49 protein-coding genes (1 of these 49 running past the window's edge) are annotated in these 57,281 nt (G+C 73.6%); 23 read left to right on the top strand and 26 right to left on the bottom strand.

The genetic code is table 11. The features are described from left to right. A protein-coding gene (locus ACEQ2X_RS03350) for a sensor histidine kinase (protein WP_370324355.1) crosses the window boundary here: on the bottom strand, window positions 1-499 show its 5' portion. Its footprint begins 851 nt before the window's first position; only the first 499 of its 1,350 coding nucleotides appear in the window; its start codon is at window positions 497-499; the stop codon falls past the left edge of the window. Beyond that, window positions 496-1,209 carry a response regulator gene (locus ACEQ2X_RS03345; RefSeq protein WP_370324354.1) on the bottom strand — a complete coding sequence of 238 codons (714 nt, stop codon included), beginning with the start codon at window positions 1,207-1,209 and terminating at the stop codon, window positions 496-498. The genes ACEQ2X_RS03350 and ACEQ2X_RS03345 overlap by 4 nt, the downstream gene beginning before the upstream one ends. A 964-nt stretch (window positions 1,210-2,173) precedes the next feature. Between ACEQ2X_RS03345 and ACEQ2X_RS03340 the strand changes: the two genes are divergently transcribed. After that, window positions 2,174-3,841 (top strand): fibronectin type III domain-containing protein, encoded by a 1,668-nt coding sequence (locus ACEQ2X_RS03340; RefSeq protein WP_370324353.1) that lies wholly within the window; start codon window positions 2,174-2,176, stop codon window positions 3,839-3,841. Window positions 3,842-4,061: 220 nt separating this feature from the next. Further along, the gene (locus ACEQ2X_RS03335) at window positions 4,062-4,532 is read left to right on the top strand and encodes a hypothetical protein (RefSeq protein WP_370324352.1); all 471 of its coding nucleotides are present in this window, start codon (window positions 4,062-4,064) and stop codon (window positions 4,530-4,532) included. A 224-nt stretch (window positions 4,533-4,756) separates the two neighbouring features. Here ACEQ2X_RS03335 and ACEQ2X_RS03330 read toward each other — a convergent pair whose 3' ends face one another. The 3 genes from ACEQ2X_RS03330 to ACEQ2X_RS03320 all read right to left on the bottom strand — a co-directional run bounded on the left by ACEQ2X_RS03330 (window position 4,757) and on the right by ACEQ2X_RS03320 (window position 7,175). After that, on the bottom strand, window positions 4,757-6,070 hold the full coding sequence (locus ACEQ2X_RS03330; RefSeq protein WP_370324351.1) for a hypothetical protein: 1,314 nt from the start codon (window positions 6,068-6,070) through the stop codon (window positions 4,757-4,759). Between the two features lie 111 nt (window positions 6,071-6,181). Beyond that, window positions 6,182-7,021, bottom strand: coding sequence for an alpha/beta fold hydrolase (locus ACEQ2X_RS03325; protein ID WP_370324350.1), 840 nt, complete (start codon window positions 7,019-7,021; stop codon window positions 6,182-6,184). A gap of 28 nt (window positions 7,022-7,049) precedes the next feature. After that, the gene (locus tag ACEQ2X_RS03320; RefSeq protein WP_370324349.1) at window positions 7,050-7,175 is read right to left on the bottom strand and encodes a hypothetical protein; all 126 of its coding nucleotides are present in this window, start codon (window positions 7,173-7,175) and stop codon (window positions 7,050-7,052) included. 126 nt (window positions 7,176-7,301) lie between these two features. On the opposite strand from ACEQ2X_RS03320, the gene ACEQ2X_RS03315 reads away from it, so the two are divergent. The 9 genes from ACEQ2X_RS03315 (at window position 7,302) to ACEQ2X_RS03275 (ending at window position 18,915) form a co-directional block, all read left to right on the top strand. Beyond that, entirely contained in the window at window positions 7,302-8,591 is a 1,290-nt protein-coding gene (locus ACEQ2X_RS03315; protein WP_370324348.1) for an aminotransferase class I/II-fold pyridoxal phosphate-dependent enzyme, read from the top strand. A 9-nt stretch (window positions 8,592-8,600) separates the two neighbouring features. Then, on the top strand, window positions 8,601-9,461 hold the full coding sequence (locus tag ACEQ2X_RS03310) for a sulfotransferase domain-containing protein (RefSeq protein WP_370324347.1): 861 nt from the start codon (window positions 8,601-8,603) through the stop codon (window positions 9,459-9,461). Between the two features lie 114 nt (window positions 9,462-9,575). Then, window positions 9,576-11,702, top strand: coding sequence for a methylmalonyl-CoA mutase (scpA, locus tag ACEQ2X_RS03305; RefSeq protein ID WP_370324346.1), 2,127 nt, complete (start codon window positions 9,576-9,578; stop codon window positions 11,700-11,702). Continuing rightward, complete coding sequence (meaB, locus tag ACEQ2X_RS03300) at window positions 11,692-12,681, top strand: methylmalonyl Co-A mutase-associated GTPase MeaB (RefSeq protein ID WP_370324345.1); 990 nt, start codon at window positions 11,692-11,694, stop codon at window positions 12,679-12,681. Before scpA ends, meaB begins: the two co-directional genes overlap by 11 nt. 109 nt (window positions 12,682-12,790) lie before the next feature. Further along, complete coding sequence (locus ACEQ2X_RS03295) at window positions 12,791-14,983, top strand: diguanylate cyclase domain-containing protein (protein WP_370324344.1); 2,193 nt, start codon at window positions 12,791-12,793, stop codon at window positions 14,981-14,983. Between the two features lie 66 nt (window positions 14,984-15,049). Beyond that, window positions 15,050-17,524: an ATP-binding protein gene (locus ACEQ2X_RS03290; RefSeq protein WP_370324343.1), complete on the top strand. Its 2,475-nt coding sequence runs from the start codon at window positions 15,050-15,052 to the stop codon at window positions 17,522-17,524. Then, window positions 17,525-17,938, top strand: a complete 414-nt coding sequence (locus tag ACEQ2X_RS03285; RefSeq protein ID WP_370324342.1) for a roadblock/LC7 domain-containing protein — start codon at window positions 17,525-17,527, stop codon at window positions 17,936-17,938. A 13-nt stretch (window positions 17,939-17,951) separates the two neighbouring features. Further along, on the top strand, window positions 17,952-18,299 hold the full coding sequence (locus tag ACEQ2X_RS03280) for a DUF742 domain-containing protein (RefSeq protein ID WP_370324341.1): 348 nt from the start codon (window positions 17,952-17,954) through the stop codon (window positions 18,297-18,299). Beyond that, complete coding sequence (locus ACEQ2X_RS03275; RefSeq protein WP_370324340.1) at window positions 18,280-18,915, top strand: ATP/GTP-binding protein; 636 nt, start codon at window positions 18,280-18,282, stop codon at window positions 18,913-18,915. The genes ACEQ2X_RS03280 and ACEQ2X_RS03275 overlap by 20 nt, the downstream gene beginning before the upstream one ends. Here the strand turns inward: ACEQ2X_RS03275 and ACEQ2X_RS03270 are convergent. From ACEQ2X_RS03270 to ACEQ2X_RS03260, 3 genes are read right to left on the bottom strand one after another with little or no spacing between them, the layout of a single operon-like run. After that, complete coding sequence (locus ACEQ2X_RS03270) at window positions 18,905-19,645, bottom strand: succinate dehydrogenase/fumarate reductase iron-sulfur subunit (protein ID WP_370324339.1); 741 nt, start codon at window positions 19,643-19,645, stop codon at window positions 18,905-18,907. The two genes, ACEQ2X_RS03275 and ACEQ2X_RS03270, sit on opposite strands and share 11 nt — an antisense overlap. Window positions 19,646-19,653: 8 nt before the next feature. Beyond that, the gene (locus tag ACEQ2X_RS03265) at window positions 19,654-21,576 is read right to left on the bottom strand and encodes a fumarate reductase/succinate dehydrogenase flavoprotein subunit (protein ID WP_370324338.1); all 1,923 of its coding nucleotides are present in this window, start codon (window positions 21,574-21,576) and stop codon (window positions 19,654-19,656) included. A gap of 23 nt (window positions 21,577-21,599) precedes the next feature. Next, window positions 21,600-22,478: a succinate dehydrogenase cytochrome b subunit gene (locus ACEQ2X_RS03260; RefSeq protein ID WP_370324337.1), complete on the bottom strand. Its 879-nt coding sequence runs from the start codon at window positions 22,476-22,478 to the stop codon at window positions 21,600-21,602. Between the two features lie 209 nt (window positions 22,479-22,687). Here ACEQ2X_RS03260 and ACEQ2X_RS03255 point away from each other — a divergent pair, with 209 nt between their 5' ends. Next, window positions 22,688-23,266 (top strand): YceI family protein, encoded by a 579-nt coding sequence (locus tag ACEQ2X_RS03255; protein ID WP_370324336.1) that lies wholly within the window; start codon window positions 22,688-22,690, stop codon window positions 23,264-23,266. Between the two features lie 268 nt (window positions 23,267-23,534). On the opposite strand, the gene orn is transcribed toward ACEQ2X_RS03255, so the two are convergent. From orn to trpS, 4 genes are read right to left on the bottom strand one after another with little or no spacing between them, the layout of a single operon-like run. Continuing rightward, the gene (orn, locus tag ACEQ2X_RS03250) at window positions 23,535-24,092 is read right to left on the bottom strand and encodes an oligoribonuclease (protein WP_370324335.1); all 558 of its coding nucleotides are present in this window, start codon (window positions 24,090-24,092) and stop codon (window positions 23,535-23,537) included. Beyond that, entirely contained in the window at window positions 24,089-25,867 is a 1,779-nt protein-coding gene (locus ACEQ2X_RS03245; RefSeq protein WP_370324334.1) for an ABC-F family ATP-binding cassette domain-containing protein, read from the bottom strand. The genes orn and ACEQ2X_RS03245 overlap by 4 nt, the downstream gene beginning before the upstream one ends. Next, entirely contained in the window at window positions 25,864-27,765 is a 1,902-nt protein-coding gene (locus ACEQ2X_RS03240; protein ID WP_370324333.1) for a diguanylate cyclase domain-containing protein, read from the bottom strand. Before ACEQ2X_RS03240 ends, ACEQ2X_RS03245 begins: the two co-directional genes overlap by 4 nt. Further along, complete coding sequence (trpS, locus tag ACEQ2X_RS03235; RefSeq protein ID WP_370324332.1) at window positions 27,762-28,745, bottom strand: tryptophan--tRNA ligase; 984 nt, start codon at window positions 28,743-28,745, stop codon at window positions 27,762-27,764. Before trpS ends, ACEQ2X_RS03240 begins: the two co-directional genes overlap by 4 nt. Window positions 28,746-28,830: 85 nt before the next feature. Between trpS and ACEQ2X_RS03230 the strand changes: the two genes are divergently transcribed. After that, window positions 28,831-29,463 (top strand): ABC transporter permease, encoded by a 633-nt coding sequence (locus ACEQ2X_RS03230; protein ID WP_370324331.1) that lies wholly within the window; start codon window positions 28,831-28,833, stop codon window positions 29,461-29,463. Window positions 29,464-29,550: 87 nt separating this feature from the next. After that, the gene (locus ACEQ2X_RS03225; protein WP_370324330.1) at window positions 29,551-31,152 is read left to right on the top strand and encodes a S8 family serine peptidase; all 1,602 of its coding nucleotides are present in this window, start codon (window positions 29,551-29,553) and stop codon (window positions 31,150-31,152) included. Window positions 31,153-31,237: 85 nt separating this feature from the next. Here ACEQ2X_RS03225 and acs read toward each other — a convergent pair whose 3' ends face one another. The 3 genes from acs to ACEQ2X_RS03210 all read right to left on the bottom strand — a co-directional run bounded on the left by acs (window position 31,238) and on the right by ACEQ2X_RS03210 (window position 35,262). Continuing rightward, on the bottom strand, window positions 31,238-33,202 hold the full coding sequence (acs, locus tag ACEQ2X_RS03220) for an acetate--CoA ligase (RefSeq protein ID WP_370324329.1): 1,965 nt from the start codon (window positions 33,200-33,202) through the stop codon (window positions 31,238-31,240). Between the two features lie 105 nt (window positions 33,203-33,307). After that, a complete protein-coding gene (locus ACEQ2X_RS03215; RefSeq protein ID WP_370324328.1) occupies window positions 33,308-34,987 on the bottom strand; it encodes a sodium:solute symporter family protein in 1,680 nt (559 codons plus the stop codon). Continuing rightward, window positions 34,984-35,262: a DUF4212 domain-containing protein gene (locus ACEQ2X_RS03210; protein ID WP_370324327.1), complete on the bottom strand. Its 279-nt coding sequence runs from the start codon at window positions 35,260-35,262 to the stop codon at window positions 34,984-34,986. The genes ACEQ2X_RS03215 and ACEQ2X_RS03210 overlap by 4 nt, the downstream gene beginning before the upstream one ends. Window positions 35,263-35,538: 276 nt before the next feature. Between ACEQ2X_RS03210 and ACEQ2X_RS03205 the strand changes: the two genes are divergently transcribed. From ACEQ2X_RS03205 to ACEQ2X_RS03185, 5 genes are all read left to right on the top strand, one after another. Then, complete coding sequence (locus tag ACEQ2X_RS03205) at window positions 35,539-35,943, top strand: hypothetical protein (protein ID WP_370324326.1); 405 nt, start codon at window positions 35,539-35,541, stop codon at window positions 35,941-35,943. 82 nt (window positions 35,944-36,025) lie between these two features. Next, the gene (locus ACEQ2X_RS03200) at window positions 36,026-36,388 is read left to right on the top strand and encodes a hypothetical protein (RefSeq protein ID WP_370324325.1); all 363 of its coding nucleotides are present in this window, start codon (window positions 36,026-36,028) and stop codon (window positions 36,386-36,388) included. Continuing rightward, window positions 36,385-38,058: a cation acetate symporter gene (locus ACEQ2X_RS03195; RefSeq protein WP_370324324.1), complete on the top strand. Its 1,674-nt coding sequence runs from the start codon at window positions 36,385-36,387 to the stop codon at window positions 38,056-38,058. The genes ACEQ2X_RS03200 and ACEQ2X_RS03195 overlap by 4 nt, the downstream gene beginning before the upstream one ends. A gap of 2 nt (window positions 38,059-38,060) precedes the next feature. Continuing rightward, window positions 38,061-39,362, top strand: coding sequence for a histidine kinase (locus ACEQ2X_RS03190; protein WP_370324323.1), 1,302 nt, complete (start codon window positions 38,061-38,063; stop codon window positions 39,360-39,362). Between the two features lie 60 nt (window positions 39,363-39,422). Beyond that, window positions 39,423-40,232 carry a LytR/AlgR family response regulator transcription factor gene (locus ACEQ2X_RS03185; RefSeq protein WP_370324322.1) on the top strand — a complete coding sequence of 270 codons (810 nt, stop codon included), beginning with the start codon at window positions 39,423-39,425 and terminating at the stop codon, window positions 40,230-40,232. Between the two features lie 12 nt (window positions 40,233-40,244). On the opposite strand, the gene ACEQ2X_RS03180 is transcribed toward ACEQ2X_RS03185, so the two are convergent. Then, on the bottom strand, window positions 40,245-40,538 hold the full coding sequence (locus ACEQ2X_RS03180; protein ID WP_370324321.1) for a hypothetical protein: 294 nt from the start codon (window positions 40,536-40,538) through the stop codon (window positions 40,245-40,247). 76 nt (window positions 40,539-40,614) lie between these two features. Here ACEQ2X_RS03180 and ACEQ2X_RS03175 point away from each other — a divergent pair, with 76 nt between their 5' ends. Further along, on the top strand, window positions 40,615-41,700 hold the full coding sequence (locus ACEQ2X_RS03175) for an adenylate/guanylate cyclase domain-containing protein (protein WP_370324320.1): 1,086 nt from the start codon (window positions 40,615-40,617) through the stop codon (window positions 41,698-41,700). 24 nt (window positions 41,701-41,724) lie between these two features. Here ACEQ2X_RS03175 and ACEQ2X_RS03170 read toward each other — a convergent pair whose 3' ends face one another. Both ACEQ2X_RS03170 and ACEQ2X_RS03165 read right to left on the bottom strand, forming a co-directional pair. Continuing rightward, window positions 41,725-42,600: a trans-aconitate 2-methyltransferase gene (locus ACEQ2X_RS03170; protein ID WP_370324319.1), complete on the bottom strand. Its 876-nt coding sequence runs from the start codon at window positions 42,598-42,600 to the stop codon at window positions 41,725-41,727. Between the two features lie 3 nt (window positions 42,601-42,603). Beyond that, a complete protein-coding gene (locus ACEQ2X_RS03165) occupies window positions 42,604-43,464 on the bottom strand; it encodes a bifunctional 5,10-methylenetetrahydrofolate dehydrogenase/5,10-methenyltetrahydrofolate cyclohydrolase (RefSeq protein WP_370324318.1) in 861 nt (286 codons plus the stop codon). 113 nt (window positions 43,465-43,577) lie between these two features. Here ACEQ2X_RS03165 and ACEQ2X_RS03160 point away from each other — a divergent pair, with 113 nt between their 5' ends. Beyond that, window positions 43,578-44,870 carry a multidrug effflux MFS transporter gene (locus ACEQ2X_RS03160; RefSeq protein ID WP_370324317.1) on the top strand — a complete coding sequence of 431 codons (1,293 nt, stop codon included), beginning with the start codon at window positions 43,578-43,580 and terminating at the stop codon, window positions 44,868-44,870. Window positions 44,871-44,889: 19 nt separating this feature from the next. On the opposite strand, the gene ACEQ2X_RS03155 is transcribed toward ACEQ2X_RS03160, so the two are convergent. The 8 genes from ACEQ2X_RS03155 to purN form a co-directional block, all read right to left on the bottom strand. Then, window positions 44,890-45,366: a DUF4126 family protein gene (locus ACEQ2X_RS03155; RefSeq protein WP_370324316.1), complete on the bottom strand. Its 477-nt coding sequence runs from the start codon at window positions 45,364-45,366 to the stop codon at window positions 44,890-44,892. Between the two features lie 79 nt (window positions 45,367-45,445). After that, on the bottom strand, window positions 45,446-47,233 hold the full coding sequence (locus ACEQ2X_RS03150) for an ABC transporter ATP-binding protein (protein WP_370324315.1): 1,788 nt from the start codon (window positions 47,231-47,233) through the stop codon (window positions 45,446-45,448). Next, window positions 47,230-49,092: an ABC transporter ATP-binding protein gene (locus ACEQ2X_RS03145; protein WP_370324314.1), complete on the bottom strand. Its 1,863-nt coding sequence runs from the start codon at window positions 49,090-49,092 to the stop codon at window positions 47,230-47,232. The genes ACEQ2X_RS03150 and ACEQ2X_RS03145 overlap by 4 nt, the downstream gene beginning before the upstream one ends. 117 nt (window positions 49,093-49,209) lie before the next feature. Then, entirely contained in the window at window positions 49,210-50,553 is a 1,344-nt protein-coding gene (locus ACEQ2X_RS03140; RefSeq protein ID WP_370324313.1) for a hypothetical protein, read from the bottom strand. Between the two features lie 310 nt (window positions 50,554-50,863). After that, window positions 50,864-52,081, bottom strand: coding sequence for a phosphoglycerate mutase (locus tag ACEQ2X_RS03135; protein WP_370324312.1), 1,218 nt, complete (start codon window positions 52,079-52,081; stop codon window positions 50,864-50,866). 20 nt (window positions 52,082-52,101) lie between these two features. Further along, the gene (locus ACEQ2X_RS03130; protein WP_370324310.1) at window positions 52,102-52,554 is read right to left on the bottom strand and encodes a hypothetical protein; all 453 of its coding nucleotides are present in this window, start codon (window positions 52,552-52,554) and stop codon (window positions 52,102-52,104) included. Further along, window positions 52,554-54,092, bottom strand: coding sequence for a bifunctional phosphoribosylaminoimidazolecarboxamide formyltransferase/IMP cyclohydrolase (gene purH, locus ACEQ2X_RS03125; protein WP_370324309.1), 1,539 nt, complete (start codon window positions 54,090-54,092; stop codon window positions 52,554-52,556). Before purH ends, ACEQ2X_RS03130 begins: the two co-directional genes overlap by 1 nt. After that, entirely contained in the window at window positions 54,089-54,706 is a 618-nt protein-coding gene (purN, locus tag ACEQ2X_RS03120) for a phosphoribosylglycinamide formyltransferase (RefSeq protein ID WP_370324308.1), read from the bottom strand. The genes purH and purN overlap by 4 nt, the downstream gene beginning before the upstream one ends. Window positions 54,707-54,884: 178 nt before the next feature. Between purN and ACEQ2X_RS03115 the strand changes: the two genes are divergently transcribed. Beyond that, the gene (locus ACEQ2X_RS03115; protein ID WP_370324307.1) at window positions 54,885-55,559 is read left to right on the top strand and encodes a hemolysin III family protein; all 675 of its coding nucleotides are present in this window, start codon (window positions 54,885-54,887) and stop codon (window positions 55,557-55,559) included. Between the two features lie 217 nt (window positions 55,560-55,776). Continuing rightward, window positions 55,777-57,225 (top strand): adenosylhomocysteinase, encoded by a 1,449-nt coding sequence (gene ahcY, locus ACEQ2X_RS03110; RefSeq protein ID WP_370324306.1) that lies wholly within the window; start codon window positions 55,777-55,779, stop codon window positions 57,223-57,225. The last annotated feature ends 56 nt before the right edge of the window (window positions 57,226-57,281 follow it).

Genomic DNA, 57,281 nt, shown 5'->3' with positions numbered 1-57,281 from the left:
GGGTGCGGGACAGCTGGTCGGCGATGCGGCTGAACTCGGCGATCAGCTGCTCGGGCATGTCGGAGTCGCTCACGTCCGGCATGTGGTCGAGGTCGCCGAGCTGCCGCGCGACCTCGCCCAAGGAGCGGCTGGCCGCGCCGACCCGCTCGCCGAGCAGCAGGGCGGTGACGACGCTGACGACCGCGCCGACCGAGACCACGATCGCGAGCACCTGCAGGTCGTGGGCGTCGAAGAACATCGCGTTGCCGCCCGCCAGCGCCCCGGCGGTGACCGCCGACGTCGAGGTGAGGGCCACGACGACCACCTGGGCGGTGAAGGACCGGCCGCGCAGCACCCGCAGGGCGCCCGCGCCGAGCAGGCCGGTGGCGAGGGCCGCCCCGCCCGCGATCAGGACGACGGAGAGCACGTCGTCGCCGGGCAGGCCCAGCAGCGACGCGATCACCACGACCACCGCCAGGCCGACCAGGCCGGCGACGGCGGCGCGCCGGATCGTCGTCACACGCCGAACTTGTAGCCGACGCCCCAGACGGTCTGCACGAACGTCGGGTTGGAGGGGTCCGGTTCGATCTTCTCGCGGAGGCGCCGGACGTGGACGGTCACCGTGGACGTGTCCCCGAAGGTGTAGCCCCACACGTGCTCGAGGAGGACCTCGCGGCGGAACACCTCCTTCGGGTGCTCCATGAGGAAGGCCAGCAGGTCGAACTCCCGCTGGGTGAGGTCGACGGACCGGCCGTCCACGACGACCTCCCGGGACTTGCGGTTGAGCGAGATCCCGCCGACCTCGAGCGCCTCGGGTGCGGCGGGACCCGCATCGGACCCCCGGGACCGCTTGAGGACGTTCTTCACCCGGGCGACCAGCTCGCGGGGGCTGAACGGCTTCGCCAGGTAGTCGTCGGCGCCGATCTCGAGCCCGGCGATGCGGTCCGCGGTCTCGCCGAGCGCGGTGAGCATGATGATCGGGACGTCGCTGACCGCCCGCACCCGCCGGCAGACCTCCCGGCCGTCGATGCCGGGCAGCATCAGGTCGAGGACGATCAGGTCCGGGGTGGCCTGCTGCACCCTGGCGAGCGCGACCGCGCCGTCGCCGACGTGGTCGACGTCGTAGCCCTCGCGGGTCAGGTAGCGGGAGACGACCTCGGCCACCGTCTTGTCGTCCTCGACGACGAGGATGCGGGCGGAGGGGGCGGCGTCGGCGGGGGTGGTGCTCATGGGGATCGCGTCCATCCTTCCACCTCGTGCGAGGGCCGGCGAGGGCCCCTCCGGCCGGGGTCAGGGCGGGGGTGGCCGCGTCAGCCCGCGACGTCGCCCTCGGACGCGGCGCGCTCCTGCCGGGACTCCACGAAGAACGCCCCCAGGGTCGCGGCCAGGGAGCGAAGACCACGACGGCGTACGCGGACAGCACGAGGGCGAGGAGGCGGCCGGCCAGGGACACGGGGTCGAAGACCAGCGTCGAGGTGACGGCGGCGTTGGCGGCGAACCACAGCGCGTCGCCGAGCGATGACACCCCGTCGGCCCGCCCGCGCTCGAGGACGTAGATGAGCTGCCCGCCGCCGAACACGACGACGGCCGTGAGCGCGACGAGGAACTGCAGCCGACCCCGCAGCAGCCCGCGCGCGGTGCCGACCGCCCGGTAGGACGAGCCGATCACCCGCGCGGCCGGGAGCAGGCGGACGACGCGGAGCGCCTGGAAGGCCCGGACCACCCGCAGTGCCGGGAGGACCAGGAACAGCACCGCCGGCCAGTTGCGGCGGAGGAACCGCGCCGCGCTGCTGGCGACCGCCAGCTTCACGACGAGCTCGACCGCGAAGATCCCCCAGATCACGTTGCTGGCGGTGCGGATCCAGCTGAGGTCGTCGAGGGGGGCCACCAGCTCGTAGGCCACGATCAGCGCCCACACCCCGGCGAGCACGGCCATCGGGATGTCGAGGAGGCGCTCGAGGCGCGCGGCCCGCCGGTCCCCCGCGGGGCCCACCCCCTCGACCTCCGCGAGGCTGCCGCTCCCGAGCTCGCCGTCGTCGACGGGTCCGTGCGCGGGTGGGTCCGGGACTGGGCGGGGGTCATCTGGGCGGGGGTCGTCGTCGTGGTCTGCCACCCATCCGAGCGTAGGGGGTACCGGCGGTCCACCAGCCGCCGGTAGCGTGCGGACGTCGCAGTCACGACCAGGAGCAGACCCGTGGGCGTCCCCCTCACCCGCCGCCAGGCCCTCGCCTACGCCGGCCTGGTCGGCGCGACGGTCGCCGCCCCCACGGCCGGGTGGGGGCGGGCACCAGCCCGCGCCGCCGTGCGGTCCGGTCCCGGCCTCGCCGGCTTCAGCCAGGCGGGGACGGCCGTGCCGATGCACCTCGAGCTGGTCACCGTGACCGACACCACCGCGACGCTCACGTGGTACACGGGCGACCCGACGGACCTGGACCCCTACGGCCGGCCAGCCCCGGTGGCCGCGCCGGGACGGGTGCTGCTGGGCACGTCGCCGGCGCCGTCGTCCTGGGAGGAGGTCGCCGCCCACGACCCGACGCCGTACCACCACGTCGAGCTCACGGGTCTGACCCCGGGGACCCGCTACTGGTTCCGCGCGGAGTCCGCCGGCGTGCCCGCCCTGGCGACGACGTTCGACCCGGCCGACCTGCACCCCCTCCGCCTGCTGGTGACGGGTGAGGACCTGAGCGGCCTCGACCTCTCGAACCTGGGGACGTTCACGACGCTCGTCCCCCCGCCGGGCGCGGAGGTCCTGCGCGTCGCGTGGTTCAACGACATGCACTTCGGCGAGCTGATCAGCGGCATCGTCACCGGCGACCTGCCCGACCCCGTCTTCCCCGACGGCTTCCCCGCGGGCCTGCGCGTGGACCCCGACAACCCGTACTGGCGGATCACCGGCAACGCCGCGATCGCCGAGGCCATCGGGCGGGGGGCCGGGTTCCTGATGGTCAACGGGGACCTGACGAACGAGGCGGAGCCGGCCGCGCTCGAGGAGGTCCGCGCCTCCCTCGACGCGTTCGGGACGCTCGGCAGCTGCCGGCGGACCGCCGCGGGCGACTTCCTCGTGTCGGCCGGCGACCCGCCGGCGTACTGGGTGACGCGCGGGAACCACGACCGGGCCCACCAGGGGGAGGGGTACGGGTCGGGCACCCCGGTCGAGGGGTTCGAGGGCTTCCGCGACACCTTCCACGCCACGTTCGCCGACTCCTGGGCGCCCGGATCGGCCACGTCGCGGTTCACGGTGGTGGCGGACAGCCCGACGACCAGGTGGCGCTTCGTCGGGCTGGACTCCTCGACCGATCCCACGAACACCGGGACCCTGCCGACCGAGCAGCTCGAGTTCCTGGAGGCGTCCCTGGTCGCCGCGGACGAGCCGGCGTTCGTCCTGGTCCACCACCCGGCCGGGGAGGAGAACCAGCTCGTCGGGCTGCCGCCGGCGATCGCGGGGGTGAGCGACGTGGAGGGATCGGCGGCGTTCCGCGAGATCCTCGCCGGGGCGGGCGAGTCCGTCGTCGGCGTGTACCAGGGCCACACGCACCGCACCAACGCCACGCGGTCGCCGCTCTCGACCGGGCCGTTGCCGTTCTACGAGGGCGCGTCGACGAAGGAGTACCCGGCCGGCTACTCGATGCTCCGGTTGTTCGAGGGCGGGTACATGGTCAACTTCCACACGTGCGCGGACCCCGAGGCCCGGGCGTGGGCCGAGCAGTCGAGAGCCGAGTACTACGGCGGCTACCCCTACTACACGCTCGGGTCGCTGCAGGACCGCAACTGGACCTACGAGGTCGACGCCCGCCGGACGACCACCGCCGGTGGAGGGGCCTGCCCCGCCGACGTCGGGCACTACGTGCGGCCGCGTGGCTGAGGGGTGGCCGGGATGGGTCTGAGGCCCGTGTCGGACGGGTCGGTCGCCGACTGGTGGCTGTCGGCGCTGACACCGTGGGCCTGGCCGAAGCTGGTCGGCGAGTTCGTCCCGTCGACGTTCGAGGCCGTGTGCCGGGTGCTGCACCCCTGGCATCGCGCCGGCGGTGGCTCCGAGGCGGTCCCCTGGACGGAGTCGGTCGAACGCGCAGGGGGCGGCGGCGGTGGCCGGGGTCGTCCACCGCGACGACCTCCACGACCGCGGAGTCCCCATCGCGGTGCCGGGGCTCCTCGAGCCATCGGTCGGGATGGTGGACCCTGACGTCCTCGACGCGCTGCTCGGCGTGCTCGGCTCGGCCACGGGGTCCCCTGATCAGGTGTACGTCGCGATCTGGGACGGGTTCGGCCACGGGGAGGTCGCGCCGTTCCGCGGGGCCGCCCGCCTCCCGACCGCGAAGCGGGGTCACCTGCTCGCGGAGGGGTCGCTGGACGACCTCCGATCGATCGAGGACGGTGCGCTGCCCGCGGCGATCTGGTGGCCGGCGGACCGGGCCTGGCTGGTGCACACCGAAGTCGACTACCACTGGACCTTCGTCGCCGGCGCGACCCCGCTCGTCGCCGCGCTGCTCGCCTCGCCGGTCCTCGGGGTCGTGGCGGACCGGTTCGACGGGGTGGCGACCCGCGTCCCCGAGTAGGGGTTCCGGCACCGCCGACCACCTGTGGTGGTCAGGTGTCCGTCCAGGACCGGCAGGTGGTGGGCGGCCAGCACCGCGGCCCGGTGTGCGTGCACGCCGACGCACCCGCTCGAGCGGGCTAGCGGTCGGTCTCACGGTCTGATGATCCCGTCGGGGCGGCGCCTCGGCAGATCACCGGCTGGCGCGGGCAGGTCTGTGCCCACGTCCCGGGTCCCGGGGGTGTGCTACTCGTCGTGCTCCGGTCGTGGCCGGAGCCGGGTGTGGTGGGGGACGGTGCGGATCGTGCGGCCGCGTCTGGTCCAGGCCACACCGCCGCCGGTGGGATCGAGGTGGCCGTGCCAGCCGTGGCGGTGCACGACCCGCAGGTGCCAGCGGCTGCTGATCGTGACCAGGTTGTCCGGGTCGTGCCCGCGCTCGACGTCGAGGTGGTGCACATGGCCCAAGCCGGCCGGGGTGCGGCGGCCCGGTTCCCGCGACCCCAGGTCACGCGCGGCGACAGCGGTCCGCGTGTCCGTGGGGATGTCGTCCGCCCGCACCCTGGCCGTGACCGCCAGCGGCCGTGCCCCGTCGAAGACGACCGCCTGGACGTCGGCGTCAGCTGCCAGCGCCTCGACCGTGCGCGCCGACACGGTCGGCAGCGGTCCGGCGACCGCGAGGTCGAGCAGCCCCGTCGCGGTCTGCTCGATCCGGTCCAGGGGGACGTGGACGATGAGCAGCGGCTTGGCGGGGACCCGCCGCCCGGTCGTCGTCCGGCCGTCCAGGGCACCCGCGCACAGGTCGACGAGCGCACGGCCACGACGGGTGGCGCGGGACCGACGACAGCGCCTGGCTCCGCCGTGCCCCTCACCCCCGGCGTCGTGGCCGTCGTCGCCGGCGTCACGGTCGCCGTCGGCATCGGCCCGGCTCGCGGTGCGGTCCAGCCCGCCGACGACGGTGGCGGTGTCGGCGGCCGACAGCTCGCCGTACAGGCGACCCCGACCGTCGAGGCCGAGCTGGATGGCGAGGAAGGTGTCGCGGTCGGCGGCATCCTCCGCTGACTCCTTCACCCGAGCGGCCAGCACGTCGTCGACCGCGTCCTGGACCGCCCAGCCGACCTGGTCGGGGTCCATCCGGTCGACGAGGTCGATGCTGACGGCCAGGCGTTCGTCGACCACCTCCCGGCCCTCGCGGCCCAGCCGGCGGACCCGCCCGACCACGTCGCGGACCTGGGACCAGGACAGCCGCCCCGCGGCGAACAGCGCGCGCGTCGCCGGCATCGCCGCGAGCACCTCGCCGGCATCGAGCAGCATCCGCCGCTCCGCCGCGGTCCAGCCGTACTCCACGGCCAGGAGGAGGTCCATCGGCAACCCCTCCAGCGGCTCCGCCACCCCGGCACGGTCCGCGGCCGCGACCGCGTCCACCAGCGCGACCTCCGCCGCGTGGCGGGCCTCGGCCGCCGCGGCGAGAGCGGCCAACATGTCCACCCCGGTGGTCAGCGACGGCGGGGCCCCGCCGTCACCACCCTGGGGCGGCGGTTCCCGCCCCTCGATCTGTGTCACATCGATCACCTCGTTCAAGTCGAACACCTGTACGACCACATCGAACCACGAGGGTGTGACAGTCCCGGTCCCGGAACCCGGGTGATCCACAGGGCCGCGACGCCCGACCGATCAACCTCCGACGAACGCCACGACCGCCGCCGCGAGGTCGGCCTCGGCGACCCCGTGCCACCCGCCGGAGAGGCTGCGGTGCACCGCGTCCGGCAGCGCGGCGGCGACCGACGCGGCCCACCCGGTCAGGTCCTCCGAGCTCCCCTCGGAGTCGAGCACGAGCGTCGGCACCCGGACGTCCGCGAACAGCGGCGAACGCGTGGCGTCTGAGATCACGCAGTCGTGCACGAGCGTGTCCGCCACCGCGTCGAGCTGCGCCTTCGCCGGTCCCATCCCCTCCACCAGCTCCTCGGGCACCCCGACGCCGGCGAGGAACGCATCCGCCGCGGCGCTCCGCCGCCCCTCGGCCACCAGACGGCGGATCTCCGCGGTGAAGGGCGTCTCCGCCGGTCGGTCGTCATCGGGGTCGAGCGGGGGCTCGAACAGCACCAGGCGGTCGATCGCCACGCCCGCGGCCACGGCGTGCATCGCGAGCAGAGCGCCGGAGGAGGTGCCGTACACCACCGGCACGGCGCCCCCCGCCGCGGTCCTGGCCGCATCGGCGACGGCGGCGAGGTCCTCGATCTCGCGCTCGACCGCGTAGGGCGGCGTGTTCCCGCTCAGGCCGCGGCCACGCCGGTCGTAGCGGTACGCGGTGCGGTCGCCGGCCAGCGCCCTCGCGAGCGGCAGCAGCGATCCGAAGTCCCGGTACCCGCCGGCGGGCTCCACCAGGACCAGCGGCCGTCCCGATCCGATCCGCTGCCACGCGATCGCGGTCCCGTCCGCGGACGTGACCACCCCCTCCACCGGTTCGGTGCCCCGACCCGCCACCGCTGCCTCCTCGCCATCGACGTCTCCCACCGGTCCCGACGGACCGGGCCGCCGGAGATCATCGACCCTCGAGCAGCTCCTTCTCCACCACCTCGTAGGTGTAGGAGAGCCGCCGGCCGAGGAACGCGGCGGTGGGGTCCATCTCGCTGCCGACGCGGACCGGTGGGTCGGTCCGCCACGCCACCTGGGACCGCCTCCGATGTGGGGAGGGACCGGTGTGGCACGCTCCGAACCCCCACGACGACGCAGGGTGTCCCTGGCGTCACGCCGACGCACCACGGCCCGACCCCCGCCGCAGGAGTGATCTGCCATGCCCCCCACCGGACCCGGCACCCGTGACACCGTCGCCGCGCAGCTGCAGCGCGACGCCATGGCCGCCACCCGCGACGGGTTGCTGTCCCAGACCGTGGAGGCCGTGGGCGACGACGGGACGATCACCATCCGGGGTCGGCGGCTCGCGAACTTCGGGTCGTGCTCCTACCTGGGCCTGTGGGGTCGGGAGGAGCTGAAGCGGGCGGCGATCGAGGGGATCGAGGAGTTCGGCGTCCACTTCTCCTCCTCCCGGCTGTACGCCTCCCTCCCCTACTACCCGCAGCTCGAGGACCGGCTGGGGCGGATCTTCGACGGCGCCCACGGGATCGCGACCGGCACGACGACCCTCGGGCACCTCTCCGCCCTGCCGTCGATCATCGCCGACGAGGACGCGATCCTGATCGACCGGCAGGCCCACTCCTCCCTCCGCCTCGCGGCATCGGTCCTCGCCGCCCGCCGCGTGCCGATCCGCACCGTCGAGCACGCCGACCTCGCCGACCTGGAGGAGGCGGTGGCCGATCTCTCCCCCTCCCACCAGAAGATCTGGTACGTCGCCGACGGGGTCTACTCGATGTTCGGCGACCGTGGACCGAACGCGGAGGTCATCGACCTGCTCGACGACCACCCCCAGCTCCACGCCTACATCGACGATGCGCACGGCTTCGCCTGGGCGGGCCGGCACGGGCGCGGGGTCGCGGTCGAGGACCGGGCGCTGCACCCCCGGCTGGTCCTGGCCCTGTCGTTCGCGAAGGCCTTCGGGGCCACGGGCGGCGCGATCGTGGCCGCCGACCCGGTGATCGCCCAGCAGGTCGCGTTCCGCGGCGGGCCGCTGATGTTCGGCGGACCGATCCAGACGGCCGACCTCGCCGCCGCGGTGGCCGCCGCCGACCTGCTGCTGAGCGACGCGCACGAGGAGCTCCGCGCCCGCATCGAGGCCCAGATCGACCTGGTCATCGACCGCGCACGAGCCCACGGGCTGGTCCTGACGTCCACCGACCGCACCCCGATCTGGTTCGTCGAGACCGGCTCGTTCGACCGCGGGCGAGAGGTCGGCCGGCGCATGGTGGAGGCCGGGTTCTGGGTCAACCTGTCGTCGTTCCCCGTCGTGCCGATGGGTCGCGCGGGCATCCGCTTCACCAACACCTTGGCGCAGTCCGACGACCAGATCGACCGCCTGCTCGAGACCCTCGCGGCCGCCGTCGCCGACGTCGGGGGCGGTCGGGTCATCGACCTGACCGACGCGGAGGCCGGGGTCGATGGGGGCGCCGAGGCCGCGCGCCGGTCCTAGCCGCCTCCGGTGCGCCGGTACCGGTCCGCCGACGAGGACAGCGCCCGCTGGGCGTCGGTCCCCCTCCGCCCCGGCGACGTCATCGTCTCCTCCCGGTCCAAGCACGGCACGACCTGGGTCCAGGCCGTCCTCCTGACGATGGTCCACGGGCCGGCGCTGCCCGACCGCCTGGACGCGCTCAGCCCCTGGGTGGACCACCTGGTCGAGCCGATCGACTCCGTCGCCGACCGCCTGGCCGCCCAACCGCACCGTCGGGTGGTGAAGTCCCACACACCGCTGGACGGCTTGCCGGACGACCCGCGGATCCACCGGGTGGTCGTCGCGCGCCACCCCCTCGACGCGGCGGTGTCGCTGTACCACCAGCGCCGCAACATCGACCGGGTCCGGCTGGCCGAGCTGACCGGCGCCGCACCCCGCGCGGCGAGCGACGAACCCCTCGCCACCTGGCTGTCCAGATGGGTGCACGCCGATCCGGACCCGGTCGAGGCGCTCGACAGCCTGCCCGGCGTCCTCCACCACCTCGCCGACGCCTGGCGCCGGCGTGACGACCCGGGGGTGGTGCTGGTGCACTACGCCGACCTCGCCGCGGACCCTGCTGCCGAGGTGCGTCGGCTGGCAGCCGCCCTCGACCTGGCGCCGGCCGCCGACATCGACGCGGTCGTCCGCGCCACGTCGTTCGCCGCGATGCGGTCCCGCGCCGAGGACCTCGCGCCCGACTCGCTCGGCGTCCTAGCGGATCGCGGCGCGTTCTTCCGCGCCGGCCGGTCGGGCGAGGGCGCCGCGGCGCTGGCCCCGTCGGACCTGGCGGCCTACGAGGCGCGGGTCGCCCAGGCCCTCGACCCGACGCTGCGCCGCTGGCTGCACCGCTGAGGCGCACCTCCCGCCAGGATCGCGCCGAACGTCGCCGTCAGGCGACGTAGGCCCCGATCGCGCCGAACATCGCCGATTCCCCCACGCGACCCGCCCTCCCCTAGCCTGAGCGGCATGGATGACCTGTCTGCCTGGGAGTCGAGGGCGACGAAGGAGTTCGGGGGCACGCCGCCGGGCGAGAAGCGCTGGCGGACGCCCGAGGGCATCGACGTGAAGCCGCTGTACACCGCGGCCGACGTCGCCGACCTGCCCGACACCGGCCTGCCCGGGTTCGCGCCGTTCACCCGCGGCCCGTACGCGACGATGTACGCGAACCGGCCGTGGACCATCCGGCAGTACGCCGGCTTCTCCACCGCCGAGGAGTCCAACGCCTTCTACCGGCGGGCGCTCGCGGCCGGGCAGCGGGGCCTCAGCGTCGCCTTCGACCTCGCGACGCACCGTGGGTACGACTCCGACCACCCGCGGGTGGAGGGGGACGTCGGCAAGGCCGGGGTGGCGATCGACTCCGTCGAGGACATGCGGATCCTCTTCGACCAGATCCCCCTCGACACGATGAGCGTGTCGATGACGATGAACGGCGCGGTGCTGCCGATCCTGGCCTGCTACATCGTCGCCGGTGAGGAGCAGGGGGTCGAGCACGCCAAGCTCAGCGGGACCATCCAGAACGACATCCTCAAGGAGTTCATGGTCCGCAACACCTACATCTACCCGCCGGGCCCGTCCATGCGGATCGTCAGCGACATCATCGGCTACGCCAGCCGCGAGATGCCGCGGTTCAACACGATCTCGATCTCCGGCTACCACATGCAGGAGGCGGGGGCGACGGCGGACCTCGAGCTCGCGTTCACGCTCGCCGACGGCGTGGAGTACGTCCGCGCCGCGATCGCCGCGGGCCTCGACGTCGACGCGTTCGCCCCGCGCCTCTCCTTCTTCTTCGCGATCGGCATGAACGTCTTCATGGAGGTCGCGAAGCTGCGGGCCGCCCGGCTGCTGTGGGCCGAGCTGATGGCGCAGTTCGACCCCCAGGACCCCAAGTCGTCGATGCTGCGGACGCACTGCCAGACCTCGGGGGTGTCCCTCACCGAGCAGGACCCCTACAACAACGTCGTGCGCACGACCGTCGAGGCGATGGCGGCGGTCCTCGGCGGCACCCAGTCCCTCCACACGAACGCCTTCGACGAGGCGCTCGGCCTGCCGACGGACTTCAGCGCCCGCATCGCACGCAACACCCAGCTCATCCTGGCGGAGGAGACGGGGATCCCGAACGTGATCGACCCGCTCGGCGGCAGCTGGTACGTCGAGTCGCTCACCGCCGCGCTGGCCGACCGGGCGCGAGAGCTGATCGCCGAGGTGGAGGAGCTCGGCGGCATGACGAAGGCCGTCGAGTCCGGGATGCCGAAGCTGCGGATCGAGGAGGCCGCCGCCCGCCGGCAGGCCCGGGTGGACCGCGGCGAGGACGTCGTCGTCGGCGTCAACCGCTACGTCCCCGAGGACGTCGACCACGTCGACGTGCTGGACATCGACAACACCAAGGTCCGCGAGTCCCAGGTCGCCCGCCTGGAGCGGGTCCGCGCCGAGCGCGACGACGACGCCTGCCGTGCGGCGCTCACGGCGCTGGAGGAGGGGGCGAGGGGTGACGCGAACCTCCTCGAGCTGTGCGTCGCCGCCGCCCGGGCACGCGCCACCGTCGGGGAGATGAGCGACGCGATGGAGGCCGCGTTCGGCCGCCACCAGGCCACGATCCGGTCGATCAGCGGGGTCTACGGCGCCGCCTACGAGGGGGACGAGGGGTACGCCGCGGTCGTCGCGGAGGTGGAGGCCTTCGCCGAGGAGGAGGGACGCCGCCCGCGGATGCTGGTGGTCAAGATGGGCCAGGACGGCCACGACCGCGGCGCGAAGGTGATCGCGACGGCGTTCGCGGACCTGGGCTTCGACGTCGACGTCGGCCCGCTGTTCCAGACCCCCGCCGAGGCGGCGCGCGACGCGGTCGACAACGACGTGCACGTCGTCGGCGTCTCCTCCCAGGCCGCGGGGCACAAGACGCTGGTGCCCCAGCTGCTCGCCCAGCTCGCCGAGCAGGGGGCGGACGACATCGAGGTCGTCTGCGGCGGCGTGATCCCGCCGGGTGACCACCAGGCGCTCCGCGACGCGGGCGTGGCGGCGATCTTCGGTCCCGGGACGAACATCACCACCGCGGCCCGCGACGTGCTGGCCATCCTGCGGCGCAGGCGTGCCGGCTGACGACCTCGCCGCCGGGATCGTCGCCGGCGACCGCCGGGCCCTGTCGCGGGCGATCACGCTGGTCGAGTCGACCCGCGACGACCACCGGGAGGAGGCGGCGGCGCTGCTCGACGCGCTGCTCGACCACACGGGCACCGCGGTCCGGCTCGGCGTCAGCGGCCCGCCGGGCGCGGGCAAGTCGACGTTCGTCCAGGCCTACGGGCTCCACCTCGTCGACGACCTCGACCAGCGCGTCGCGGTCCTCGCCGTCGACCCGTCGTCCACGCAGTCCGGCGGGTCGATCCTCGGGGACAAGACCCGGATGCCGGAGCTGGCCGCCCGGCCCGGGGCGTTCATCCGCCCCTCCCCCTCCTCGGTCGGGTTGGACGGGCGGGCCCTCGGCGGCGTGGCGCGGCGCACCCGGGAGGTGCTGCTCCTGTGCGAGGCCGCCGGGTTCGACCACGTGCTGGTGGAGACCGTGGGCGTCGGGCAGTCCGAGACGGCCGTGGCGGGGATCGTCGACACGATGGCGCTGCTGCTGCCCCCCGCCGCCGGGGACGACCTGCAGGGCATCAAGCGGGGGGTCATGGAGCTCGCCGACCTCATCGTCGTGACCAAGGGGGACGGGGACCTGCTGCCGGCCGCGCGAGCGGCGGCAGCGGACGCGCGGCAGGGGCTGGCGCTGCTCCGCCGCCGCCACCGCGGCTGGGAGCCCCGGGTCCTGCTGACCTCTGCGCTCCGCGCCGAGGGCATCGGCGACGTGGCCGCGGCCGTCCGCGCCCACGCCGACCACCTGCGCGACACCGGCCAGCTGGAGCCGCTCCGCGCCCAGCAGGACGTCGGGTGGCTGCAGGACGAGGTCACCGACGGGTTGCTCCGCGCCTTCCGGTCCGACCCGCGGGCCGCCGCGGCGATGGACGACGCGTTGGGGGAGGTGCGCGCCCGGACGACCACGCCGACCGCGGCGGCGCGCCGCCTGCTGGACGGCTACCTGACCTGAGCCGCCCTGACCTGAGCCCGCTGGCCTGAACCGCGGCGACTCCGGGTAGGGTCCGCACGATTCGATGACCGGCTCACCTGGCGGGGCCGCAGGCCGATCGGAGAGGCGGATGGAGACGCTGTCGCGTCGCGCGACCTCCCCCACGGTGTCGGTGGGGGTCCTGATCGTGCTCGCGGTCGTCGTCGGGCGGCTCGTGTCGGCGCTCGTGACCGTCGACGGGATGCCGCTGTGGTCGGTCGGCCCGGCGGTGGCCAGCGCGGCCGTGATCATCTGCGGTTGGTGGTCGCTGCCGCTGGTGGCGGCGACCGGCGGCGTCGTCGAGCTCCTCGTCGCGGGCGCCGCTCCCTCGCCGGCGAGGGCCCTCGGCGTCGCGGTGGCGCTGGCGGTCTACGGCCTGGCCGCCCTCCCGGCGCACCGCCGGGTCACGACCCCGCCGGAGGACCCCCGCCTGCTGATCGTCCCCGGTCTGTCCATGCTCGTCGTCCCGCTGGCAGCCGAGGGGCTCGGGAGCGCCGTCGCCGGGACGACGACCGGTGTGGCCGGCCAGTTCGTCGCCGCGATCGTCGGCCTGACCACCGTCCTGCCGCTCGCCATCGGCCTCGCGTTCGGCGACGTCGGCGGCGACCGCAGCGGCCGCAGCCGTCTGGCGGTGGCTGCGGCGGTCGCGGGCGGGACCATCGGGCTCCTGGCCGTCGACGCCGAGGTGCCGAGCACCTTCCTCGTGTGCCTGGCGATCCCCCCGATCGCGGCCATGCAGACCACGCTGGTGCAGTCAGCAGCCATCCCGGCGTTCGTCGGGCTCACCGCCGGGGTCGGGTTGCGCATCGCGGACGCCGACCTCGGCCAGCTGCGGTCGGCCCAGGCCCTGCTGGTGATGATCGGGCTGGTGGTCGCCGCCGCGTACCTGAAGGCCGAGCAGGCGCGGCGGGGCCACCGCGTCGCCCTGGCCCGCCAGCAGCAGGCGGCGTCGATCCTCGACGCGCTGGCCGAGGGGGTCATGCTGGTCGACGCCGACCTGCGGACGATCAGCATCAACCCGGCGGGTCGGGCGCTGCTCGGGTGGACCGGCGAGCCGGGCGTGGGTCGGACGGCCGAGGAGATGGACGCCCAGATCCTGTCCCGCGACGGTCGCCTGCTGGATCCCGAGGAGATGCCGCTGGTGCGCGCCCAGCGGGGGGAGGCGATCGAGGACGAGGTGTACGGCCTGATCCGCGCCGATGGCAGCCGGCACTGGCACGCGCTCACCATCAGGACCCTGCCGCAGCTCGACGCGACCGACGACGCCCACATGGTCGTGACCACCCGGGACGTGACCGACGAGGTGGAGGCCGACCACGCCGCAGCCGCCGAGGCGACCCAGCTCCGCCACCGCGCGCTCTACGACAGCCTGACCGGGCTCGCGAACCGGACCCTGCTGATCGACCGGATGGGTCGGGCGCGCCGCACCGCGGAGCGCCACCGGAGCGCCACCGGGCTGCTGATGGTCGACCTCGACGGGTTCAAGGCCGTGAACGACGACCTGGGGCACGCCGCCGGCGACGAGGTGCTGGTCCAGGTCGCCCTGCGCCTCCGGACGGTGCTGCGGGCCGCCGACACCGCGGCGCGGGTGGGCGGCGACGAGTTCGTGGTGCTGTGCGAGGATCTCGACCCCGGCGCGGCGGAGTCCGAGCTCGCCGGCATCGGCGACCGGATCCAGGACCTCTTGGGGGAGCCCTACACGACGGCGGTGGGTCGCGTCGGGCTGGGTGCGAGCGTGGGGTGGGCGGTCGCCGGACCCGACGAGGGCGTCGACCTCGAGCTGCTGGCGCGCGCCGACCAGACGATGCTGGCCGACAAGCGGCACCGCAAGCGTCGCGAGCTGCCGCTGGCAGCGGCCCCCCCTCCGGTCACGGTGGCGCGCGACGGGGACGTGCGGACGGTCTTCATCGTCGACGACGATCCGGCGATGGTGCTGCTGGCCGAGCGCATCATCGAGGCGAGCGGCGGACCGCTGCGCGTGATCGGGACGGCCCACGACGGGGCGACGGCCATCGACCGGATCCTCCGGGACGAACCCGACCTGGTGCTCTGCGACGTGATGATGCCGGCGGTGTCCGGCCCGCAGGTCGTCGAGCAGGTCCGGCGGCACCGGCCCTTCCAGGCGTTCGTCTTCTGGTCGGTGATGGCGCCGCCCGAGCTCGAGCGGCACCGCCGCGACCTCGGCGTGCCGTTCGTGCCGAAGGACCGCATCGAGGAGCTGCCCCGCGCGCTCGAGGAGATGTCCGTCGGATCGGCGGGGACCGATCCTCAAGGTGGGGGCTGAGCGAGCCGATCAGGTCCCCGAGCGCCTCCGGGCGCCCGTCACGCGACCCCCGATCGGACCAGGTGAATGCTCGCACGTACCAGCATCCGCACGCGCTTGGTGGCGCTCCTCGCCGTGCCCGCCGCGATCCTCGTCGTGGTGGCGGGCCTGCGGCTGGTCGACGCGCTGGGCGTGGTGAGCCGGACCGCTGACATCGAGGCCCTGACCCGCGCGTCCCAGGCCGAGCGCGACCTGCTCCACAGCCTCCAGCTGGAGCGGACCCGCAGCTTCGAGACCGTCGCCGGCTGGGCCGCCGGCGAGCGGGTCGGCGTCGAGACCGAGGCGCTCATCGCCGCCCGCGAGCGCGTGGACGGCTCGCAGGCGAACGTCGACGCGACGATCGGTGCCCTGGACCTGGCCACGACCGCACCGCAGGTGCTGGCCGCCCACGCAGAGGCGCAGGACAGCCTGGCGGCGCTGGGTCCCCTCCGCTTCAACATGTCCGGTGGCCGGGCGGACGCCCGGTCGATCATCGGCTCGTTCGAGGGTCCCGTGGAGGCGCTGCTCGCCGTCGACGTCGCGGTGACCGAGGCGATCGACGAGCCGGCGGTCACCGACCGCCTCCGCGCGTCGAGTGCGATCAGCCACCTGAAGGACGCCGCGTTCCGGGCCGGTGACGTGGCCGTCCTGACGACGGCCGACGCGATCGACGACGACGTCGCCGCCGAGCTGCTGACCGTCGCGGTGACCGAGCAGCGCAGCTGGGCCCGGGTGGCCGCCGGGCTGCTCGACACGGCGGAGCAGGCCGAGCTCGCCGCGATCGTCGACCAGATCCCCTCCGCGGAGGACCTCGTCGAGGGCACCGGGGACGGGCGGTCCGCGGCCGACGTGACCGCGGCGAACGCCGAGGCGCTGCGCAACCTCGAGCTCCGCTGGTCTGCCAGCGCGGTCGACGAGGCCGCGGCCGTGCGGACCGGCGCGGTCGCCGACGCCGCGTCCCTCGGCAGCCTGGCGCTGGTGGTGCTGGCGCTGGTCGGGTTGGTCCTGCTGGTGCTGCAGCGCAAGGTCCTCCTCCCCCTGCGGCAGCTGACCACCGTCGCCGACACCGTCCGCACGACCCTGCCCGAGTCCGTGGAGGTGATCGCGCACGGCCGGCAGCCGGAGGTCGTCGCCTTCTCCGACGAGGCCTCGGTCGAGCTGGTGGGCCGCACCGACGAGCTGGGTGACCTGGCCCGTGCGATCCAGGCCTCGACGGAGGAGGCGACGCGGGTCGCCGCCGACCAGGCGGCCACGCGCGCTGGCGTCACCCGGACCATCGAGGACGTCGCGCGGCGCGAGCAGGCGCTCGTCGAGCGACAGCTCGCCCTGCTCGACCACCTCGAGGACCGTGAGGAGGACCCCGACCAACTGGCCCAGCTGTTCCGCCTGGACCACCTCGCGACCCGCATGCGCCGCAACGCGGAGAACCTGCTCCTCCTCAGCTCCGGTCGCCTCCCCGGGGGCCAGGAGACCACGCCGGTGCCGCTGGTCGACGTCGTCCGGACCGCCGCCGCGGAGATCGAGCAGTACGCCCGGGTGGACGTCCGCGTGAGCCTCTACGACGAGGTCGTCGGGTACGCCGCCACGCCGCTCAGCCACCTGCTCGCCGAGCTGATCGAGAACGCCACGCAGTTCTCCCCGCCCACCACGAGGGTCACCGTGACCGCCCACGCCGTGGACGACGGCGTCCTCGTCCGCGTGGCCGACCGGGGACTCGGCATGGCCGAGGCGGACATGGCCGACGCCCGCCGGCGGCTCGCCGAACCGCCGCTGCTCGAGGCCGCCGAGTCCCGTCGGCTCGGCCTGTACGTCGTCGGCCTCCTCGCGACCCGCCTCGGCATCGCCGTGGACGTGGACCGCGGGGACGACGGCGAGGGCCTGGTCGTGGAGGTGCTCGTCCCGCGCGCGCTGTTCGAGGGGCAGGCCGCGTCCGCCGCCGCGGCACCGGCGGTCGTCACCGAGGACGAGGTGCCGGGCATCCCAAGCCTCCCCGCGAGGGAGGTGGCGCCTGCGCGCGAGGTGCGCGACCGGGCCCTGCCGTCCCCCACGCGCTCGCCGGCGCTCGAGTCCTCCGGCGACGCCCTGTCGGCCCTCGGCCAGCTGCTCGACGCGGACATCGCGACCCCGCCCGACCTGCCCGACGACGTCGAGCCCGCGCCCGTCGCGGACCTGCCGCACCGCGCCGGCCTCCCCCGCCGGGAGGCGCAGGAGGCAACGCCGTCCTGCAGCTTCTCCGCGGCGTCCGGCGGGCGCACCGTGGACCTCGACCCCCTCGCCATCAGCGCCCTGATGGCCGGGCTCTCCGGTGACGAGCCCGACACCCCGGTCGCCGGCGCGCCGGCCGCTCCGCAGGCGCCCACCGCGCCGGCACCCGCCTCGTCGGCGGCCCGACCGGCGGTCCCGGAACCCGCCCCCGCCCCGCCGGTGGCCGAGCAGCCCCGGCCGACGCCGCCGCGGAGCGGTCCGACGCGGCCGGGCGCCGGTTCGGGCTGGTCCACCCCCTTCCCCACACGAGAGAGCTGAATGATGCACACCGGGACCGACGTCAACTGGCTCCTGACCTCGTTCACCGACCGGACGCCGGGGGTGATCGAATCAATCGTGGTGAGCGTGGACGGGCTGCTCATCGCCGCGTCCGAGGGGCTGGACCGCGCCACGGCGGACCGCGTCGCAGCCGTCGCGTCGTCGCTCGCGTCGATCACCCGCGGCGCGTCCCGGGTGTTCGACGGCGGTGCCCTCCGGCAGGTCATGGTGGCCTACGAGAACGGCTACATCGTCCTGACGTCGCTGCGCGAGGGCGCGGTGCTGGCGGTGCTGACCGCCGCCGGCAGCGACATCGGGCTGATCGGCCACGAGATGGCGACGCTGGGCCAGCAGGTCGGCGGCGCGCTCAGCCCCCAGCTGATCGAGAGCATGCGCGCGCAGCTGCCGCGCTGAGGGGTCCTCGCCCATGTCACGACCACCACGACGGCTGCGGGCCTACGCCCTGGTGCAGGGCCGGACGCGTGCGGACGCCGACCTGTCGCTCGATGCGATGGTGTCCGGCGTCGCCGCCGGCGCCCCGCCGGGCCTGTCCCCGGAGCAGGCCAGGATCATCGAGCGCTGCGCCGCCGCGCCGCAGTCGCTGGTCGACCTGAGCGCGGCGCTCGACCTGCCGATCGGCGTCATCCGCGTGCTGCTGGCCGACCTGCTCGCCGACGGGACCCTGCAGGTGCACGGCAGCGACCGGCGGACCGTCGACGTCCGCCACGACCTGGCTCTCCTCGAGGAAGTGCTTGATGGAATCGAATCGCTCTGACGCCCCCGGGGCCGCGACGCGCCCCGGGCCGACGGCGCGACGTGGTCCCACGTCCGTCAAGATCGTCATCGCCGGCGGGTTCGGCGTCGGCAAGACGACGCTGGTCACCTCCGTCACCGAGATCACGCCGTTCACGACCGAGGTGCCGATGACCGAGGCGAGCATCGGCGTGGACGACACGTCGCTGCTCGGCGACGCGAAGACCACGACGACCGTCGCGATGGACTTCGGCCGCATCTCGCTCGGGAACGACCTGTACCTCTACCTCTTCGGCACGCCGGGCCAGGAGCGGTTCAGCTTCATGTGGGACGACCTGACGGTCGGGGCGGTCGGCGCGGTGGTGCTGGTCGACACACGCCGCCTGGCCGACTGCTTCGGCGCGGTCAGCTACTTCGAGGAGCGCGACCTGCCCTTCGTCGTCGCCATCAACTGCTTCGACGGCCAGGTCCTGCACACCCCCGAGGCCGTGCGGGCCGCCCTCCAGGTCGCCGACGACACCCCCGTGCTGCTGACCGACGCCCGGGACCGCGCCCAGGTCAAGGTCGCCCTCGCCTCGGTCGTCCGCCACGCGATGGCGAGGGCCCGCCGGATCCCGAGCGCCGCCACTACCCCCTGAACTTGGCCTTGAGGTAGTCGCGGTTCATGGCCGCGATGTGGTCGAGGGAGATGTCCTTCGGGCAGGCGACCGAGCACTCCCCGATGTTGGTGCAGGAGCCGAAGTAGGCCTCCATCGTGTCCACCATGTCGCGCGTGCGGGTGTGCCGCTCGGCCTGGCCCTGCGGGAGCATGTTCAGCTGGTGGATCTTCGAGGACGTGAACAGCTGGGCGGCGCCGTTCGGGCAGGCGGCCACGCAGGCCCCGCAGCCGATGCACGCCGCGGCGTCGAAGGCCTCGTCGGCGACGTCCTTCTCCACCGGGATGAGGTTGGCGTCCTGCGCCGAGCCGGTCGGGATGGAGATGTAGCCGCCGGCCTCGATGATCCGGTCGAACGCCGAGCGGTTGACGACCAGGTCCTTGATGACGGGGAAGCCCTGGGCGCGCCACGGCTCGATCGTGATCGTGTCGCCGTCGGCGTAGTGGCGCATGTGCAGCTGGCAGGTCGCCGTCGACCGCTGGGGGCCGTGGGCCTGGCCGTCGATCATCAGCCCGCACGAGCCGCAGATGCCCTCGCGGCAGTCGTGGTCGAAGTGGACCGGCTCCTCGCCGCGCTCGATGAGCTGCTGGTTGAGGACGTCGAGCATCTCGAGGAACGACATGTCCTCGCTGACGTCGGCCAGCTGGTAGGTCTCGAAGCGGCCGGCCGCGTCGGGGGACTCCTGGCGCCAGACGTTCAGGGTGAGCTTCATGGCTCCTCTTACTTGTAGCTACGGGTGGTCAGCTTGACGTTCTCGAAGACGAGGTCCTCCTCGTGGAGGGTCGCCGCCCCGCTGTCGCCGGTGTACTCCCAGGCCCCGACGAAGGCGAAGTCCTCGTCGTTCCGCAGCGCCTCGCCGTCCTCGGTCTGGTGCTCGACGCGGAAGTGGCCGCCGCAGGACTCCTCGCGCATCAGCGCGTCGGCGCACATCAGCTCGCCGAGCTCGAAGAAGTCGGCGACCCGGCCGACCTTCTCGATCGACTGGTTCATCGTCTCGGCCGAGCCGAGCACGCGGACGTCGGTCTCGAACTCCTCGCGGAGGGCCGGGATCTCGCTGAGGGCCTTCTCGAGCCCCGCCCGGCTGCGCTCCATCCCGCAGTGGTCCCACAGGATCTTGCCGAGCTCGCGGTGGAACCAGTCGACGGTGCGGGTGCCCTTGACGTCGAGGTAGTGGCGGATCTGGTCGCGGACGCCCTGCTCGGCCTCGACGAACACCGGGTCGTCGACGGGGACGACGGACTCCCCCAGCTTGGGGGCCAGGTAGTTGCCGATGGTGTAGGGGATCACGAAGTAGCCGTCGGACAGGCCCTGCATCAGCGCCGAGGCGCCGAGCCGGTTGGCGCCGTGATCGCTGAAGTTGGCCTCGCCGAGGGCGAACAGGCCGGGGACCGTGGTCTGGAGCTCGTAGTCGACCCACAGCCCACCCATCGTGTAGTGGGGGGCGGGGAAGATCCGCATCGGCTGGCGGTAGGGGTTCTCGCCGGTGATGCGCTCGTACATGTCGAACAGGTTCCCGTAGCGCTCGGCGATCTTGTCCTCGCCGAGCCGCCCGATGGCGTCGGAGAAGTCCAGGTACACGCCGTTCTTGAGCGGGCCGATGCCGCGCTCGGAGTCGACCACGGTCTTCGCGTTCCGGCTGGCCACGTCGCGGGGCACGAGGTTCCCGAAGGAGGGGTACTTGCGCTCGAGGTAGTAGTCGCGATCGGACTCCGGGATGTCCCCCGCCGGCTTGGAGGTGTCGTCGGGGTCCTTCGGCACCCAGATGCGGCCGTCGTTGCGGAGCGACTCGCTCATCAGCGTGAGCTTGGACTGGAACTCGTCGCTCGACGGGATGCAGGTCGGGTGGATCTGGGTGTAGCAGGGGTTGGCGAAGAACGCGCCCTTCTTGTGCGCTCGCCAGGCGGCGGTGACGTTGGACGCCATCGCGTTGGTGGACAGGTAGAAGGCGTTCGAGTACCCGCCGGTCGCCAGCACGACCGCGTGGGCGGAGTGGCTGCGGACCTCGCCGGTCAGCAGGTCGCGGGTGACGATGCCCACGGCCTGGCCGTCCTTGATCACGACGTCGAGCATCTCGGTGCGGATGTGCATCTCGACGGTGCCGGCGTGGATCTGGCGGGCGAGGGCCTGGTAGGCGCCGAGGAGCAGCTGCTGGCCGGTCTGGCCCCGCGCGTAGAAGGTCCGCGAGACCTGCGCGCCGCCGAAGGACCGGTTGTCGAGCAGCCCCCCGTACTCGCGGGCGAACGGGACGCCCTGGGCGACGGCCTGGTCGATGATGTTGTTGCTCAGCTCGGCGAGCCGGTAGGTGTTGGCCTCACGGCCCCGGTAGTCCCCGCCCTTGATCGTGTCGTAGAACAGCCGGTAGACGCTGTCGCCGTCGCCGTGGTAGTTCTTCGCGGCGTTGATGCCGCCCTGCGCGGCGATCGAGTGGGCGCGCCGGGGCGAGTCGTGGAACGTGAACGCCTTGACGTTGTAGCCGAGCTCGCCGAACGTCGCGGCGGCCGACGCGCCCGCCAGGCCCGTCCCGACGACGATGATCTGGTACTTCCGCTTGTTCGCGGGGTTGACCAGCTTCATGGAGAACTTGTGGTTCTCCCACTTGTCGGCCAGCGGGCCGTCGGGGACCTTCGCGTCGAGGATGGACATCAGGGGTTCCTCTCGTGTTCCGGCTACTCGGCGGATTCGGCGGTGGCGCCCGCAGCGGCTGCGCCCTCGGCGGCACCCTCGGCCTCGAGCGCCTCCAGGCCCTCCCCGGACTCGAAGGCCTCGGTGACGTCCTCGCACTGCTCGTCGCAGTCGATGACCCCGAACAGCGTGCCGAGCGGGAAGGTCAGGTTGATCCCGACGACCAGGACGGTCAGGCCGACGGCCAGGTGGCGGCGCCACGCGTTGAAGCGCTTGTTGTTCAACCCGAGGCTCTGGAACAGGCTCCACGTGCCGTGGTAGATGTGCAGGCCCAGGGCGAGCATCGACACGATGTAGAAGATCGAGGTCCACCAGCGGGACAGGCTGCCCACCAGGTTGTTCGTGACCGCGCCGCGGACGAACTCGGGGTTCGCGAAGCCCCAGGTCAGGTCGGCGAGGTGGAACAGGATGAAGGCCAGCAGGAGGGTCCCGGTCCAGATCATCGTCCGCGAGGCGTAGTCCGCGGCGATGTAGTGGCGGGCGGAGCCGTACTTGACCGGCCGCATCCGCCGGTTGCGCCAGGTCAGCACGTACGCGGCGTGGACGTGCAGGACCAGCGCGGCGATCAGCCCGATGCGCCCGACCCACAGCAGCACGGTGCGCGGGACCAGCGACCCGCCGATGGCGCGGAGCGCCTCCCCGTACTCGCTGAGCTCGAGCGCACCCTCGTAGACGTGGAGGTTCCCGACCGCGTGGATGACGATGAAGATCAGCCCGGCGATGCCGGTGAGGGCCATCACGTACTTCTTGCCGACCGCCGAGCGGTACAGCTCCGCGATCCACAGGCGGGACCGGCGGATCTCGGGCTCGGGGGCCTTGTCCAGCGGGTCGATGCCGCTGCGTGACGGTGTCGCCGTGCTCATGGACTCTCGCTCCTCGTCGTGCTCCGAGCCGCGCTGGACACCCGCGCGGGGGGTCCGGCCGGACAGTGGCGGATGCTATCAGCGCACTGTTCCCACTCCCCATTCACGGCATCATGGGTAGGAAGTTTGAATCCTAACTGTTAGAGTTCAGACCACAGCAGTTCCCACCCCCGACAGCGCACCACGACGGTGCAGGAGGACGACCACCCATGAGCGACACCACGACCACCGCCCTCGACCGCCAGGTCGGCGGCAACCCGTTCCCCGCGGCCGGCACCTACGTGATCGACCAGTCCCACTCGACGGTCCAGGCCGTCGCCCGCCACCTGATGGTCTCGAAGGTCCGCGGCGGCTTCAACAGCTTCTCCGGCACCATCGTCGTGGCAGAGGAGCCGGCGGCGTCGTCGGTCGAGGTGTCGATCGACGCGGCCTCCATCGACACGCGGGACGAGCAGCGCGACGGCCACCTGCGCAGCCCCGACTTCCTCGACGTCGAGACCCACCCGCAGCTGACGTTCACCTCCACCCAGGTCGACCCCTCCGGCCGCGTCACCGGCGACCTCACCATCCGCGGGATCACCCGACCGGTCACCCTCGACGTGGAGTACCTGGGCACCTTCAAGAACCCGTTCGGCCAGACCGTCGCCGCGTTCACCGGCACGACGAAGATCGACCGCACCGAGTGGGAGATGACCTGGAACGCACCGCTCGAGGCCGGCGGCGTCCTGGTCGGCAAGGAGCTCACCATCGAGCTCGAGGTCCAGGCCGCCCTGCAGGAGACCGAGTAGCCGCACGCACCCACCGCGAGCTCCCGTCCCGGCCCCTCTCACCGACTGGGTAGCCCCGCCGCCTCCAGGAGCGGCCGACGCACCCACGGCGAGCTCCCGCCACCCGGCTGGGTAGCCCCGCCGCCCCCACGAGCGGCCGGCGCACCCACGGCGAGCTCCCGCCACCCGGCTGGGTAGCCCCGCCGCCTCCACGAGCGGCTGGCGCACCCACCGCAACGACGCTGACGCCCCGGCCCCCTGCGGCCGGGGCGTCGCCGCGTCCGCCCCGCTAGCCCCTGAACACGGTGCTGCGGTAGTAGCGCAGCTCGTCGATGGACCCGCGGATGTCGGCGAGGGCGCGGTGGCCACCGTCCTTCGCCGGCGCGGCCTCGAGCACGTCGGGGTACCAGCGGCGGGCGAGCTCCTTGATGGTCGACACGTCGACGTTGCGGTAGTGGACGTGCGCCTCGAGGTCGGGCATGTACCGCTTGAGGAACGCCCGGTCGGCGTGGACGGAGTTGCCGGCCAGCGGCGCGGTGCGGGCGAGCGGGACGTGGGCGGTGACGAACTCGAGGACCTGCGCCTCGGCCTCGGCGACGGTCAGCTCGCTGGCCCGGATCTCCGGCATCAACCCCGACCGGCGGTGCATCTCCTTCACCCGGGGGCGCATCCGGCCGAGCACGTCCTCGTCGGCGCCGATGACCAGGTCCGGACCCTCGATGACCGTCTCGAGCGCCCCGTCGGTGACGATGGCGGCGATCTCGACGATCACCTCGGCGTCCGGGTCGAGCCCGGTCATCTCGAGGTCGACCCAGACGAGGGGTTGGGACAGCTCGGACGTGGTCATGTGTCTCCCTCAGCGATCTCGGCAAGCTCCAGCCAGCGCGTCTCCGCATCCTCGAGCTCGGCCATGACCGCGTCGAGGTCGCCAGCCAGCGCCTGGGCGGCGGCGTAGTCGTCGGCGACCTCGACCAGGCGGGCCTGCAGGTCGTCGCGGGCGGACTCGAGCTCGGGGATCCGCGCCTCCAGGCGCTCGTACTCCCGCTGGTCGTTGTAGGTCAGCTTGGCCGGTCGGCGCGCGCGGCCGTCGTCGGCGGGACGGTCCGCCCGGGTCGCCTCGCGGGCTGCCCGCTCCGCCCGCGCTGCCTCGCGCTGGGACTCCCGGTACGCCGTCCACCCGCCGGGCTGGTGGCGCAGGGTGCCGTCGGGCAGGATCGCGTACAGGTCGTCGCACACCCGGTCGAGGAAGTGCCGGTCGGGGCTCGCCACGACGAGGGCGCCCGGCCAGGCGTCCAGGTAGGACTCGAGCACGGTCAGCGTGTCGAGGTCGAGGTCGTTCGTCGGCTCGTCGAGGAACAGCAGGTTCGGGGCGTCGGCGAGGACGCGCAGCAGCTCGAGCCGTCGGCGCTCGCCGCCGCTCAGCTCCTCGACGTAGGCCCGCTGGGCGGGCTTGGTGAAGAGGAACCGCTCGAGCAGGTCCGCGGCGCTGACGGTCAGGCCGTCGATCGTGGAGGCCTGCTCGGCGACCTCCTTGACCGCGTCGATCACCCGCGTCCGCGGCGCCAGCCTGGTCGGGTCCTGGCCGTACCAGCCGACGTGGACGGTCTCCCCGATCCGCACCGACCCGCTGTCGGGGTCTATCCGCCCCGCCAGCAGGCCGAGGAGGGTCGACTTGCCCGATCCGTTCGGTCCGACGATCCCCCACCGCGCCCCCGGGGCGACCTTCAGGTCGACGCCACGGAGGACCCACCGGTCGCCGTAGCGCTTGCCGGCGTTCGTCGCGTTGGCGATCGTCGACCCGAGCCGGCGCGACGGGAAGTCGATCGACAGCTCGCGCTCGTCGACCCGCACCGACGCCGCGGCCACGAGCTCGGTGGCGCTGTCCACCCGGTGCTTCGCCTTGGACGTCCGGGCCTTCGGGCCGCGCCGCAGCCACTCGAGCTCGATCCGCGCCAGGTTCGCGCGCTTGCGGGCCTCGGCCTGCGCCTGCTCGACCCGCGTGGCCCGCGCCTCCAGGTAGTCGTCGTAGGAGCCGTGGTGGGTGAAGGTCTGCCCGTCGGCGACCTCGATGATCCGGGTGGCGATCCGACCGAGCAGGTACCTGTCGTGGGTGACGAACAGCAGCGTGCCGCTGCGGGTGAGCAGCAGGCCCTCGAGCCACTCGATCACGTCCGGGTCGAGGTGGTTGGTCGGCTCGTCGAGGACCAGCAGGTCGGGGTCGTCGGCCAGGACCTCGGCGAGGGCGACCCGGCGGCGCTGGCCACCGCTCAGCGTCCCCAGCGGCTGGTCGACCCCGCCGAGCCCGAGCTTGTCGAGGTAGGCCTCGGCCTCCCGGGAGCCCCCGGCCGCCTCGAGCGGGGTCACGTCGGGTGGCAGCACCGGGTCCTGGTGGAGGTAGCGCATCCGCAGGCCGCCGCGGTGGACCACCCGGCCGGCGTCGGGCTCCTCCACCCGGGCGATGATCTTGAGGAGGGTCGACTTGCCGCTCCCGTTGATGCCGATCACGCCGGCGCGGTCGCCGTCGTCGAGCCCCAGGCTCACCCCGTCGAGCGGCACCTTCTCGGCGTACTGCTTGCGGACGGCCTCGAGGCTGACGATGTTGCGGGCGGGCGCGGCGCTCATCGCGCGCCCCGCTGCGACCCGGCGAGGGCGGTGCAGCCGCGGCCGGCCGCCTTCGCGGCGTACAGCGCCTGGTCGGCGATGTCGACGAGCGACTCGACGTCCTCGAGCTCGCCCGTGGCCACGGCGATCCCGACCGACACGGTCACCACGCCGCCGGTGCCCCGGTGGGGCCGGGCCAGCTCGGCCATCCGCTGGTGGACCCGCTCGGCGACCTGCTCGCAGCCCTCGCGCCCGGTCTCGGGCAGCAGCAGCGCGAACTCCTCACCGCCGTACCGCGAGGCGACGTCGCGCGGCCGGGTCGCGCACTCCGCCAGCGCGCCGCCGATGGCGCGCAGGCACTCGTCGCCCTCGAGGTGGCCGTGGACGTCGTTGAAGGACTTGAAGTGGTCCACGTCGACCATCAGCAGGCCCAGCGGGTCGCGGGTGTCGAGGTGGTGACGCCACTCCCGCTCGCACGCCGCGTCGAAGCCCGACCGGTTGGTCAACCCCGTGAGCCCGTCCACGAGCAGCAGCCGCTGCAGCTCGGCGTTGACCTCCTCGAGCTCCCGGGTGCGCTGGGCGACCAGGTCGCGGAGCTCCTGCTCGCGCTGCCGCGTCAGGCGGTGGCGGATGATCGCCGAGATGCTCGCGGAGATGTCGTTGCGGAGGACCTCGCCCGTGATCCGCTGGCCGTTGACCTGCTCGTAGAGCAGGTGGCCGTAGGCCACGCGGCCGAGGCTCAGGCCCTGGAGCGTCAGGGTGCCGCGCTCCAGCTCACCGGCGAGCTCCGGCGGCAGCAGGTCCTCCCCCGAGAACGGCGACAGCGCCTGCGGGCCGATGGGGGCGCCGTCGACGTAGGCCAGGACCAGGCGCAGGTGGCCCGACGGGTCCGCGACGAGCTCGTCGGGGAGGGCGAGGAAGCACCGGCGGACGCCGAGGCGGGGCAGGTGGTCGACCAGGGCCGCGGCCAGCTCGTCCAGATCGGCGCAGGCGGCGAAGACCCGGTTCATCGTCACGATGTGCTGCAGCTCGGCCTCCGCGGCCGCGCGCTGGCGAGGTGCGGCCTCGACGTCGCTCACGTGGCCGGTGCTCTCCCGCCACACGAGGTCGGCCTCGAGGACCTCCTCCGGCGCCGCGTCGCCGGCCCGCCCCTCGACGGCGGCGACGATCCACTCCGCCGCCCAGCGACCCTGCGCCGGGATGCGCTGGCTGACCGTGGTCAGGGGCGGCACCGCGGTCCGCGCCGCCGGCTGGTCGTCGACGCCGGCGACCCTGACCTGGTCGGGGACGGCGCGGCCGGCGTCGACCAGGGCGTCCATCGCGCCGAGCGCCATGGCGTCGTTCGCCGCCACGACGAGGTCGACCATCGGCCGGTTGGCGAGCACCTCGCGGACGGCCAGGTACGCGTCCTCGCGCTCGTAGGAGCCGGTGGCGACGGTCCATGCGATCGCCGGGTGGGCGGCCACGACCTCCGCGGCGGCGGCCTCGCGCGCGTCGGACTCCTCGTTGCCCTCGAGTCCGCGGAGGAAGAGGACGTTCTGGGGACGCCGCTCCTCGATGAGGCGCCTGACGAGCACCCCGACCGCGCGGGCGCTGTCGCCGCGCACCCACGGCACGCCCGGCGACGTCCAGCCGACGGTGATGAGCGGGATCCCCACCTCGGCGATGGTCGTCAGCAGCTCCTGGACGACACCGCCGACGGCCAGCGTCGTCAGGATCACGCCGTCGAAGCGGCCTGCCGCGATCTGGCGTCGCGTCAGCCCGGCGCGGGCGTCGTCCCGGCGGTGGACCACGCAGACCATCAGCCCCACGCCGGCCTCGTCGAGCGCCGCGCGCGCACCCGCGATCAGCTCGAGTTGGTAGTCGGTGATGCAGTCGACGACCAGCGCGACGGTCCGGCGGCCCCCCTCGGCGTTCATGCGCTCGGCAGGAAGCCGACCCTCTCGCGGACGGCGGCCATCGTCGTCGCCGCGACCTCGCGGGCGCGGTCCGCGCCGATGGCGAGCAGCCGCTGGACCTCGCCCGGGTCGGCCGACAGCTCGGCGTAGCGGTCCCGGGCGGGTTGCAGGTAGTCGTTGACGGCCTCGGCGACCGCCTTCTTGAAGTCGCCGTACATGCGGCCCGCGAACTCCTCCTCGAGCGCGGGGACCTCGCGGCCGGTGACCGCGCTGAGCAGGTCGAGGAGGTTGGTGACCCCGGGCTTGTCGGGTCCCGCGACGACCTCGGAGCCGGAGTCGGTGATCGCGCGCATGATCTTCTTCGCCGTCCGGGCCGGCGTCTCGGCGAGCAGGATGACGCCGGCGTCGGTCTCGGCGGACTTCGACATCTTGGCGTCGGGGACCTGGAGGTCCATGATGCGCGCGCCGGCGGTCGGGATCGTCGCCTTCGGGAGGGTGAACGTCTCGCCGAAGCGGGTGTTGAACCGGTGGGCGATGTCGCGGGTCAGCTCGATGTGCTGGACCTGGTCCTCGCCGACGGGCACCTCGTCGGCCTGGTAGGCGAGGATGTCGGCGGCCTGCAGGACCGGGTAGGTGTACAGGCCGACGCTGACCGACTCCCGGCCGGCGGACTTCTGCTTGAACTGGGTCATCCGGTTCAGCTCGCCCATCTGGGCGCTGCACGAGAGGATCCAGGTCAGCTCGGTGTGCTCGCGCACGTGGGACTGCACGAACAGCGTCGAGACCTCGGGGTCGATGCCGGCCGCCAGCAGCCAGGCGGCCAGGTCGAGGGTCTTCGCGCGCAGCTCCGCCGGGTCCTTCGGGATCGTGATCGCGTGGAGGTCGACGATGCAGAAGACGTGCCCGGGCTCCTGGGCAGCGGCCCAGCGCGAGATCGCCCCGATCCAGTTGCCCAGGTGCGGGTCACCGGTCGGCTGGATTCCACTGAAGACGCGGGGCACGGTCGAGGCTCCTGGTCGCGGACGGGCAGGGCGGGTGAATGGTACCGGTGCCCCCACGCCCGGCCCGGCGGCTAGCGTGACCCGCGTGGAGCAGGGCGACGTCGGACCGCTGGGCGTCGCCGCGTCGTTGGTGTGGAGCTGGCTGTGGATCGCCGGGATGACGGCGTACGCGGCGTGGACGGTGCGGCGGCGGTTCCCCGACGCCCCGTCGATCCTGCTCGCCGCCGCCGCCGGGTTCGCCGCGACGGCGGGGCTCTCCCTGGCGGTGCTGTTCGGCCTCGGCGTCTTCCCCGTCGAGGGGCGCACGCTCGTGCCCCTCGCGGGCATGGCCGTCGGCAACTCGATGACCGCGTCCGTCGTCGCCGCACGGGCCCTGACCGACCGGTTCGCCGAGCAGCGCGGCCAGGTCGAGGCCGCGCTCGCCCTCGGCCTGCCCCCGCGCCAGGCGGTCGAGCCCCTGGTCCGGGTCGTCCTGCGCGACGCGCTGACCCCCCAGGTGGAGAAGACCCGCACGGTCGGGCTGGTCTTCCTCCCCGGCGCGATGGTCGGTCTCATCCTGGCCGGGGTGGACCCCCTCGACGCCGTCCTGGTCCAGGTCGTGGTCATGTACCTCGTCCTGGGTGCCGTGGCGACGTCGGCCAGCGTGATCGCGGTGGTCCTCAGCCGGCGCCTCTTCACCGCCGATTGGCGCACCCTCGACCTGACCCCCACGGACTAGGCCGACCCGCTAGTCACTCCGAGTGGTTTCTGCTGAACGGCTTGTCTCGATGGTGACGCAGCGCTCGGCATGCGTCACCTTGTGGCCATGCGAACCTCACGAGCCGTCGTCGTCACCGCCCTGTCGGTGGCGCTGGCCCTGCCCACATCCGCGCTCGCCCAGCCGGCGAGCGCCCCCCCGGTCCCGGCTGACGCCCTGCCCGCCCCCACCGGCGTGCCCGCCGTCGCCCTGGACGAGGAGGTCGTCGAGGCGATCGAGTCCGTCGAGGCCGAGGCCGAGGAGGAGGCGTGGATCGCCCAGGAGTCCACGACCGCCACGACCGCTGACATCGCGAAGGCCATCCGCTCCCACCAGGTCCGCAACCAGCTGACCGGCGAGGGCGTCGGCGTGGCCCTCATCGACACCGGCGTGGCGCCGGTGGACGGGTTGACCGACGTGGTCCACGGCCCGGACGTCTCGCTCGACGCCCCCTTCGACGAGGTCCGCTCGATCGACGCCTACGGCCACGGCACCCACCTCGCCGGGCTGATCACCTCCGACCGCCCCGACGCCCGCGGCATAGCGCCCGACGCGACCCTCGTCTCGGTCAAGGCCGGCGCGTCGAACGGCGCCGTCGACGTGTCCCAGGTCATCGCGGCCATCGACTGGGTGGTCCTGCACCGCGAGGAGCTCGACATCCGGGTGCTCGTCCTGGCCTACGGGACCGACGGGGTCCAGGACCCGGCGGTCGACCCGCTGGCGCACGCCGTCGAGACCGCGTGGCGCAACGGCATCGTCGTGGTCGCCTCGGCCGGCAACGACGGCGAGGCGGTCCCCGACCTCGCCAACCCGGCGCGGGACCCCTGGGTCATCGCGGTCGGGGCAGCCGACACCCGCGGCACCCACGGCGTCGGCGACGACGTCCTGGCGGACTTCTCCGCCCCCGGTGATGCCGGTCGCCACCCCGACGTGGTCGCCCCCGGCATCGGCATCGTGTCCGCCGAGGTGCCCGGCTCGTACCTGGCCGAGACCTACCCGGCGGCGTCCCGCCCGGGCGGGCTGTTCCGCGGGCACGGCACGTCCCAGGCCGCGGCCATCGCCGGCGGCGCCGCGGCCCTGCTCATCGAGGCGAACCCGTCGCTGACCCCGGACCAGGTCAAGGCGATCCTGACCGGTACCGCGCGACCTCTCGGCGGCGCCGCCGACCCCGGCGCGGGCGCCGGGATGCTGACCGTCGACGCGGCGGTCCGCGCCGCGAGGGGCAGCGTGCCCGCCCACGTCCAGGGCCTGCCCGCGAGCACCGGCACCGGGACGCTCGAGGGCTCCCGCGGCACCCACCACCTCGTGGACCCGGACGGCGAGCAGATGCTCGTCGGCGAGTTCGACATCCACGGCCAGCCCTTCGACGCCGCCGCCTGGGCGGCCGCCGCGACGGCGGGCACGTCATGGCAGGACGGCATGTGGAACGGCACCGCGTGGACCGGGACCGGCTGGACGCCGAACGCCTGGGGCGGTCGGAGCTGGGTGGGTCGCAGCTGGGTCGGCGACAGCTGGGACGGGCGGTCCTGGGTCGGCCGCAGCTGGGTCGGTCGCAGCTGGGTCGGCCGCAGCTGGGTCGGCCGCTCCTGGGTGTCGGTCAGCTGGGACGGCCGCTCCTGGGTCGGTCGCAGCTGGGTCGGCAACAGCTGGGACGGGCGGTCCTGGGACTGACAGCCCGCCCGCGTCCGGCGACGACGCGTCCCCCCGGTCCGTGCGGGCCGGGGGGACGTGTGTCGAGCGGGGCCGTGTCCTCCGCTCAGCCGCGCGACGAGGCGGCGTCCTGGAGGGCCCGGACGATGTCGGGGTTCGCCAGGGTGGTGGCGTCCCCGAGCTCGGTGCCCTCGGCGATCTGCTTCAGCAGCCGGCGCATGATCTTCCCCGAGCGGGTCTTCGGCAGGTCCGGGGTGAAGTACACCTCCGCCGGGCGGGCGATCTTGCCGATCTGGTTGGCGACGTGCTCCCGCAGCTCGGCCTCGAGGTCCGCTGATCCCTCGCGGTCGCCGCGTAACGTCACGAACGCGGTCGGCTGCTGGCCGGTGTCCTCGTCGGCGCGGCCGACCACCGCCGCCTCGGCGACGTACTCGTGGGACACGAGCGCCGACTCGATCTCCGTCGTCGACAGGCGGTGGCCGCTGACGTTCATGACGTCGTCCACGCGGCCGAGCAGCCAGATCGCCCCGTCGTCGTCGAGCTTCGCGCCGTCCCCGGCGAAGTAGACGTCGGTCCCGAAGCGCGACCAGTAGGTGTCCTGGTAGCGCTGGTCGTCGCCCCAGATGGTCCGGAGCATCGACGGCCACGGGTGCTGGATGGTCAGGTAGCCGCCCTCCCCCGGCTGCACCGGCTGCCCGGTGTCGTCGACGACGACGGCCTTGATGCCGGGGAACGCCCGCATCGCCGAGCCGGGCTTGGTGGCGGTGATGCCCGGCAGCGGCGTGATCATGTGCCCGCCGGTCTCGGTCTGCCACCAGGTGTCCACGATCGGCGCGGACTCGCTGCCGATGTGGCGGTGGTACCACATCCACGCCTCGGGGTTGATCGGCTCGCCCACCGTGCCGAGGACCCGCAGGCTCGACAGGTCGTGGCGCTCGGGGTACTCCGTCCCCCACTTCATGAACGCGCGGATCGCCGTCGGCGCGGTGTAGAGGATCGTCACGCCGTACTTGGCGATGATCGCCCAGAACCGGTCCTTGTCCGGGAAGTCGGGGGTGCCCTCGTACATCACCGACGTGCAGCCGTTGGCGAGGGGTGCGTAGACGATGTAGCTGTGCCCGGTGACCCAGCCGATGTCGGCCGCGCACCAGTAGACGTCGGTGTCCGGCTTCAGGTCGAAGGTGAGGCGGTGGGTGGCGGTCGTCTGGGTCAGGTAGCCGCCGGTGGTGTGGACGATCCCCTTCGGCTTCCCGGTCGTGCCGGAGGTGTAGAGGATGTAGAGGACGTCCTCGGCGTCCATCTCCTCGGCCGGGCAGTCGGTGGACTGCCCGTCGATCTCGTCGTGGTACCAGACGTCCCGGCCCTCGACCATCTCGACGTCCACGCCGGTGCGGCGCACGACGAGGACCGTCTCGACCGCGTCGGCGGTGGCGGCCTTGGCGAGGGCGTCGTCCACCGCCTCCTTGAGGGGGATCTGGTTGCCGCGCCGGTTGGCGCCGTCGGCGGTGATCACCATCGTCGCGTCGGCGTCGTCGATGCGGTCGGCGAGGGACTGGCTGCTGAACCCGGCGAACACCACGGAGTGGATCGCGCCGATGCGGGCGCAGGCCAGCATCACGACCGGCAGCTCGGGGATCATCGGCAGGTAGATGGCGACGCGGTCGCCCTTGCCGATCCCCCGCGCCTTCAGGGCGTTGGCGACGCGGCAGACCTCGTCCTTCAGCTCGGCGTAGGTGATGTCGCGCGACTCACCGACCGGCTCGCCCTCCCAGTGGTACGCGATCTTGTCGCCGGCGCCGGCCTCGACGTGGCGGTCGAGGCAGTTGTCGGCGACGTTCAGGGTCCCGCCGGCGAACCACTTCGCGTGGGGCGGGTCCCACTCGAGGACGGTGTCCCAGCGCGACGTCCAGCGCAGCTGCTCGGCGTGGCCGGCCCACCACCCCTCCACGTCGGCGTCGGCCTCGTCGTAGATCGACCCGTCCGACGCGTTCGCCTGGGCGGCGAAGTCCTCGGGCGGTGGGAACGTCCTCGTCTCGGACGACAGGTTCTCGAGTGCGGGGTTCTGGCTCATCTGATGGCTGCCCTCCCAGGCATCGCGGCGTCTGTGCTGGTCTAGCGCTCGGGCGCTCGACTGTCGAGCGCCCGAGCCTGGCCGGTCGGTGACCGGCGGATGACGTCAGTGGGCGGGGGCGATGTCCCCCTCGATCTCGGCGCGGGACTTGCCGGGGAGGCGGACCTCCTCGATCAGCTCCTGCATCGACTCCGGCGGCGGCGCCGTCATCAGGGAGACCACGATGGTCACCGCGAAGTTCACGATCATGCCGACGGTGCCGATCGCCTGCGGGCTGATGCCGGCGATGAACTCCTGACCGCCGTAGATCGGGATCGTGTAGAGCATGTAGCCGGCGGTGAGGATCAGGCCGCTGAGCATGCCGGCGACCGCACCCTTCGCGTTGGTGCGCTTCCAGAAGATCCCGAGCGTGATCGCCGGGAAGAACGACGCCGCGGCGAGCCCGAAGGCGAACGCGACGACCTCGGCGACGAAGCCGGGCGGGTTGACGCCGAAGTAGCCGGCCACGATGACGGCGGCCGCCATCGTCCAGCGACCCACGGCGAGCCGACGTGACTCCGACGCCTGCGGGTTGATCCGCTTGTAGTAGACGTCGTGGGCCACCGACGAGGAGATCACCAGCAACAGCCCCGACGCCGTGGACAGGGCGGCGGCCAGGCCACCTGCGGCGACCAGCCCGACGACCGGCGCGGGCAGGCCCGCGATCTCGGGGTTCGCCAGGACCATGATGTCGCGGTCGATGACGATCTCGTTGGTGTCGGCGTCCGGCGTGTACTGGACCACGCCGTCGCCGTTCAGGTCGTCGACGGTGATCAGCTCGGCCTGCTGCCAGTTGTTGACCCAGGCGGGCAGGTCGTCGACGGCGACGTTCGACACCGACTCGACGGCGTTCAGCTTCGCGAAGGCCGCGATCGCCGGGGCGGTCGTGTACCGGATCGCGAGGAAGAGGAGCGCCCAGAAGGCGCTGAACCGGGCGGCTCGCACCGACTTGGTCGTGTAGAAGCGCACGATCACGTGCGGCAGGCCCGCCGTCCCGCACATCAGCGCGGCGGTGAAGAACAGCATGTTCAGCATCGAGCCGCCGACGAAGGTCGAGGAGTACTCGGCGAAGCCGAGCTCGGCCTGGATGGTGTCGAGCTCCGCGACGACCTCGCCGAACCCGATGTGCGGGATCGGGATCCCGGTCAGGGTCTGGGCGATCGCGAACGCCGGGATCATGTAGGCGATGATCAGCACCGTGTACTGGGCGACCTGGGTCCAGGTGATGCCCTTCATGCCGCCGAGCACCGCGTAGAACAGCACGATCGCCATGCCGATGATCACGCCGCCGGTGATGCCGACGCCGAGGAACCGGCTGAAGACCACGCCGACGCCGCGCATCTGCCCCGCGACGTAGGTGAAGGAGATGAAGATCGCGCAGACCACGGCCACCGCCCGCGCGGTCTCCGAGTAGCGGTCTCCGACGAAGTCCGGGACCGTGTACTTGCCGAACTTGCGCAGGTACGGGGCGATGAGCAGGGCGAGCAGCACGTAGCCGCCGGTCCAGCCCATCAGGTACACCGAGCCGTCGTAGCCCGAGAAGCTGATGATGCCCGCCATCGAGATGAACGACGCGGCGCTCATCCAGTCCGCGCCGATGGCCGCGCCGTTCGCGATCGCCGGCACGCCGTGCCCGGCGACGTAGAAGCCCTTCGTGTCGCTGACCCGGCTGCGCCAGGCGATCCAGACGTACAGCCCGAAGGTGCCGACGACGAAGATGAGTGTCCAGAGCCTGATGTCGCTCATATGCGGTTCCCCGCCTCATCGCGCTCGGCCACGCCGTACTCGTCGTCGAGCTTGTCCATCTTCCACGCGTAGACGCCGATGAGGATCACGAACGTGACGATGGACCCCTGCTGGGCGAACCAGAAGCCCAGGGGGAAGTCGTTGATGACGATCTCGTTCAGCTGGTCGACCAACAGGATCCCGGCGCCGTACGACACCACGAACCAGATCGACAGCAGGATGACCATCAGCCGTAGGTTGCGTCGCCAGTACGCCTGGCGGCTCGCTTCGTCCATCTGTGCACTGCCTCCCATGTGCATCGCGTCCCGCGGCTGCGGGCGCTCGATGCCCGCATGCCACACCCCGTCCGATGGGCCATGAAGGGGCAACTGCACCACCGGTGCCGTTCGGCTGACCGGCGGTGCTCGCGTCACGCCGAACGGCGTCCGCTGGGCGGTGACGCCACCCGGTGACCGCTCGCGGGCGCGCCACGACCGTTCACCGACCGCTCGCCGCCGCCCGACGTGTCCGCACTAGAACCGCTCGGTGTCCGCTCCGTAGCGTGGCCGCCGATGAGCACCTCCAGCGAGCCGATCGCCACCCGGACCCGCTGGCCGCAGGCGGGGCGCGGCCAGAAGTGGCTCCTCGGCGGCTCGGCCTTGATCCTCGTCGGCTCGTTCCTGCCCTGGATCACCCTCAGCGGCATCGCGACGGTGAACGGCATCCAGACCGCGGGCCTGTGGACGTTCTACCTGGGCTTCCTCGGCCTGGCCGGGGCCCTCGTCCCCTCGCGCACCGCGGCGACCGTGCAGGGCATCATCGCCGGGGGCGCGGCCGTGGTCCTGCCGGCCTGGCAGGTGCTGCGCGTGTCGGGCCTCGGGGTCGAGGGCTGGCAGCCGGGCCTCGGCATCTTCGTCTGCGCGGCGGGCGCCAGCCTGGCGATCCGCGGGGTGGTGCACCTCGTCGGCGACGCCTGAGCAGCGGTCGCCCCGGCGGCCCGGGCTGGGTCGGGTCGGGCTGGGTCGGATCGGGCTGGGTCGGCGGCGGTACGATCCGCCGGTGGAGCCGGACCACCTCAGCGCCGATCCCGCGGTCCTGCACGCGCTCGAGCCCGAGGACACCCCGGCGGAGGTCGTGGCGGCGTTCCGCACGCTGCGGCGCGTGGCGGTCGCCTACATGCTGCTGTTCCTCGTCGTCGTCGTCACCGTGCCCCTGCTGAACGGGCTCGCCGGCTGGTGGACGCGCGGTGAGCTGGTCGGCGGCGTCAGCCCGGCGTTCGCCGCCGCCGTCGTCGGCCTGTACGCCGCGATCATCGCGATCGGCATGCTGTCGGCCCGCGTCGCCGACCAGGTCGAGCGGCGGATGCTCGGCGGCAGGGAGCTCCTCGACACCGACGTCGACGACGAGGTGGCGGGGCCGTGACGTCGAGCGCCCTGCTGGTGCTGGTCGCCCTCGCCGCGCTGGGGACCGGGGTCGCGCTGGTCCTGCGCCCCCGCCGGGCCTCCACCATCGACTACTACCTGGCCGGCCAGCGCGTCGGCGTGCTCACGAACGCGTCGGCGATCTGCGGCGACTACATCTCCGCGGCGTCGTTCCTCGGCGTCGCCGCCGCGGTCTACGCGAGCGGCCTGGACGGCGCCTGGTACGCCGCGGGCTTCACCGCCGGGTTCGTGCCGATCGTGCTGTTCGTCGCCGCGCCCCTCCGCCGGTTCGGGGGGTTCAGCGTGCCGGACTTCCTCGGCCGCCGCATGGAGTCCCACGTGGTGCGCCTGACCGCGGTGGCGGTCGTGATGATCGTGATCGGCGCGTACGTCCTGCCCCAGGTCGTGGGGACCGGGTTGACGTGGCAGCTGCTCACCGGCGTCACGATCCCGGGCCTCGACCCCTACGGCACCGGGGTGGTGGTCAACACGGCCGTGATCACCGCGCTGGTCGTCGCCGGCGGGATGCGCGGGACGACGTGGACCCAGGCGGTGCAGTTCATCATCCTGCTCGTGATCCTCCTCTGGCTGACGGGCGTGGTGACGCAGGCGGGGTTCCGGTACCCCGACGCGATCGGCGATCTGGTCGACGAGCCGCTGTCCCAGGTCGTCCGCGAGGGCGGCGACCTGGTCGTCCGCCCCACCACCAACCTCATGCACCCGGACGAGCCCGCGACGTTCGGCCAGCCCGGCGGGCGGAGCGACGCCCCGGGCCAGCTCGCCCTGGTGCTGACGCTGGTGCTCGGCACCTCCGGCCTGCCGCACGTCCTGAACCGGTTCTTCACGGCCCCGACCGGACGGTCGGCGCGCACGACCGCCAAGTGGGTGCTCGTGTTCGCGAGCAGCTTCTACATCCTCGCGGTCATGCTCGGCATCGCGGCGCGGACCATCCTCGACGGCGCCGCCGAGGGCCGCCCGTGGCTGGCGGACCTGATGGTCGACGGCGTCCTCGCGGTGCCCGAGCAGTCCCTCCTGGTCCTGGGGCGGCTGTACGGCGGCACGGTCGGGCTGGGGGTCGTCACGCTGGGGGCGCTCGTCGCGGTGATGTCGACGATGGCCGGCCTGCTGCTCGCGGCCGCGGCGTCGGTCGGCCACGACCTGTACGAGCAGCACGTCAACCGCCGCGCCACCACGCGGCAGGCGCTGATCGCGGGACGGATGACGATCATCGCCGTCGCGCTGGTCGCGACCGTCGTCGCGCTGGCCATCGGCCCGCAGATCGTCGACGGGCGGTTCTCGTCCCTCATCGCCCAGATGGTGACCTGGGCGCTGGCCATCGCCGGGTCGGCGCTGACGCCGGCGCTGATCCTCGCGATCTGGTGGCCGCGGGTGACCGCCGCCGGCCTCTGCGCGGGGATGCTGACCGCGACGGCGCTGGCCCTGACCCTCATCGGCGTCGGCATCGGGATCGAGGCGGAGGCGCACGGCCTCGCCGCGCTGCTGCTGACCCCCACCCCGCTCGCGGCGACGGTCAACCTCGTCGTCACCGTCGTTGTGTCGCTGCGGACCACCCCGCCGCCGGGGACCGACGACGCGCTGGTGCGCATGCACGGGACCGGTGCGGACCGCCGGGCCGAGGCCCTGGCCGAGCTGACCATCCGGGGGCTGTAGCGGTGCGGGACCTCGGTGGGCCCTGGTCGCTGGTCCTGGTCAACCTCGCGGTGTGGGGGATCATCACGGTCGGGACCCAGGTGCTGCTCACCCCCTCCCTCGGCACGGTGCCGACGATCCTGATCGGCGTGGTCGTCACGTCGATCCTGACCCTCGGCTACCCCTCCGCCCTGCGGGGACCGGGGGCCACGCGGTTCCTCGGCGGGGCCGAGGGCCGCACCCGGCGGAGCGCGCGCCGTCGCGTGGTGGCGACGGCCGAGCCGCTCCGCGCCGGGCTGACAGCCGAGTCGGCGGCCAAGACCGTCCGGCTGCTCCGCCCGATCCTCGACGCCGACGCGGTGGCGCTGACCGACCGCAGCGAGATCCTGGCCTACACCGGCCGGGGGGCCGAGCAGCACGGGTCGGGCACCCCGCTGCAGACCACCGCGACCCGTCGCGCGCTCGACACGGCCAGCACCGTCGTGGTGACCGATCCCGCCGACCTGCAGCCCGACACGCCGTTCGCCTCCGCGGTCGTCGTGCCGCTGCGGGTGTCCGGCGAGGTCGTCGGCACCCTGAAGGCCTACCGGGTGCGGGAGGACCCTCCCCTGCCCGAGCTGGTCGAGGCGTTGGCCGGCGTCCTCAGCCTGCAGCTCGAGCTGGCCGACGTCGACCGCGAGCGCGAGCTGGCCGCCAACGCGAAGCTCGACGCGCTCCGCGCCCAGATCAACCCCCACTTCCTGTTCAACATCCTCAACACGATCGCGTCGAAGGCCCGGACCGACCCCGAGACCGCGCGCGGGCTGCTGCTGCGGTTGAGCGACTTCTTCCGCTACTCGATCCAGCAGCAGGGCCAGTTCGCCGAGTTCGGCCAGGAGTACTTCTTCGTGCGGACCTACCTGACGCTCGAGCAGGCGCGCTACGGCGACCGGCTCGGCGTCGACTACGACATCGACCCGCAGGTGCTCACCGCACGGGTGCCGGTGCTGATCATCCAGCCGCTGGTCGAGAACGCGGTGAAGCACGGCCTGGCCCAGGCCGTCGACGGCGGCACCGTGACCCTCCGCGCCAAGGCCGACCCGCTGAGCCGCACCACGACGGTGGTGGTGGCCGACGACGGCGTGGGGATGCCACCCGAGGTCGTCGACCACCTCTTCGACCCCCCGGGCGATCACCTGCACCCGGTCGCCGACGAGGGCAGCGGCATCGCGCTGCGCAACATCTCGGCACGGCTGTCGCAGCTGTTCGGCGAGCGCCACAGCCTGCGCGTGGAGTCATCGCCCGGCGAGGGAACCGTCGTCGAGCTCCGCATGCCCCTCACCTGACATCCCGCATAGCATGCGGCGCGCGTCCAGAGGACCGTTCCGAAGAGGACGCGAGAGCCGATGCCCGAGCCGCACACCCCGACCGACGTCACGCCGCTCCGGCGCGACGGGCCGGCCCGCTGCCTGATCGTCGACGACGAGGCGCCCGCCCGGGAGGAGCTCCGGTTCCTGCTCAACGGCCTCGAGGACCGGGTCACCGTCCTCGGCGAGGCGACCAACGCCGCGGAGGCCCTCGGGCTGCTCGGGTCGATCCCCTACGACCTGGTGCTCCTCGACATCCACCTGCCGGGCGGCAGCGGGCTCGACGTCGCCCGCCAGATCCGCGCGCAGGACCCGGGGCCGGCGGTGATCTTCACGACCGCCTACGCCGACCACGCCGTCGACGCCTTCGAGCTGCAGGCGACGGACTACCTGATGAAGCCGATCGACCGGGACCGGCTGATCACCGCGATCGACCGGGCGCTGGCCGACCGGCGCGGCGCGGACGCGGACGTCGAGGACCGCCCGGCGGAGGAGCGCACGCCGGGTGTCGTGACCTCCGCGAGGATCCCGGTCCAGCAGGGCGACCGGACGGTCCTGGTCAACGCCGGGGACGTCGTCTACGCGACCGCGACGCGCGGCTACAGCTACCTGAAGCTGCCGACGGACCGGTACCTCGTCAGCTGGAGCCTGACCGACCTCGAGGAGCGTCTGGGCCCGTCGTTCTTCCGCGCGCACCGCTCGCACCTGGTGAACCTGGCGCACGTCGCGGAGATGGTCGGGGACTACAAGGGCTCGGTCGTGCTGGTGATGGACGACCCGGAGCGCAGCCGCGTCGAGGTGTCCCGCCGCCAGGTCGGTCCGCTGCGCCGCGCGCTCGGGATGACCTGACCGGGCGTCGGGTCAGCCCGGGTAGTCCTCGTCGGACGCGAGGGCCTCGAGGTCGTCGTGGGCGGTGTCCCGGTCGAACACCGAGACCTCGTCCACGTCGCTCGACCCGCGCGCGAGGGCTCGCACCTCGTCCGGGTCGACCCCGGCGTCGGCGAGGGCCTGCAGGTCCTCATCGCTGAGGTCGATCTCGCCGGCTCCCGACGTGGCGCGGGCGCGGATCCGCTCGACCGCGGCGCTCGGCGGACCGCCGACGCGCTGGCGCCGCCGACCGGCTGCGGAGGGCGCGTTGACACGTTCTCTGGCCATCTGGCATCCCCGATGTCGGTCGCGATCCTGGTGGCGGACTGTACCGCCGGCCCCCACCGCGGGCACACTACCGGGCGTGGCAGTCGACTCCGATCCCGGGCGCGCGCACGCGATCCGGCGCCTGTTCCGGTTGGGGATGGGGATCGAGGAGGCGACCGCCGCCGTCGACGGCGACCGGATCACCCTGTCGCTCGTGGACCACCTGCTCGGCGGCCCGCGGGTCCACACCCGCGACGAGGCGGCCGCGCGGGCCGGGCTCGACCCCGAGGTGGCCGCCGTCCTCGAGCGCGTCAGCGGCGTGGCCGACGGCACCCGCTACTCCGAGGCGGAGATCCGCCACCTGTCCCTGATCGGCCGGCTGCTGCAGTTCGTCCCCGACGAGATGGTCCTCGACCAGATCCGCGGCGACGTGCCGGTCCTGCGCACGATGGCGCTGCGGACCCTCGACACCGCGGAGGAGGTGTTCCTCCGCGCCGCCCGCGAGGAGGTCGACGACCCCATCGACCTCGCGATCCGGCTGGTGGAGGTCGCCGGGCCCCTGCTCGAGGTGTCCGCCGAGCTGGTCGGGCAGAGCTACCGGCGCGTCATCCTCCACCTGCTCACCTCCGACCTGATCGTCCAGGCCCTGAGAGACGACGCCGAGACCATCCCGGTGGCGGTCGGCTTCGTCGACGTCGTCGGCTACACGTCGCTCGCCGCGCGCGTCGACCCGACCGGCCTGGACGACCTGCTGAGCGCGTTCGAGCACCTGTGCCAGGCCACGGTCGAGGGCATCCCGGAGGTGCAGCTGGTCAAGTTCCTCGGGGACGCCGCGATGTTCGTGTCGCTCGACCCGGTCGCGCTCGGCCGGGCCCTGTACGTGCTGACGACCCCGATCGAGGACGAGGACGCCCCGCTCGCGTACGCGCCGATCAAGGGCGGCATGGCGTCGGGGGAGGCGCTGTTCCGCGGCGGCGACTACTACGGCGCGCCGGTGAACGAGGCGGCCCGCCTGACCGACCTCGCCCGGCGGAACAGCGTGCTCGCGTCCGACGAGCTCCACGACGTCCTCGACGGCCACTTCAAGCTGCGCCGGATCCGACCGGTGCGGCTGCACGGCATCGGACTGCGCCGGCCCTACGCGCTGCGCGAGGTGCTGGACGCCGAGGCCGTCGAGGGCTGAGGGGGCGGGCAGCGGAGCCGGGGCTCAGATCTGAGCCGTGGGTGCACCGGCGGAGCGGGAGCTCAGATCTGAGGTGGCCCGGGCGATGAGCTCGCCGTGCAGCACGGCGAACCACGCGTCCGGCCGCTCCGCCCAGTCCCGCCAGGCGGTCGCGATCGCGGTGAGGTCGTCCTCGCCCGTCCCGTCCGCGCGGAGCTGCTGGGCCAGTCGCGACTCCGGCGCGGTGACCCGATCCGCCCACAGCCCGGCCCACCACCGCCGGTCCTCGGGGGTGGCGAAGCACCACACCGACGCGGAGGGCGTGACGCCCTCGAACCCGGCCTCGAGCGCCCAGCCGAGGAGGTGCCGCCCGGCGTCGGGTTCCGCGCCGGCCGCGCGGTGGGCGGTGCGGTAGGCCGCGAGCCAGGTGTCGAGCTCGGGCACCGCCGGAGCCCAGGTCATCGCGGCGTAGTCGACGTCGCGCACCGCCACGATCCCGCCGGGCGCGCACAGCCGCCGCATGTGGACGAGCGCGGCGACGGGGTCGGGCAGGTGCTGGAGCACCTGGTGCGCGTGCACGACGTCGTAGGTGCCGTCGGCGGGGTCCTGGTCGAACAGGTCGCCGACCGCGACCGTGACGTTCGGCGGCAGGTCGGCGACCTGGGCGATCACGGCCTCGGCGGGGTCGATGCCGTGGACCGTCGAGGCGGGGAACCGCCGGCCGAGGTCGGCGGTGATCGTCGCGGGCCCGCACCCGACGTCGAGGATGCGCCCCTCCCACCGCCCCGCGGCCTCGCGGAGGCCGTCGCGGAGGTGGTCGAGCAGGTAGCCCGCGGAGTTCGCCGCGTCGCGCCAGCGGTGTGACCGCAGGACGGGCTCGGCGTGGCCGTGGACGTAGCGCCAGCCCTCGTCGGCCGGCACGGCTCAGCCCTCCGCCGCCGCCGTCGCCGCCCGCAAGGTGTTCTCGAGCAGCATCGCCCGGGTCATCGGGCCGACCCCACCGGGGACGGGGGTGATCAGGCCGGCGACCTCCGCGACCGCATCGAAGTCGACGTCGCCGACCAGCTTCCCGTCGTCGTCGCGGGTGATCCCGACGTCGATGACGGTCGCGCCGGGCCGGACCATGTCGGCGGTCAGCATGCGCGGCTGGCCGGCGGCCATGACGACCACGTCGGCCCGGCGGGTGTGGTCCCCGAGATCACGCGTCCGCGAGTGGCACATCGTCACGGTCGCGTCGACGCCCTTGCGGGACAGCAGCATGGCGAGCGGACGGCCGACGAGGGTCGAGCGGCCGACGATCACGACCTCGGCGCCGGAGAGCTCGACCCCGTGGCGCTCGAGCAGGACCTGGCAGCCGAGCGGCGTGGCCGGCACGAACGTCGGCACGCCCCGCATGAGCTGGCCCTGGCTGGCCGGGTGCAGGCCATCGACGTCCTTCGCGGGATCGATCCGGTCCTGGGCGGCGATCTCGTCGAGGTGGTCGGGCAGCGGCATCTGCACGATGATCCCGTGGACCTGCGGGTCGGCGTTGAGCCGGTCGATCTCGGCGAACAGGGTCGCCTGGTCGACGTCGGCCGGCAGCCTGGCGCCGACCGACGTCATCCCGACGGCGGCGCAGTCCTTCTCCTTCATGCCCACGTAGACGTGGCTCGCCGGGTCGTCGCCGACCAGCACCGCCGCCAGGCCGGGCACGACGCCCCGCTCCGCGAGCCGGGCCACCTCGCCGGCGATCCGGTCACGCTCCGCGGCCGCGACCGCCTTGCCGTCGATCAGTTCTGCCGTCATGGTCGCGCATCATGGCACGGGCCCCTCCGCCGGGCAGGCCCGACCCACCCCTCACCCGCCCCTCCCCTCCCCGTGGGGCGGCGGATCCCTCCCCGGCGCCTACCGTGGTGCGGATGTCCACCTCCACGGCTCCGACGACCTCCCCGGCCGAGCGGCGCGGCCCGGGCAGGGCCGAGCTGATCGCCCTCCTCGCGATGGGGATGGCGCTCGCGGCGCTGGGCATCGACCTGATGCTGCCGGCGTTCGCCGACATCCGGCAGGCGTTCGACCTGCCGGCCGACGCGACCGAGGTGTCGGGCATCGTCACGACCTACTTCCTCGGCCTGGCGCTCGGCCAGCTCGCCTACGGGCCGCTCGCGGACCGGTTCGGGCGCAAGCCGACGCTGTACGTGGGCTTCGCCGTCTACCTCGTCGGCGCGCTCGCGGGGGCCTTCGCCCCGAGCCTGCCACTGCTGCTGCTCAGCCGGTTCGTGTGGGGCCTCGGGTCGGCCGGCCCGCGGGTGGTGACCCTCGCGGTCGTGCGGGACTCCTTCGAGGGCGAGCGCATGTCCCGCGCGATGTCCTTCATCATGGCCGTGTTCATCCTCGTGCCGATCGCCGCCCCGACGATCGGGGCGGCCATCGTCGCGGTGACCACGTGGCGCTGGATCTTCGGCTTCTGCGTCGCGGCGCTCCTGGTGATGGCGGTCTGGGCGCTGCGGCTGCCCGAGACCCTCGCGCCCGAGCACCGCCTGGAGCTGTCTCCACGCCGCATCCTCAGCGCCGGCCGGTTCGTGGTCGCCAACCGCCAGACGCGTGCCTACACCCTCGCCATGACCGCGTTGTACGGGTCGTTCACGTCGTACCTGGGCAGCTCGGAGATCATCATCGGCGACGTCTTCGACGCAGCCGGATCGTTCCCGGTCATCTTCGGCGGGTTGGCCGCGGTGATGGGCGTCGGGATGCTCGTCAACGCCCGGATCGTGGAGGCGGTCGGGGCCCGGCGGCTCTCCCACGTCCTGCTGCTCGGCTACGTGGCGTGCAGCGCGGTGTTCGCCGGCGTGGCGCTCGCGACGGGCGGCACCCCGCCGCTGTGGGCGTACCTGCTCGCGATGGCGCCGCTGCTCGGCTGCCACGCGCTGGTGATCCCCAACTTCAACACCATCGCCATGGACCCGATGGGTGCGGTCGCCGGGACGGCGTCGTCGGTGATCGGGTCGGTGCAGATCGCGGTCGGCGCCCTGCTGGGCTCGCTGCTGGACGCCGCGTTCGACGGCACGGTCCGACCGCTCGCGATCGGGTTCTTCGGCTACGGCCTGCTGGCCCTCGCCCTCGTGCTGTGGGCGGAGCGCGGCCGGTTGTTCCGGCCCCTCCGCCCGGTCGAGCCGGTCGAGGAGCCGCAGCTCGCCGAGGTGCCGCAGGTCTGATCGCCCTCCCGGGGACGGGTCAGCCCAGCCCCGGCGGGCGCCCGCGGACGGCCAGCAGGCCGAGCCCGATGGCCGCGGCGTCCTCGGCCAGGGCCCAGACCGCGTCGGCGACGTCGGTCCGGTCCGTGGCCGCGCTGCGGTAGCGCGCCCCTCCCCAGCTGCCGAGTCCGGCGCCCGCCGCACCCGCGGCCGCCCCGGCCGCCCCCGACCGGCCGTGGGCGTCGGCGATCGCCCAGCCGGCGACCGCGCCGAGCACCAGGCGGCCGCCGAGCGGACCGGGGTCCAGGCGGCTCGGGGTGGCGGGCAGCTTGTCGACGACCAGCTCCCCGAGCGCCGCCGTCACGGCCAGCGGCACGAGCGCCGGGCGGTCGAGCAGCACGGCAGGACCGCGTCGGCCGTGCGGCAGCCGGTCGCTGCGCCACGCCCAGGTCAGCACGGCGGTCGGCGTCTGCGACCGCAACCCGGCGACGACGCCCAGCAGCAACGATCTCCACATCGGTCTCGGTCCTCTCGGTCGGGCGGTGGCGGATCCTCCGCCGTCCTCCCCCGCCGCGCGCCCGCCGACCCACCGGCGCTCAGGCCGCGGGGACGCCCTCGGCGCGGAGCTGCTCGGTGTACAGGTCCGCGTAGGCCCCGCCGGCGGCGATCAGCTGGGCGTGGGTGCCGCGCTCGACGATCCGCCCGGCGTCCACCACGACGATCTGGTCAGCCCCCACGATCGTCGACAGCCGGTGCGCCATCACGACCGCGGTGCGGCCGTCGAGCAGCTCGGACAACCCCGCCTGCATGCGGGCCTCGGTCGCGACGTCGACGTTGGCGGTCGCCTCGTCGAGGACCACGACGGCCGGGTCGGGCAGGACCGCCCGGGTGAAGGCGACGAGCTGCCGCTCACCGGCCGACAGGCCACCGCCGCCCTCGTCGAGGCGCGTCTCGTAGCCGTCGGGCAGCGCGGCGAACATCTCGTCGGCGCCGATCGCCCGTGCAGCGGCCTCGACCTCGGCGTCCGTGGCGTCCGGCCGACCCCACCGCAGGTTGTCCCGGATGGTCCCGCGGAACAGCCCGACCTCCTGCGGGACCCACGCCAGGTGGGTGCGGAGGCTGTCGAGGGTGACGTCGCGGACGTCGTGGCCGTCGATCGTGACCCGGCCGGACGTGACGTCGTAGAAGCGACCGAGGAGCCGGGCGATGGAGGTCTTGCCCGCCCCGGTCTCGCCGACCAGCGCGACGGTGGAGCCCGCCGGGACGTCGAGGTCGACGCCGTGCAGCACCTCCGGCCCGTCGCCGTAGGCGAAGCGGACGTCCTCGAAGCGGAGGTGCCCGCGGACGGCCGGCAGCGGGACGGCCCCCGGCCGGTCGACGATCGAGGGGGCGGTGTCGAGCACCTCGAGGATCCGCCGACCAGCCGCCGTGGCGTCCTGGATGCTGTCGAGGCGGGTGGTCAGGTCGCGGACCGGCTCGAAGAACTGCTGCACGTACAGGATGATCGCGACCAGCGCCCCCGGGTCGAGGTCGCCGGACAGCACCCGCAGGCCGCCGATGCCGAGCACGACGGCGACGGCGAGGTCGCTCAGCACGTCGATGACGGGGTAGAAGGCTGCCGACACCCGGTCGGTGCCGAGGTCCTCGACGCGCTGGAGGGCGTTGGCCTCGTCGAAGCGGGCCCGCTGGGCGCGCTCCTGCTGCAGGGCCTTGACGACGCGGATGCCGGAGAGGGACTCCTCCGCGCGGGCGGACACCTCGCCGACGGCCTCGCGGACCGCGGTGTAGCGGGCGCGTGTCGCACGGGTCCAGCGCCACGTGGCGGCGGCCATGAGCGGCACGACGGTGAACGCGGCCAGCGTCAGCGTGACGTCCTCGCGGAGGAGGATGACCACGATCCCGCCGAGGGTGAGCACCGACTGGGCGGTGGTGATCACCGACCAGGTGATGAAGTCGCTGAGGGTCTCCGCGTCGCTCGTCATCCGCGACATCAGGTCGCCGGGCCGGTTGCGGTCGTGGAAGCCCTGCCCCAGGCGGAGGACGTGGGCGAACAGCCGGTTCCGGAGGTCGGTGATGACCCGGACGCCGATGCGGATCAGCGTGTAGCGCTGCAGGCCGCCGGCGGCGTTCTCGACCACCACGAGGACGGCGAAGGCCACGACCGCCCAGCGCAGCGCCGCGGTGTCGCCGCCGCGCATGCCGTCGTCGATCGCCACCTCGACGAGCTGGGGGCGGGCCAGCCCCGCCCCGGTGACCACGAGCATCAGCACCGCGGACCACGCCAGGGACCTGCGGTGCGGGCGCAGCCAGCCGACGACCCGCCGGATCGGGCGGACGGGGCGGGTCTCGGCGGACGGGGTGCCCGCTTGCGGGGTCGCGGTCATGGCCGACCGCCGAGGAGGGGGGCGTCCTCGGCGTCGCTGCCGACGGGGACGCCGAGGTGGAGCGCCTCGCGGAACATCGCGGCGTAGGGGCCCTCGGCGTCGACCAGCTCGGCGTGGGTGCCCTGCTCGACCACCCTGCCGCGGTCGAGCACGACGATCCGGTCCGCCGCGAGGATGGTCGAGAGGCGCTGGGCGACGCTGATCGTGGTGGGTCCCCGACCCTCCGCAGACCGCTCGGCCAGCGCGGCGCGGATGGTCCGCTCGGTGCGGGCGTCGACGGCCGACACCGCGTCGTCGAGCACCAGGACCGGCGCGCCGACGAGCAGGGCGCGGGCGAGCGCCACGCGCTGGCGCTGCCCGCCGGACAGTGTGACCCCCCGCTCCCCCACCACGGTGTCCCACCCGTCGGGGAGGTCGACGGCGAACGCCTCCACACCCGCAAGGCGCCCGGCGGCGCGCACGGCGTCGTCGTCGGCGTCCGGGCGCGAGAACCGGATGTTGTCCGCGACGGAGGCGGAGAACAGGAAGGCCTCCTGCTCCACGGCGGCGACCGCGCGGCTCCGCGCCGCGCCGGACAGGGTGGCCAGGTCGATCCCGTCGATCGTGACCCGCCCCCCGTCGGGGTCGTACAGCCGGGTCAGCAGCGACACGAGCGCGGTCTTGCCGCTGCCCGAGCGGCCGACGACGGCGACGTGCTCGCCCGGCTCGATCGTCAGGTCGACGTCGCGCAGCACCGGGGCGTCGCCGAAGGCGAAGGACACCCCCTCCCAGCGGACCCTCCCCTGCCAGCCGGCGTCGGGCTCGACCTCGTCGCCGGCGGGGATCGCGGTCGGGCGGTCGAGCAGCTCGTAGACCCTCGCCGCCGAGGCGTTGGCCCGCGAGGCCAGGTTCAGGAGGAACCCGAGGCGCCGCACCGGCTCGCCGAGCAGGACGATGTAGGTGAAGAACGCGGCGATCGTGCCGACCGTGGTCCGGCCGTCCGCGACCCGGCCGCCGCCGACCAGGAGGACGAGCGCCGTCGCGAGCCCCATGACCGCGCTCATCGCGGGGAAGGCGGTGGTGAAGACCCGCGCCATGGACATGCGGCGGTCGAAGACGACCTCGTTGTCGGCGTCGTAGGCGGCGGAGGTGCGCCGCTCGGCCCGGAACGCCTGGACGATGCGGACCTGGGTGAGCGCCTCCTGGAGCCGGGCTGACAGGCCCCCGCGAGCCTGCTGGACGGCCTTGAACCGGGGCACCAGCAGCCGGGCGCCCCACAGCGCGAGCGCGGCGACGATCGGTACGGCGCCGAGGGCGATCGGCGCGAGGGTCCCGTCGACCGACCACAGCAGCGCGGAGGTGCCGACGAGCAGCGCGAGGATGTTCGCGAGGTCCGCCACGCCGGTGGCGGCGAACGCCCGGACCTGCTCGGTGTCGTCGGTGACGCGGGTCATGAGCTGGCCGACGCTGGCGGAGTCGTGGAAGCCCATCTCGGCGTCGAGGAGGTGGGCCATCAGGTCGCCGCGCAGGTCCGTCGCGATGGTCCGGCCGACCCACGCGGTCCCGTAGCGCTGCCAGAACGACACGACCGCCCGGAGCAGCGCCAGCGCGACGATGGCGCCCGCGCCCCACACCAGCCGCTCGCGGGCGTCCAACGCGTCGGGGAGGAACGCTAGCGCGCCCTCCCGCTGGCCGATGGCGGCGTCGACGACGTCGCGCAGCGCGAGGGGGACGACCAGCGCGATGCCGCTCGCCGCCAGCATCGCCCCGTAGGCGCCGGCCGCCTGCCAGCGGATCGGGCGCAGCCGACCCACCAGCCGCACCAGGGGGTGGTGGCGCAACCGGGTGGGGAGGGGCGCGTGGTCGGGTGGCGTGGGCATCCCCGCAGACGGTAGGAGTTGAAGTGGACTTCAGGTCAAGGGCCGATGGGCGCTCGGCCGCCGGGGGTCAACGCCGTGCGCCTCACAGGTGTTCCCCCGGGTTCGCCGTCGGTGTGGTCAGCGGTCCCCGCCGACCACGGCGCGGGGCAGACCGCCGAGGAGGCGGAGGGGCAGGGTCAGCGTCCAGACCGGTGCCCACGCCACCCTCCGCACGATCCCGGCCAGCCGTCGCAGCCACGCGATCAGCGCGAGCGCGACCGCGACGACGCCGGGTACGCCCGCCGGGGGTAGGTCCGCGATGACGACGGCCGCGACACCGCCGACGGCAGCCAGGATCGTGCCGGCCACGGTGTCGGCCAGCCACGTGGTCCGACGGTCCGGCGGCCACGGCCCCCGGGCTCGGCGCCGACGTGGCGACCCGAGCCCGGCGATCAGGTCGCCCCAGGCCCACGGCGGCGCGAACAGCCCCATGGCCGCCCGGCCGGCGGCCAGCTGCACCAGCAGGTGGACCGCGACGGCGGCCACGGCGGTCCCGACCACCGCGGCGTCGGCGACCAGCGTGGGCCGGGACTGGCGCAGCGCCCAGGCGACGGCGGGGGCGAGGGAGATCACGGCGAGGGCGGGCACGGCCCACGACGGTCCACCGGCAGGTGCCCCGGGGCCGGCCGGGTCGGATGTGACGTCCCGGTCGGTGATGTCGCGGACGGCGTCGACACGGCCCTCCACCACCGCCGCGCAGGTGCCGGGCCGGCGGGCGGGATCGCGGTCCAGAGCGGCGCAGACCGCATCGGGGAGGTCGTGGCCCCACGGGTCGGCGATGATCCGCGACAGCGCCGCGCCGCGGGCGCCGGTCAGCAGCGCCGCCGCGGTGGCGGCCAGGGAGTAGACGTCGACCAGGGGACCGAACCGGCCGGTGGCGACCTCCGGGGCGGTGTAGGCGGGGGTCCCGACGCGGGTCAGTTCGCGGGTGTCGAGCCCCCGCATGGTGGACGGGTCGACCAGGACCAGCCCGCCGTCGGCGGCGATCAGGTTGCCCGGCTTGACGTCGCGGTGGACGAGCGGCACCCCGTCGGACCACGCGCCTGCGTGGAGCAGGTCCAGCGCGTCGGCGACGCCGGCCAACCGCTCGAGCGCGTCGGGCAGCGGGCCGACGGCCTGCAGGGAGGGACCCTCGACGAGGTCCATCTCGACGAAGCCCCAGCCGGCGAGCAGGCCCCCCGTGAACCGGCCCCCACGGCTGACCCGGACGAGGGAGGGGTGGTCGATGCGGACCAGCCAGCGACCGCGGCGGCGGACCTCATCGGCGGCCGGCAGGACCTCGGGCCGGACCAGCTTCAGGGCGCAGCGCGACCCGTCGGGCCGGACCGCGAGCCACACCTCCCCCTCCCCCCCGCTGCCCAGCAGCTCGACCAGGCGACGGTCCGCGAGGACGTCACCGGATCCGACCGAGGTGGTGGGCACCCCCCGACCGTATCGCCGCCCCTCCCCGGCCGGCCGGATCCCGCCCGCGGCTCTGGTCCCACGTCCACCGCGGATGGATTCGACACCCAGGTGGAGGGGTGGGACCGCCCCGCGGGATGGATTCGACACCGTGCCGGGCCCACGGGGGAGGGTGGCGGCACTCAGGAGTTCACTCTCTGCTCACGGGTGCACTCTCGTCCCTGTGGGTGCGAAGCCCTGGGACCTCTGGATGTCGAATCCATCCACGGACGCCAAGACGACGGTGTCGAATCCATTCGCCCTCGGCCAGGCGACGGAGGGGGGAGGATGGTCAGGCGCCGTACTTCGCGAGCCGGCCGGCGGCGCCCAGCATGAGCGGCAGCAGGTGCTCGGTGGGGCGGCGCCCGATCAGGCCGGTCGCACAGGCGCGCTCGCCGAAGGTGCGGGCGTCGTCGACGCCGACGTGGGCGCCGTGCAGCAGCACCGGCACGGGGTGCCAGGAGTGGCCCGAGAGCGCGGCCGGGGAGGAGTGGTCCCCGGTGACCGCCACGACGTCGGCCTGCGCGGCGTCGAGCAGGTCCGGGACCTGCGCGTCGAGCTCCTCGATCGCGGCGACCTTCCGCTCCCGGTCCCCGTCGTGGCCGGCGGCGTCGGCGTACTTGTGGTGGACGAAGAGGTAGTCGTAGGACTCGCGGTGCTGCTCGACGAGCGCGATCTGCTCGTCGAACGTGCGCGGCGGCCCGAGCACGTCCATCCCGACCAGGCTCGCCACCCCGCGGTACATCGGGTAGGACGCCACGGCGGCGGCCCGCAGCCCGGTCCGCTCGGTGAAGTCCGGCATCTCGCGGACCGCGTCGAACCCGCGCATCAGCAGCACGTCCGGTCCGCCGTCCCCCTCCTCGGCCGCCAGAGCCTCGCGCAGCGCGGCGTCGACGGCGTCGAGGACCTCGGCGGTCCGCTCGGCGGCCGGGTCCCGCGGCCGTGCGGGCAGCGGGGCCGTGCCGGTGGCCTGGGGGTCCATGTCCGCCACGCGGGGATCGAGCCCGTCGCCCCGCAGGACGACGAGGACGCGGTGCTCGGAGATGTGGCGGAGGTGCACCTCCACGCCGTCGACGGTGTCGATCCGGCCTGCCAGGCGCTCGGTCAGCGGGGCGGCCTGCGCGTCGCCGATGCGCCCGGCCCGACGGTCGGTGACCAGCCCGTCGGCGTCCAGGGTGGCGAGGTTCCCGCGGGCGGCCACGTCGCCGGGCTGCAGGTCGAAGCCGACGCCGACGGCGGCGAGGACGCCGCGGCCGAGGTCGTGCGCCCACGGGTCGTAGCCGAAGAGGGCGAGGTGCCCGGGGCCGGAGCCCACCGTCACCCCGGGTCCGGCCGGTTCGAGCAGTCCGGTGCTGCCCTCCGCGGCGAGCCGATCGAGGTGCGGGGTGTCGGCGGACTCGAGCTCCGAGCCGCGATCCACCTCCGGGTAGCCGCCGACCCCGTCGATGACGAGGAGCAGCAGGCGCGATCCGTTGTCCTGCAGGAGCGGTGCGTACCGGGTCAGGTCCATCCCTCGCGACCCTGCCCAGGTCAGCGGCTGATCACGCCCCCGGGACCGGCACCGCCGGCGACGACCAGCGCCCGCACCTGGGCGGCGGCGAACCCGGCGGCCTGCCCGGCGACCAGCGCGATGCCGACCCGCCCGCTCCGCGTCCCCCGCACGGCGGCGTGGCCCAGCAGCGCGACGACGGCCGCGCCGTTCGCCGCGGCGACGCGCCGCGTGCCGGCCTCCCACCCCTCGGCGACCGACCAGACGCCGACCGCAGCCGCCCACCCGAGCGTGGCCGCGCCGGCGAGGCGGACCACGCCGGCGGGCAGGTCGACTGCGCGCCCGATCGACCCTCCGCCGACGACCGCCCCGACGCCGACCGCGGTGCACCACACCGCGTCGAGGCCGAGGGCGCGCCGGGCGAGCGCCTCGGCGGCCGCCACCTCGTCCGCCGGGCGTCCCGTCGAGCCGGTCTGCGCGACCGCGCCCTCCATCAGTGCCTGAAGTGGCGGCGGCCGGTCAGGACCATCGGCACGCCGCGCTCGTCGCAGGCGGCGACGGTCTCGTCGTCGCGCATCGACCCGCCCGGCTGGATGATCGCGCGGATGCCGGCCTCGAGCGCCGCGTCGGGCCCTTCGCGGAACGTGTAGAACGCGTCGCTGGCGAGCACCGCGCCGACGTGGCGGCCGCCGGAGCGCTCGACGGCCAGGCGGACGGAGTCGACCCGCGACATCTGCCCCGCACCGACGCCGACCACGGCGCGGTCGGCCGTCAGCGTGATCGCGTTGGACTTGACGTGCTTGCAGGCGGTCCAGGCGAAGGCCAGCTCGGCCAGCGTCGCCTCGTCCGGCTTCGCGGCCGTCGGCACGGTCCAGGAATCGGGGTCCTCGGGGGCCGAGTCCGGCTCGGCGACCAGCAGACCGCCGCTGATCGTGCGCACGACCCGGTGGCCGGCCGGCTGCTCGGGACGGTCGATCGCGACGATCCGCAGGTTCTTCTTCGAGCGGAGGACCTCGAGCGCGGCGTCGTCGAAGCCCGGGGCGACGACCACCTCGGTGAACACCTCGACGATCTGGCGTGCCGTCGCCTCGTCGATCGGCCGGTTGGCCGCGACGATCCCGCCGAAGGCGCTGACGGGGTCGCCGGCCAGGGCGCGCGGGTAGGCGTCGGCCAGGGAGTCGCCCAGGGCCAGCCCGGCCGGGTTGGTGTGCTTGATGATCGCGACGCAGGGCTCGTCGAAGTCGAGGACCATCCCGAGCGCGGCGTCGGTGTCGAGCAGGTTGTTGTAGCTGAGCTCCTTGCCGCCCAGCACCCGGGCGCTCCCGAGCCCCCAGGCCTGGCCCCGCTCGACGTAGTGGGCGGCGGCCTGGTGGGGGTTCTCCCCGTAGCGGAGGTCCTGGACCTTCCCGAAGACCGGCCCGAAGCGGTCGGGGAACGCCTGCTCCCTGGCGAACCAGGCGGCGATGTCGGCGTCGTAGCTGGCGGTGTGCGCGAACGCCTGGGCGGCCAGTCGCCGGCGGGTGGCGGCGGTCAAGCCCCCCGCGTCGCGCACCTCGGCGAGCACGGCGTCGTAGTCCGCGGGGGAGGTGACCACGCCCACGTGGGCGTGGTTCTTCGCGGCGGCGCGGACCATCGTCGGCCCGCCGATGTCGATCATCTCGATGGCGGCGGCCGGGGTGACCGACGGGTCCGCGATCGTCTCGCGGAAGGGGTAGAGGTTGACGACGACCAGGTCGACGGCGGTGATCGCGTGGTCGGCCAGCGCCTTCGCGTGCGCCTCGTCGTCCCGGTCGGCGAGGATGCCCGCGTGCACCGCCGGGTGGAGGGTCTTGACCCGCCCGCCCATCATCTCGGGGAACCCGGTGACGTCGGCCACCTCGGTCACCGCGACGCCGGCGGCGCGGATCCGCGCGGCGGTCGAGCCGGTGGAGACGATCTCGACGCCGGCGTCGGCCAGCCCGCCGGCCAGCGCCTCGAGGCCGGTCTTGTCGTAGGTGCTGATCAGCGCTCTGCGGATGGCGGTCGTGGTCATGCCGAGGGGTCCTCCGGCGGGTCGTGGACGGTGACGTGGCGGCCGTCGACGGTGACGCGGCCCTCGCAGATCGCGCGGACCACGGCTGGCAGCAGGCGGTGCTCGACGGTCTGGATGCGGGCGTGCAGCGACTCGGCGGTGTCGCCGGGGAGGACCGCGACGGCCTCCTGGGCGATGATCGGGCCGTGGTCGACCTGCTCGTCGACGTAGTGGACGGTGACGCCGCTCAGCTTGACCCCCCACGCGACGGCGTCGGCGGGGGCGTGCGCGCCGGCGAAGGCGGGCAGCAGCGAGGGGTGGACGTTCACGGTCGGCCAGCGGCTGACGAAGGCGCCGCTGAGGATCTTCATGAAGCCGGCGAGGACGACGAGGTCGGGGGCGGCGTCGGCGACGACGTCGGCCAGAGCCGCCTCCCAGGTCGCCCGGTCGGCGTGGTCCCGCAGCGCGACCGCGGCGGTGGCGATGCCGATGTCGGCCGCCCTGGCCAGCCCGGTCGCGTCGGGGTTGTCGCTCGCGACCGCGACGACCCGCTCGCGGAGGTCGGGTTGGTCGAGCAGCGCCTGGAGGTTCGACCCCGATCCGCTTACGAGCACGACGATCCGGGCAGGGTTCACGGCACGAACCTACGGTACGGTAACTTCGACCAGAAGGACGGCTGACGCCTTGCCACCACCTTGGCGATCCCTCTCTCGTCGATCGGTCCGTGCCCCCGGTGCGGGGCCGCACACCCTATCGACGGACAGCGGGGGACGGCGGCAGCCGGATGGACCGGCCAGACGAGAGGTACCGAGCATGACCCCCCTCCCACCCGGCGTGGCGTACCACCACACCGCGGAGTACGTGGCCGCACGACCACGCCTCAGGGGGGTCCTGCACCTGGCGATGGCCCCGATCGCGGCGGTCATGGCCGTGGCGCTGGTGTGGTCGGCGTCGGGCGCGGGCCGACTCGCCGTCGGGATCTTCGGGGTGCTGTTCGTCGGGCTGTTCGCGGTGTCCGGCAGCTACCACGTCCCCGCGTGGACCGGGCGGGTGCGGATGCTGTGGGGCCGCGTCGACACCGCGATGATCGTGCTGTTCATCGCGGGCACGTTCACCCCGATCGCCTTCCACCACCTCGACGGGGCGTGGCGGCTGTGGAGCCTGGTCGCCGCCTGGGCCATCGCCCTGTTCGGCGCGGGCCTGGCCCTGTCGCCGGTCACCGCGCCGCGCTGGGCGCGATCGCTCGGCTACATCGCGCTCGGGTGGCTGATGGTGGTCCCGATGATCAAGATCGCCGTCGCCCTGCCCCTCGCGGGGACCGCCCTGATCGTCCTGGGCGGGGTGCTCTACACCGTCGGCGGCGTGGTCTACGCCCTGCAGCGCCCCGACCCCGCACCGGCCTGGTTCGGCTACCACGAGGTCTTCCACCTGCTGGTCGTCGCCGCGGCCGTCTGCCACTACGTGGCGATCTTCAACTACGTGGTCTGACGGCGCCCACCTGCCAGCGTGGTCCGATGCGCGGTCGGCCCCTACCCTGGGGCGCACGCCGGCGTTGCAGTGCGAGGCCCAGACGGGCCACGCCGGCGGACGACGACGGTTCGCGAGGAGGCACGAGGTCGATCCGACCGGGTGTCCGCTGCTCTCGCCCATCACCACCGCTTCGGCGCGGCCGCGGACCGGCCGCCAACTGATGGAGGAACACGACGTGGAACCTGATCGCACCGGCGACCTGACCTACAAGGTCGCCGACCTGTCCCTGGCCCAGGCGGGCCGCCACCAGATCCGCCTGGCCGAGCACGAGATGCCCGGCCTGATGGCCATCCGGGAGGAGTACGGCCCCTCCCGACCCCTCGCGGGCGCCCGCATCGGCGGGTCGCTGCACATGACCACCCAGACGGCGGTGCTGATCGAGACGCTCACCGCCCTCGGGGCCGACGTGCGCTGGTGCTCGTGCACCCTCGTCTCGACCGAGGACGGCGCCGCCGCGGCCGTCGTGGTCGGACGCGACGGCACCCCCGAGGACCCGAAGGGCGTCCCGGTCTTCGCCTGGAAGGGCGAGACCCTCGAGGAGTACTGGTGGTGCACCGAGCAGATGCTCGCGTTCGACGAGGGTCCGAACATGATCCTCGACGACGGCGGGGACGCGACGCTGCTGGTCCACAAGGGCGCGGAGTTCGAGGCGAACGGCGCGGTCCCCTCCCCCGACGAGGACACCTCGGAGGAGTACGCCATCGTCCTCGACCTGCTCCGCCGGTCCCTCGAGGCCGACGGCCAGCGGTTCAGCCGCATGGCCGAGGGGATCCAGGGCGTGACCGAGGAGACCACCACCGGCGTCATGCGCCTGTACGAGTTCGAGCGCGAGGGCACCCTGCGGTTCCCCGCGATCAACGTGAACGACTCGGTCACCAAGTCGAAGTTCGACAACAAGTACGGCACCCGCCACAGCCTGATCGACGGGATCAACCGTGCGACCGACACCCTGATCGGCGGCAAGACCGCCGTGGTGTGCGGCTACGGCGACGTCGGCAAGGGCTCCGCCCAGTCCCTCCGCGGCCAGGGCGCCCGGGTGATCGTCACCGAGATCGACCCGATCTGCGCGCTGCAGGCGGCGATGGACGGCTACCAGGTGACCACCCTCGACGACGTGGTGGAGACCGCCGACATCATCATCACCGCGACGGGCAACAAGGACATCATCACCGTCGAGCACATGGCCCGGATGAAGCACCAGGCGATCATCGGGAACGTCGGCCACTTCGACAACGAGATCGACATCGCCGGCCTGGGCAGGGTCGCCGGGATCACCAAGACCGAGATCAAGCCGCAGGTGCACGAGTGGACCTTCCCGGGCGGGAAGAGCCTCATCGTCCTGAGCGAGGGCCGCCTGCTCAACCTGGGCAACGCGACCGGGCACCCCTCCTTCGTGATGTCGAACAGCTTCGCGAACCAGGTGCTGGCCCAGATCGAGTTGTGGACCAAGGCCGACGACTACCCGCTGGGCGTCTACACGCTGCCCAAGCAGCTCGATGAGAAGGTCGCCCGCCTGCACCTCGACGCGCTCGGGGTGAAGCTGACCGAGCTGACCAAGTCCCAGGCGGAGTACATCGGCGTCGACGTCGCCGGCCCGTACAAGTCCGAGCACTACCGCTACTAGCGGGTCCTGATCGACCGACGGCCGCCACCGGTGCTCCGGTGGCGGCCGGCGGCACG

The organism is Euzebya sp. (assembly GCF_964222135.1).
Taxonomy (GTDB): domain Bacteria; phylum Actinomycetota; class Nitriliruptoria; order Euzebyales; family Euzebyaceae; genus Euzebya.
This window is presented reverse-complemented; position numbering and strand designations above follow the sequence as displayed.

Excerpts from the sequence above, each read along its gene's own strand:
- ACEQ2X_RS03210 (WP_370324327.1), bottom strand. The coding sequence starts at position 35,262 with ATGGACGAAGCGAGCCGCCAGGCGTACTGGCGACGCAACCTACGGCTG.
- ACEQ2X_RS03245 (WP_370324334.1), bottom strand. The coding sequence starts at position 25,867 with ATGAGCGCCGCGCCCGCCCGCAACATCGTCAGCCTCGAGGCCGTCCGC.
- ACEQ2X_RS03165 (WP_370324318.1), bottom strand. The coding sequence starts at position 43,464 with ATGACGGCAGAACTGATCGACGGCAAGGCGGTCGCGGCCGCGGAGCGT.
- ACEQ2X_RS03145 (WP_370324314.1), bottom strand. The coding sequence starts at position 49,092 with ATGCCCACGCCACCCGACCACGCGCCCCTCCCCACCCGGTTGCGCCAC.
- ACEQ2X_RS03255 (WP_370324336.1), top strand. The coding sequence starts at position 22,688 with ATGAGCGACACCACGACCACCGCCCTCGACCGCCAGGTCGGCGGCAAC.
- ACEQ2X_RS03115 (WP_370324307.1), top strand. The coding sequence starts at position 54,885 with ATGACCCCCCTCCCACCCGGCGTGGCGTACCACCACACCGCGGAGTAC.
- ACEQ2X_RS03135 (WP_370324312.1), bottom strand. The coding sequence starts at position 52,081 with ATGGACCTGACCCGGTACGCACCGCTCCTGCAGGACAACGGATCGCGC.
- ACEQ2X_RS03315 (WP_370324348.1), top strand. The coding sequence starts at position 7,302 with ATGCCCCCCACCGGACCCGGCACCCGTGACACCGTCGCCGCGCAGCTG.
- ACEQ2X_RS03345 (WP_370324354.1), bottom strand. The coding sequence starts at position 1,209 with ATGAGCACCACCCCCGCCGACGCCGCCCCCTCCGCCCGCATCCTCGTC.
- ACEQ2X_RS03160 (WP_370324317.1), top strand. The coding sequence starts at position 43,578 with ATGTCCACCTCCACGGCTCCGACGACCTCCCCGGCCGAGCGGCGCGGC.
- ACEQ2X_RS03275 (WP_370324340.1), top strand. The coding sequence starts at position 18,280 with ATGGAATCGAATCGCTCTGACGCCCCCGGGGCCGCGACGCGCCCCGGG.
- ACEQ2X_RS03150 (WP_370324315.1), bottom strand. The coding sequence starts at position 47,233 with ATGACCGCGACCCCGCAAGCGGGCACCCCGTCCGCCGAGACCCGCCCC.
- ACEQ2X_RS03270 (WP_370324339.1), bottom strand. The coding sequence starts at position 19,645 with ATGAAGCTCACCCTGAACGTCTGGCGCCAGGAGTCCCCCGACGCGGCC.
- ACEQ2X_RS03185 (WP_370324322.1), top strand. The coding sequence starts at position 39,423 with ATGCCCGAGCCGCACACCCCGACCGACGTCACGCCGCTCCGGCGCGAC.
- ACEQ2X_RS03295 (WP_370324344.1), top strand. The coding sequence starts at position 12,791 with ATGGAGACGCTGTCGCGTCGCGCGACCTCCCCCACGGTGTCGGTGGGG.
- ACEQ2X_RS03215 (WP_370324328.1), bottom strand. The coding sequence starts at position 34,987 with ATGAGCGACATCAGGCTCTGGACACTCATCTTCGTCGTCGGCACCTTC.
- scpA (WP_370324346.1), top strand. The coding sequence starts at position 9,576 with ATGGATGACCTGTCTGCCTGGGAGTCGAGGGCGACGAAGGAGTTCGGG.
- ACEQ2X_RS03285 (WP_370324342.1), top strand. The coding sequence starts at position 17,525 with ATGATGCACACCGGGACCGACGTCAACTGGCTCCTGACCTCGTTCACC.
- ACEQ2X_RS03180 (WP_370324321.1), bottom strand. The coding sequence starts at position 40,538 with ATGGCCAGAGAACGTGTCAACGCGCCCTCCGCAGCCGGTCGGCGGCGC.
- ACEQ2X_RS03290 (WP_370324343.1), top strand. The coding sequence starts at position 15,050 with ATGCTCGCACGTACCAGCATCCGCACGCGCTTGGTGGCGCTCCTCGCC.
- ACEQ2X_RS03205 (WP_370324326.1), top strand. The coding sequence starts at position 35,539 with ATGAGCACCTCCAGCGAGCCGATCGCCACCCGGACCCGCTGGCCGCAG.
- acs (WP_370324329.1), bottom strand. The coding sequence starts at position 33,202 with ATGAGCCAGAACCCCGCACTCGAGAACCTGTCGTCCGAGACGAGGACG.
- ACEQ2X_RS03240 (WP_370324333.1), bottom strand. The coding sequence starts at position 27,765 with ATGAACGCCGAGGGGGGCCGCCGGACCGTCGCGCTGGTCGTCGACTGC.
- ACEQ2X_RS03265 (WP_370324338.1), bottom strand. The coding sequence starts at position 21,576 with ATGTCCATCCTCGACGCGAAGGTCCCCGACGGCCCGCTGGCCGACAAG.
- ACEQ2X_RS03155 (WP_370324316.1), bottom strand. The coding sequence starts at position 45,366 with ATGTGGAGATCGTTGCTGCTGGGCGTCGTCGCCGGGTTGCGGTCGCAG.
- orn (WP_370324335.1), bottom strand. The coding sequence starts at position 24,092 with ATGACCACGTCCGAGCTGTCCCAACCCCTCGTCTGGGTCGACCTCGAG.
- ACEQ2X_RS03280 (WP_370324341.1), top strand. The coding sequence starts at position 17,952 with ATGTCACGACCACCACGACGGCTGCGGGCCTACGCCCTGGTGCAGGGC.
- ACEQ2X_RS03260 (WP_370324337.1), bottom strand. The coding sequence starts at position 22,478 with ATGAGCACGGCGACACCGTCACGCAGCGGCATCGACCCGCTGGACAAG.
- purH (WP_370324309.1), bottom strand. The coding sequence starts at position 54,092 with ATGACCACGACCGCCATCCGCAGAGCGCTGATCAGCACCTACGACAAG.
- ACEQ2X_RS03225 (WP_370324330.1), top strand. The coding sequence starts at position 29,551 with ATGCGAACCTCACGAGCCGTCGTCGTCACCGCCCTGTCGGTGGCGCTG.
- ACEQ2X_RS03130 (WP_370324310.1), bottom strand. The coding sequence starts at position 52,554 with ATGGAGGGCGCGGTCGCGCAGACCGGCTCGACGGGACGCCCGGCGGAC.